General features: G+C 40.2%; 70 protein-coding genes (1 of these 70 running past the window's edge). 60 read left to right on the top strand and 10 right to left on the bottom strand.

All coding sequences use genetic code 11. From position 1 onward, the window contains the following. From AC3E7H_RS05110 to AC3E7H_RS05090, 5 genes are all read right to left on the bottom strand, one after another. On the bottom strand, positions 1 to 199 hold the 5' portion of the coding sequence (locus AC3E7H_RS05110) for a DUF1700 domain-containing protein (protein WP_000198673.1). 395 nt of this gene lie to the left of the window's left edge; only the first 199 of its 594 coding nucleotides appear in the window; it begins with the start codon at positions 197 to 199; its stop codon lies off the left edge, out of view. Continuing rightward, positions 186 to 512 carry a PadR family transcriptional regulator gene (locus tag AC3E7H_RS05105; protein WP_000273853.1) on the bottom strand — a complete coding sequence of 109 codons (327 nt, stop codon included), beginning with the start codon at positions 510 to 512 and terminating at the stop codon, positions 186 to 188. The genes AC3E7H_RS05110 and AC3E7H_RS05105 overlap by 14 nt, the downstream gene beginning before the upstream one ends. A 173-nt stretch (positions 513 to 685) precedes the next feature. Then, a complete protein-coding gene (locus AC3E7H_RS05100; protein WP_075228419.1) occupies positions 686 to 1111 on the bottom strand; it encodes a hypothetical protein in 426 nt (141 codons plus the stop codon). Positions 1112 to 1152: 41 nt separating this feature from the next. Beyond that, positions 1153 to 2649 (bottom strand): hypothetical protein, encoded by a 1497-nt coding sequence (locus AC3E7H_RS05095; protein ID WP_000879815.1) that lies wholly within the window; start codon positions 2647 to 2649, stop codon positions 1153 to 1155. Positions 2650 to 3235: 586 nt separating this feature from the next. Next, a complete protein-coding gene (locus AC3E7H_RS05090) occupies positions 3236 to 4402 on the bottom strand; it encodes a CynX/NimT family MFS transporter (protein ID WP_000747392.1) in 1167 nt (388 codons plus the stop codon). Between the two features lie 219 nt (positions 4403 to 4621). Here AC3E7H_RS05090 and AC3E7H_RS05085 point away from each other — a divergent pair, with 219 nt between their 5' ends. The 4 genes from AC3E7H_RS05085 to AC3E7H_RS05070 all read left to right on the top strand — a co-directional run bounded on the left by AC3E7H_RS05085 (position 4622) and on the right by AC3E7H_RS05070 (position 8629). Beyond that, positions 4622 to 5452, top strand: coding sequence for a glycosyltransferase (locus tag AC3E7H_RS05085; protein ID WP_001293884.1), 831 nt, complete (start codon positions 4622 to 4624; stop codon positions 5450 to 5452). Positions 5453 to 5521: 69 nt separating this feature from the next. Continuing rightward, positions 5522 to 7372, top strand: a complete 1851-nt coding sequence (locus AC3E7H_RS05080) for a polysaccharide biosynthesis protein (RefSeq protein WP_001035795.1) — start codon at positions 5522 to 5524, stop codon at positions 7370 to 7372. 262 nt (positions 7373 to 7634) lie between these two features. Continuing rightward, entirely contained in the window at positions 7635 to 8060 is a 426-nt protein-coding gene (locus AC3E7H_RS05075; protein ID WP_301559918.1) for a DUF805 domain-containing protein, read from the top strand. 152 nt (positions 8061 to 8212) lie between these two features. Next, positions 8213 to 8629 (top strand): DUF805 domain-containing protein, encoded by a 417-nt coding sequence (locus AC3E7H_RS05070; protein WP_049504842.1) that lies wholly within the window; start codon positions 8213 to 8215, stop codon positions 8627 to 8629. An 86-nt stretch (positions 8630 to 8715) separates the two neighbouring features. On the opposite strand, the gene AC3E7H_RS05065 is transcribed toward AC3E7H_RS05070, so the two are convergent. From AC3E7H_RS05065 to sdaAB, 3 genes are read right to left on the bottom strand one after another with little or no spacing between them, the layout of a single operon-like run. Beyond that, positions 8716 to 9357, bottom strand: coding sequence for an HAD hydrolase-like protein (locus AC3E7H_RS05065; RefSeq protein ID WP_301393370.1), 642 nt, complete (start codon positions 9355 to 9357; stop codon positions 8716 to 8718). Positions 9358 to 9380: 23 nt separating this feature from the next. Then, positions 9381 to 10253 carry an L-serine ammonia-lyase, iron-sulfur-dependent, subunit alpha gene (gene sdaAA / locus AC3E7H_RS05060; protein WP_301393368.1) on the bottom strand — a complete coding sequence of 291 codons (873 nt, stop codon included), beginning with the start codon at positions 10251 to 10253 and terminating at the stop codon, positions 9381 to 9383. 8 nt (positions 10254 to 10261) lie between these two features. After that, the gene (sdaAB, locus tag AC3E7H_RS05055; protein WP_001191178.1) at positions 10262 to 10933 is read right to left on the bottom strand and encodes an L-serine ammonia-lyase, iron-sulfur-dependent subunit beta; all 672 of its coding nucleotides are present in this window, start codon (positions 10931 to 10933) and stop codon (positions 10262 to 10264) included. A gap of 241 nt (positions 10934 to 11174) precedes the next feature. Between sdaAB and apf the strand changes: the two genes are divergently transcribed. Continuing rightward, on the top strand, positions 11175 to 11801 hold the full coding sequence (gene apf, locus AC3E7H_RS05050; protein WP_000843474.1) for an aggregation-promoting factor: 627 nt from the start codon (positions 11175 to 11177) through the stop codon (positions 11799 to 11801). A gap of 52 nt (positions 11802 to 11853) precedes the next feature. Here apf and AC3E7H_RS05045 read toward each other — a convergent pair whose 3' ends face one another. Then, positions 11854 to 12717 (bottom strand): helix-turn-helix domain-containing protein, encoded by an 864-nt coding sequence (locus tag AC3E7H_RS05045; protein WP_001268140.1) that lies wholly within the window; start codon positions 12715 to 12717, stop codon positions 11854 to 11856. 889 nt (positions 12718 to 13606) lie between these two features. On the opposite strand from AC3E7H_RS05045, the gene AC3E7H_RS05040 reads away from it, so the two are divergent. From AC3E7H_RS05040 to gap, 54 genes are all read left to right on the top strand, one after another. Further along, on the top strand, positions 13607 to 13813 hold the full coding sequence (locus AC3E7H_RS05040) for a hypothetical protein (protein WP_025171274.1): 207 nt from the start codon (positions 13607 to 13609) through the stop codon (positions 13811 to 13813). Positions 13814 to 13976: 163 nt separating this feature from the next. After that, positions 13977 to 15098 carry a tRNA 2-thiouridine(34) synthase MnmA gene (mnmA, locus tag AC3E7H_RS05035; RefSeq protein ID WP_001282933.1) on the top strand — a complete coding sequence of 374 codons (1122 nt, stop codon included), beginning with the start codon at positions 13977 to 13979 and terminating at the stop codon, positions 15096 to 15098. Between the two features lie 22 nt (positions 15099 to 15120). Then, on the top strand, positions 15121 to 15552 hold the full coding sequence (locus tag AC3E7H_RS05030; RefSeq protein ID WP_490676206.1) for an SseB family protein: 432 nt from the start codon (positions 15121 to 15123) through the stop codon (positions 15550 to 15552). Between the two features lie 149 nt (positions 15553 to 15701). Continuing rightward, positions 15702 to 16157, top strand: coding sequence for an NUDIX hydrolase (locus AC3E7H_RS05025; protein ID WP_000193654.1), 456 nt, complete (start codon positions 15702 to 15704; stop codon positions 16155 to 16157). 8 nt (positions 16158 to 16165) lie between these two features. Beyond that, a complete protein-coding gene (locus AC3E7H_RS05020) occupies positions 16166 to 16597 on the top strand; it encodes an NUDIX hydrolase (RefSeq protein WP_000989472.1) in 432 nt (143 codons plus the stop codon). Beyond that, the gene (gene mnmG / locus AC3E7H_RS05015; protein ID WP_000221901.1) at positions 16587 to 18503 is read left to right on the top strand and encodes a tRNA uridine-5-carboxymethylaminomethyl(34) synthesis enzyme MnmG; all 1917 of its coding nucleotides are present in this window, start codon (positions 16587 to 16589) and stop codon (positions 18501 to 18503) included. Before AC3E7H_RS05020 ends, mnmG begins: the two co-directional genes overlap by 11 nt. 184 nt (positions 18504 to 18687) lie before the next feature. Beyond that, the gene (locus tag AC3E7H_RS05010; RefSeq protein ID WP_000958549.1) at positions 18688 to 18822 is read left to right on the top strand and encodes a hypothetical protein; all 135 of its coding nucleotides are present in this window, start codon (positions 18688 to 18690) and stop codon (positions 18820 to 18822) included. A 44-nt stretch (positions 18823 to 18866) separates the two neighbouring features. Next, complete coding sequence (locus tag AC3E7H_RS05005) at positions 18867 to 20420, top strand: hypothetical protein (RefSeq protein ID WP_001103724.1); 1554 nt, start codon at positions 18867 to 18869, stop codon at positions 20418 to 20420. Positions 20421 to 20538: 118 nt separating this feature from the next. Continuing rightward, positions 20539 to 22746 (top strand): anaerobic ribonucleoside-triphosphate reductase, encoded by a 2208-nt coding sequence (nrdD, locus tag AC3E7H_RS05000; RefSeq protein ID WP_000636183.1) that lies wholly within the window; start codon positions 20539 to 20541, stop codon positions 22744 to 22746. A gap of 11 nt (positions 22747 to 22757) precedes the next feature. Further along, positions 22758 to 22898, top strand: a complete 141-nt coding sequence (locus AC3E7H_RS04995; RefSeq protein ID WP_000521611.1) for a hypothetical protein — start codon at positions 22758 to 22760, stop codon at positions 22896 to 22898. A gap of 37 nt (positions 22899 to 22935) precedes the next feature. Further along, on the top strand, positions 22936 to 23436 hold the full coding sequence (locus AC3E7H_RS04990) for a GNAT family N-acetyltransferase (protein ID WP_490676205.1): 501 nt from the start codon (positions 22936 to 22938) through the stop codon (positions 23434 to 23436). 5 nt (positions 23437 to 23441) lie between these two features. Next, the gene (gene nrdG / locus AC3E7H_RS04985; protein WP_075228416.1) at positions 23442 to 24038 is read left to right on the top strand and encodes an anaerobic ribonucleoside-triphosphate reductase activating protein; all 597 of its coding nucleotides are present in this window, start codon (positions 23442 to 23444) and stop codon (positions 24036 to 24038) included. Next, on the top strand, positions 24035 to 24658 hold the full coding sequence (locus tag AC3E7H_RS04980; RefSeq protein ID WP_075228415.1) for a uridine kinase family protein: 624 nt from the start codon (positions 24035 to 24037) through the stop codon (positions 24656 to 24658). The genes nrdG and AC3E7H_RS04980 overlap by 4 nt, the downstream gene beginning before the upstream one ends. 264 nt (positions 24659 to 24922) lie before the next feature. Continuing rightward, positions 24923 to 25231, top strand: a complete 309-nt coding sequence (gene rpsJ, locus AC3E7H_RS04975) for a 30S ribosomal protein S10 (RefSeq protein ID WP_001284513.1) — start codon at positions 24923 to 24925, stop codon at positions 25229 to 25231. A gap of 82 nt (positions 25232 to 25313) precedes the next feature. Further along, a complete protein-coding gene (gene rplC / locus AC3E7H_RS04970) occupies positions 25314 to 25940 on the top strand; it encodes a 50S ribosomal protein L3 (RefSeq protein WP_000160197.1) in 627 nt (208 codons plus the stop codon). Positions 25941 to 25964: 24 nt separating this feature from the next. Next, positions 25965 to 26588: a 50S ribosomal protein L4 gene (gene rplD / locus AC3E7H_RS04965; protein ID WP_000024549.1), complete on the top strand. Its 624-nt coding sequence runs from the start codon at positions 25965 to 25967 to the stop codon at positions 26586 to 26588. Continuing rightward, positions 26588 to 26884: a 50S ribosomal protein L23 gene (locus AC3E7H_RS04960; RefSeq protein WP_001055347.1), complete on the top strand. Its 297-nt coding sequence runs from the start codon at positions 26588 to 26590 to the stop codon at positions 26882 to 26884. The genes rplD and AC3E7H_RS04960 overlap by 1 nt, the downstream gene beginning before the upstream one ends. Before the next feature lie 17 nt (positions 26885 to 26901). Beyond that, on the top strand, positions 26902 to 27735 hold the full coding sequence (rplB, locus tag AC3E7H_RS04955) for a 50S ribosomal protein L2 (protein ID WP_000512914.1): 834 nt from the start codon (positions 26902 to 26904) through the stop codon (positions 27733 to 27735). A gap of 104 nt (positions 27736 to 27839) precedes the next feature. Next, entirely contained in the window at positions 27840 to 28121 is a 282-nt protein-coding gene (rpsS, locus tag AC3E7H_RS04950; RefSeq protein WP_000533766.1) for a 30S ribosomal protein S19, read from the top strand. 11 nt (positions 28122 to 28132) lie between these two features. Beyond that, positions 28133 to 28477, top strand: a complete 345-nt coding sequence (gene rplV / locus AC3E7H_RS04945; RefSeq protein ID WP_000818137.1) for a 50S ribosomal protein L22 — start codon at positions 28133 to 28135, stop codon at positions 28475 to 28477. 12 nt (positions 28478 to 28489) lie between these two features. Then, positions 28490 to 29143 (top strand): 30S ribosomal protein S3, encoded by a 654-nt coding sequence (gene rpsC, locus AC3E7H_RS04940; RefSeq protein WP_000529936.1) that lies wholly within the window; start codon positions 28490 to 28492, stop codon positions 29141 to 29143. A gap of 3 nt (positions 29144 to 29146) precedes the next feature. Next, on the top strand, positions 29147 to 29560 hold the full coding sequence (rplP, locus tag AC3E7H_RS04935) for a 50S ribosomal protein L16 (protein WP_000960948.1): 414 nt from the start codon (positions 29147 to 29149) through the stop codon (positions 29558 to 29560). Positions 29561 to 29569: 9 nt separating this feature from the next. Beyond that, a complete protein-coding gene (gene rpmC, locus AC3E7H_RS04930; RefSeq protein ID WP_000772918.1) occupies positions 29570 to 29776 on the top strand; it encodes a 50S ribosomal protein L29 in 207 nt (68 codons plus the stop codon). Between the two features lie 24 nt (positions 29777 to 29800). Further along, positions 29801 to 30061, top strand: a complete 261-nt coding sequence (gene rpsQ / locus AC3E7H_RS04925; RefSeq protein WP_000440801.1) for a 30S ribosomal protein S17 — start codon at positions 29801 to 29803, stop codon at positions 30059 to 30061. A 25-nt stretch (positions 30062 to 30086) separates the two neighbouring features. Then, the gene (gene rplN / locus AC3E7H_RS04920) at positions 30087 to 30455 is read left to right on the top strand and encodes a 50S ribosomal protein L14 (protein WP_000616548.1); all 369 of its coding nucleotides are present in this window, start codon (positions 30087 to 30089) and stop codon (positions 30453 to 30455) included. Between the two features lie 83 nt (positions 30456 to 30538). Then, the gene (gene rplX, locus AC3E7H_RS04915) at positions 30539 to 30844 is read left to right on the top strand and encodes a 50S ribosomal protein L24 (protein WP_000497691.1); all 306 of its coding nucleotides are present in this window, start codon (positions 30539 to 30541) and stop codon (positions 30842 to 30844) included. 23 nt (positions 30845 to 30867) lie between these two features. After that, a complete protein-coding gene (gene rplE, locus AC3E7H_RS04910) occupies positions 30868 to 31410 on the top strand; it encodes a 50S ribosomal protein L5 (protein WP_000013542.1) in 543 nt (180 codons plus the stop codon). Between the two features lie 17 nt (positions 31411 to 31427). Next, positions 31428 to 31613, top strand: coding sequence for a type Z 30S ribosomal protein S14 (locus tag AC3E7H_RS04905; protein WP_001085699.1), 186 nt, complete (start codon positions 31428 to 31430; stop codon positions 31611 to 31613). A 213-nt stretch (positions 31614 to 31826) separates the two neighbouring features. Next, positions 31827 to 32225 (top strand): 30S ribosomal protein S8, encoded by a 399-nt coding sequence (gene rpsH, locus AC3E7H_RS04900; protein ID WP_000245504.1) that lies wholly within the window; start codon positions 31827 to 31829, stop codon positions 32223 to 32225. A gap of 187 nt (positions 32226 to 32412) precedes the next feature. Further along, a complete protein-coding gene (gene rplF / locus AC3E7H_RS04895) occupies positions 32413 to 32949 on the top strand; it encodes a 50S ribosomal protein L6 (protein WP_000086625.1) in 537 nt (178 codons plus the stop codon). An 83-nt stretch (positions 32950 to 33032) separates the two neighbouring features. Continuing rightward, complete coding sequence (gene rplR / locus AC3E7H_RS04890; RefSeq protein WP_000624044.1) at positions 33033 to 33389, top strand: 50S ribosomal protein L18; 357 nt, start codon at positions 33033 to 33035, stop codon at positions 33387 to 33389. Between the two features lie 17 nt (positions 33390 to 33406). Next, a complete protein-coding gene (gene rpsE, locus AC3E7H_RS04885; RefSeq protein ID WP_000874203.1) occupies positions 33407 to 33901 on the top strand; it encodes a 30S ribosomal protein S5 in 495 nt (164 codons plus the stop codon). A gap of 13 nt (positions 33902 to 33914) precedes the next feature. Beyond that, the gene (rpmD, locus tag AC3E7H_RS04880; protein WP_000057243.1) at positions 33915 to 34097 is read left to right on the top strand and encodes a 50S ribosomal protein L30; all 183 of its coding nucleotides are present in this window, start codon (positions 33915 to 33917) and stop codon (positions 34095 to 34097) included. Between the two features lie 146 nt (positions 34098 to 34243). After that, positions 34244 to 34684 carry a 50S ribosomal protein L15 gene (gene rplO, locus AC3E7H_RS04875; RefSeq protein WP_490676204.1) on the top strand — a complete coding sequence of 147 codons (441 nt, stop codon included), beginning with the start codon at positions 34244 to 34246 and terminating at the stop codon, positions 34682 to 34684. Between the two features lie 12 nt (positions 34685 to 34696). Continuing rightward, the gene (secY, locus tag AC3E7H_RS04870) at positions 34697 to 36007 is read left to right on the top strand and encodes a preprotein translocase subunit SecY (protein WP_000465391.1); all 1311 of its coding nucleotides are present in this window, start codon (positions 34697 to 34699) and stop codon (positions 36005 to 36007) included. Between the two features lie 155 nt (positions 36008 to 36162). Continuing rightward, positions 36163 to 36801, top strand: a complete 639-nt coding sequence (locus tag AC3E7H_RS04865; RefSeq protein WP_490676203.1) for an adenylate kinase — start codon at positions 36163 to 36165, stop codon at positions 36799 to 36801. A 117-nt stretch (positions 36802 to 36918) separates the two neighbouring features. Next, positions 36919 to 37137 (top strand): translation initiation factor IF-1, encoded by a 219-nt coding sequence (infA, locus tag AC3E7H_RS04860; RefSeq protein WP_001029883.1) that lies wholly within the window; start codon positions 36919 to 36921, stop codon positions 37135 to 37137. 24 nt (positions 37138 to 37161) lie between these two features. Beyond that, positions 37162 to 37278 (top strand): 50S ribosomal protein L36, encoded by a 117-nt coding sequence (gene rpmJ, locus AC3E7H_RS04855; RefSeq protein ID WP_001808836.1) that lies wholly within the window; start codon positions 37162 to 37164, stop codon positions 37276 to 37278. Positions 37279 to 37295: 17 nt separating this feature from the next. Next, positions 37296 to 37661 (top strand): 30S ribosomal protein S13, encoded by a 366-nt coding sequence (gene rpsM, locus AC3E7H_RS04850; RefSeq protein ID WP_000090783.1) that lies wholly within the window; start codon positions 37296 to 37298, stop codon positions 37659 to 37661. A gap of 17 nt (positions 37662 to 37678) precedes the next feature. Continuing rightward, positions 37679 to 38062, top strand: coding sequence for a 30S ribosomal protein S11 (rpsK, locus tag AC3E7H_RS04845; protein ID WP_001118385.1), 384 nt, complete (start codon positions 37679 to 37681; stop codon positions 38060 to 38062). Positions 38063 to 38104: 42 nt separating this feature from the next. Then, positions 38105 to 39040 carry a DNA-directed RNA polymerase subunit alpha gene (locus AC3E7H_RS04840; RefSeq protein ID WP_000568996.1) on the top strand — a complete coding sequence of 312 codons (936 nt, stop codon included), beginning with the start codon at positions 38105 to 38107 and terminating at the stop codon, positions 39038 to 39040. 11 nt (positions 39041 to 39051) lie between these two features. Beyond that, positions 39052 to 39438: a 50S ribosomal protein L17 gene (gene rplQ / locus AC3E7H_RS04835; RefSeq protein ID WP_000331493.1), complete on the top strand. Its 387-nt coding sequence runs from the start codon at positions 39052 to 39054 to the stop codon at positions 39436 to 39438. A 464-nt stretch (positions 39439 to 39902) separates the two neighbouring features. Further along, a complete protein-coding gene (locus tag AC3E7H_RS04830; protein ID WP_000644115.1) occupies positions 39903 to 40169 on the top strand; it encodes an ACT domain-containing protein in 267 nt (88 codons plus the stop codon). 9 nt (positions 40170 to 40178) lie between these two features. Then, on the top strand, positions 40179 to 41516 hold the full coding sequence (locus tag AC3E7H_RS04825; protein ID WP_045762468.1) for a PFL family protein: 1338 nt from the start codon (positions 40179 to 40181) through the stop codon (positions 41514 to 41516). A gap of 329 nt (positions 41517 to 41845) precedes the next feature. After that, positions 41846 to 42217 carry a ribonuclease P protein component gene (gene rnpA / locus AC3E7H_RS04820; protein ID WP_045762469.1) on the top strand — a complete coding sequence of 124 codons (372 nt, stop codon included), beginning with the start codon at positions 41846 to 41848 and terminating at the stop codon, positions 42215 to 42217. Next, positions 42192 to 43019, top strand: coding sequence for a YidC/Oxa1 family membrane protein insertase (locus AC3E7H_RS04815; protein WP_248035756.1), 828 nt, complete (start codon positions 42192 to 42194; stop codon positions 43017 to 43019). The genes rnpA and AC3E7H_RS04815 overlap by 26 nt, the downstream gene beginning before the upstream one ends. A 14-nt stretch (positions 43020 to 43033) precedes the next feature. Then, positions 43034 to 43990 (top strand): RNA-binding cell elongation regulator Jag/EloR, encoded by a 957-nt coding sequence (jag, locus tag AC3E7H_RS04810; protein WP_049504883.1) that lies wholly within the window; start codon positions 43034 to 43036, stop codon positions 43988 to 43990. Positions 43991 to 44045: 55 nt separating this feature from the next. Beyond that, complete coding sequence (locus tag AC3E7H_RS04805) at positions 44046 to 44669, top strand: HI_0552 family protein (protein WP_490676202.1); 624 nt, start codon at positions 44046 to 44048, stop codon at positions 44667 to 44669. A gap of 118 nt (positions 44670 to 44787) precedes the next feature. Continuing rightward, positions 44788 to 46764, top strand: a complete 1977-nt coding sequence (gene tkt / locus AC3E7H_RS04800; protein WP_490676201.1) for a transketolase — start codon at positions 44788 to 44790, stop codon at positions 46762 to 46764. A 142-nt stretch (positions 46765 to 46906) separates the two neighbouring features. Continuing rightward, the gene (gene yajC / locus AC3E7H_RS04795; protein WP_049504890.1) at positions 46907 to 47227 is read left to right on the top strand and encodes a preprotein translocase subunit YajC; all 321 of its coding nucleotides are present in this window, start codon (positions 46907 to 46909) and stop codon (positions 47225 to 47227) included. 48 nt (positions 47228 to 47275) lie between these two features. Next, positions 47276 to 47731: a low molecular weight protein-tyrosine-phosphatase gene (locus AC3E7H_RS04790; protein ID WP_025171293.1), complete on the top strand. Its 456-nt coding sequence runs from the start codon at positions 47276 to 47278 to the stop codon at positions 47729 to 47731. Next, on the top strand, positions 47706 to 48119 hold the full coding sequence (locus tag AC3E7H_RS04785; RefSeq protein WP_000429327.1) for an MORN repeat-containing protein: 414 nt from the start codon (positions 47706 to 47708) through the stop codon (positions 48117 to 48119). The genes AC3E7H_RS04790 and AC3E7H_RS04785 overlap by 26 nt, the downstream gene beginning before the upstream one ends. A gap of 300 nt (positions 48120 to 48419) precedes the next feature. Continuing rightward, the gene (adhE, locus tag AC3E7H_RS04780; protein WP_000763948.1) at positions 48420 to 51071 is read left to right on the top strand and encodes a bifunctional acetaldehyde-CoA/alcohol dehydrogenase; all 2652 of its coding nucleotides are present in this window, start codon (positions 48420 to 48422) and stop codon (positions 51069 to 51071) included. A gap of 271 nt (positions 51072 to 51342) precedes the next feature. After that, entirely contained in the window at positions 51343 to 52353 is a 1011-nt protein-coding gene (gene gap / locus AC3E7H_RS04775) for a type I glyceraldehyde-3-phosphate dehydrogenase (RefSeq protein WP_000260668.1), read from the top strand. A gap of 73 nt (positions 52354 to 52426) precedes the next feature. Here the strand turns inward: gap and AC3E7H_RS04770 are convergent, their stop codons facing one another. Beyond that, entirely contained in the window at positions 52427 to 53302 is an 876-nt protein-coding gene (locus AC3E7H_RS04770) for an RluA family pseudouridine synthase (protein ID WP_490676200.1), read from the bottom strand. Between the two features lie 88 nt (positions 53303 to 53390). Here AC3E7H_RS04770 and pbp2a point away from each other — a divergent pair, with 88 nt between their 5' ends. Next, positions 53391 to 55616, top strand: coding sequence for a penicillin-binding protein PBP2A (pbp2a, locus tag AC3E7H_RS04765; RefSeq protein ID WP_490676199.1), 2226 nt, complete (start codon positions 53391 to 53393; stop codon positions 55614 to 55616). Positions 55617 to 55682 lie beyond the last annotated feature (66 nt).

Genomic DNA, 55682 nt, shown 5'->3' with positions numbered 1-55682 from the left:
TTTTCTTATCAAGAAGTGTAGTCAGGACATCATGGGCAGCTTCTTTTGGACTTCCCAGGCTAGCGATAAGCTCCTCCTCACCTTCTGGCCCAGCATCATCAAAGAGTTCTTTGAAGTAGTCCATGGCTTCGATACGATCAGATTGAGGCAGCTTCATCAGATAGGCTTCAAGCTGATTCAAATATTCAGTTCTTGTCATGGCGAATGCTCCCTTCTATGATGCCGTTGATAGTGTCAGTGTAGAGTGTCCATTCTTCTCGAAGGACAAAGAGTTGCTCCTCTCCGATTTCTGTCAAGGAGTAGTATTTGCGCATCCGACCTTGGTATTCGCGAGAGTATGTAGTCAGATAGCGGTTGGTATCCAGTTTTTTCAAGATGGGGTAGAGGGTAGATTCCTTGATTTTGGCAATGAGTTTAATGGTTTGGCTAATCTCATAACCATAGGAATCCCCTTGTTCTAGGATGGCCAAGATGAGAAATTCAATCAAGGCCGATGATGTTGGAAAATACATGGGGCACCTCCTTTTTTAGTATGTAAAAATTTTATATATAATTATTCTACACATACATCATACATCTAAATGTAAGCCTTGTCAAGCAATATGTGTAAAATTTTTATATATAAAAAATCTCCTAGTAAAAACTAGAAGATTAGAGGCTGTTTTGCATTACTTTGAGGCAATGCTTATCTGCAATCCTCATCATAAATGGGCGGAAGATAAAAATACTTGTCTTCAATCTTGATTTTGGCACAGAGGATGCCGTTTTGATAGACATATCCGTTAAATGGAGGATAGCTATCCAAGTTTTCTAGGATATTCTCAGGCAAAGATCTGAAATTGTAATCCCTCAGAGCCCCAGAACCAATCAATCTTTCAGTTCGATAAGCCTTGATTTCTTTTTCATATTTTTTGAGAAATGCCTCTCGTTTGCTTTCAAAGAGATCCAAATCTCCGTCATCTAACTCGTAATAGCGTTCGTAACCAGCAATCCAAGAAATATAAACACACAGTAAAGATTTTTCTATCTCAGGAGAGTAGCCAATTGTAAAGTAATTTTCTTTGTCGACCTGCCGATTTTCTACTGTGATAGTCTGTATAAAGTTAGTCATGATAATCTCCGTTTCAGGAATGAACTAGAAAGGCTTCTCATTTAAAAATCCTTTAGCTCATCAAAGATTTCTATAAATTTTTCTTTGTCCATTCCTAAATCTTTAGGTAGTAAATCTAAGATCTCGACCAGGGCATCATAGATATCCTCTCTCTCGATTGTTTCAATAAAACAGTTACGTTTGTCCATTTTATTGAAACCTTGAGTATACTCTCTTATGAGGGCTTCTATGTGTTTTATAGTGTCCTCGTTGGGGTTTTCTAGAAGCTTTCTAACACTTGCTCTAGTCTTTCTATATAGAGAGGCTGCTTTTTTTGCGTTTGCGGTTGAAATATTCTCTTGTCCATCCCATGAGCGAAATGGATTATCTAGGTTTTGGGCTAGCCATTCAGCTTTCCTCGGTTTTGTTATCCAAAGATTCAGTCCTTTGTCCTGCAGTTTTTTATAATATTTTTTGGCTACTTTAGCTGCATCTTCTGGTAAGCTACTCATCCAAAACATGCTTAATTGAGGTAAATCTGCTGGTTTTGGGATATCCTCTGCAGTAAAGCCAAACAAATCAACGGTTGAAAAATTGATTAACTCTTTTAACTCTGATAATTTATGGAAATTAAGAATATGACCAGGTTTCCCCCACAATCTCAATTCCCTAAGATTTGGATAGTTATTCAAGATTTGTGCAAAGTCTATTTCGAGGATGTTAGAACAATGGATGGCTCCCAAATCCTTTAATCCCAGCACCTTGGGTAGAGAGTTGTCAAGGTGTAATCGTAAGCTGGCTCCATGGTTTTTTACAAGTATCTGACAATTGTCGCTCATGTCTCCTAATAAGAGTAGCTCCTCCAAATCATCATTCAATCTAAGTTCCTCTACACCTGTCAAATCAATGGAAAGTCGATGTATGGATGTCTTAGAAAAATCCAGTTTTGTTTGTCCATGATTTTCAAGAACTAGTTCTGTAATAAAAGGAGTCGACTGTAAATATTCATATATATTTTTATGCCATTTAGTTAATTCTAACTTAGATAAACAAGGGAAGACCTTTAATTCTAATGCGTCTTCAAAAGGCGTCCACTCGTCATTAATATTGTGTTTAGAAATACGGTAGTCATTCCCTGCAAATGAAACCTTTTCCTTGCTTTTATCTGCTTTCTTAAATAAATCTCTTTTTTCTTTTGGGATTTCTTGCCATTTCAGTTGCCTATAAATATCGTAACCATTCCCCCAAAACATAGCATATGTGTTTGTGCTTTCGGTTGTTAATGGTGTTGTATTCCCGATAAAAATATAATTTGACGGTACATGAATATCAACATTACTCAGATGCAAGCCTCTATCCCAGTACATAAAATCTATATAGAGTGGCTTCAAAGAAGCTAGCTCTTCTTCTGTAAGAGGTTGATCTCCTGACCAGTCTAATGACAACAGGACAGCCTGAGGCTTTTTCTCTCCCTCTTCTATCTTGGTTATCTGACAAGCTATGTATTTTTTTAGATGGGTATTGTAAACACAGTAGACGTCCCCTGCTTTTGCTAGCATAAAAATTTCTCCTTAAATGTTACTACATTTTCAATAGTCTTTTTAGACTTTTAAACAAATACTTGTTTGTAATTGAGTTAAAACAAGTAAAGTTCTTTAAGATTTTATTTTAGGTAGATTTCTGGTTTCTCAATGACTGAGCCATCCTTCAATTTTGGGAGTTGAAGGATTTTATGATGCAAAAGGTTAACCTCCTTGGAAGGTTTGATTGTTAGATATTCTAGCTTTATCAGATTAATGATTGAAGTTGCGTCCTTACTTTTTAGGATACCAGTAAAAAAGTTGAAATAGCGTAACTATGGTATATCATTTAAAAAGTTAGAGGAATCTACATGGATGTTTTTAGGGGCAAAACAATCCCCTTCAATTGAAAGAGTTTCGACTTCTTTGAGAGATAAATTGTAAAGTTGTTTCCATCATGATCTTCTTTATCAAATTTAAACGATAAATCTTCCTAGGTATATTATAGCATGTTTTAGCTTAACGAAAGTCTTGTGAGGAGGCCTTTCAAACCTTTTTAAAAGAAAAAAGCCAGACAGATGTCTAGCTTGAAAAGTGAGTTTATTGTAGTAAATTCTAAAATTTTTTAAAGGATTTTATCCGCTCGATCCACCATAAAGAGGGCGATTGTCATGATGATATCAATTACTAGAAGAATCAGTACCGCTGGAACCCAAGACTGGAACATGTTAAAACTGTAACCAAAGAGAGTTGGTCCAAAGGCCGCTAGAATGTAACCACCAGTCTGGGCAAGACCAGATAATTGGGCCGTCTTTTCAGGAGAGCTGGTTTTGATGGAGAAGCAAACCATGAGGTAAGGGAAAAGAGCGCTACAGGCAGTACCAATCAAGAGATGGGCAAACAACCAATACAAGAAACTGTTGCTCGGGTATAGAAGCATGGCAATTCCTAACATACCAGCCAGAGAGATGACTGTTAACATGATTTGACGGTGACGATTTGACAAACGCGTTGTTAAACTTGGAATGGTCATGGAGAAGGGAATGCTAATTAGTGAAAAGATAGAAGCCAGAAGTCCGGCATCCGTATGAGCTAGCCCTGCACTGATGGCCATGGTTGGTAACCAGGTCATGCTGGTATAGAAGAGTAGGGACTGAAGTCCACCGAAGACAATAATAGCCCAAACTTGCTTGCTTTTTAGGATATTCTCTTTTTCTTTTTTCTCTTCATGCCCTTCTAGAAAATGATTGTGGCCATGGTTGGGGAACCAGACCAATAAGGTTAGCAGGCAGACCATGGACAGGCAGAGAATCAGCCCCTTCCAAGATGTTGCCTGAGTAATGGGTACAGAGAGGTAGGAAGCTAGTGCTGTCGCGATTCCCATAGTCGTAACATAAACCGTTGTCAGGAAGCTAATCTTTTGTGGGTAGTTTGCCTGAATCATACTAGGAAGAAGTACGTTAAAAATAGCGACACTTGCTCCGATGAGTAAGGTTCCCAGATAGAGAAGGGGAAGATTGAAGATACGAATCACTGAACCGACGGTTAAGACGAGGAGACTATAGGTGAAAAGATGCTCAAGTCCAATTTTTTGAGCCAAACGTGTCGCAAAAGAGGAGAAAAGAGCAAACATCAGGAGAGGAAGGCTGGTCAAAACCCCAAGTGAGCTGACCTCAACTCCTAAACCTTGAGCAATATCTCCCAAAACAGTTGGTAAGGCCGTAAAAGGAGCTCTTAAGACCGCTCCGATTAAGATAATTCCTAGAATAAAAAAGAGTGATCGTTTTTTCATGTGAACCTCAATAAACTGATTTTGATAACAGCTTATTTTAAGGCTTTTTCCAATAGATGTCAAGATGGTGTGAGAAAATCCGCTCCTTAGTTGAGCGAAATCATGGGGGAAAAAGAAGGATAGATTTACTAGTTTTTTTCTGGGATTCAAATAAAAATAGGAAAGTCTGGGAATTTGTGATAAAATAGTGAAAGAAAATCTATACATTGGAGAACTGCTGTGTCTGAAAATCGGAAATTTAGTGTCTTGATGTCAGTCTATATCAAAGAAAATCCTACCTTTCTAGAAGAAGCGGTAGAGAGTATCTTACATCAAACGCTTAAGCCTAGTGAAGTGGTTATCGTTGAAGACGGTCCATTGACACCTGAACTATATCAAGTTTTGGATAAATTGACAGCACAGTCAAGTATTCCAATTAAACGTTGTCCACTTGAACAAAACCGTGGCCTGGGCTTGGCACTACAGTATGGTGTTTTGCAGTGCCAGTATGACATCATTGCCCGTATGGATACTGATGATATCGCTGTTGAAGATCGTTTTGAACAGCAGTTTGACTTGATGGAAAAGGAAAACTTGGACTTGCTAGGTGGTCATATCGCAGAATTCATCGATCAACCTGATGAAATTGTTTCTTACCGTCGTGTGCCGACTAAGCACGAAGAGATTATCGCCTACCAACGTATGAGAAGTGCCTTTAATCATATGACGGTTATGTTTAAAAAAGAGATGGTTCTCAAGGCAGGTAACTATGAAGATGGGCTCTATATGGAAGACGATTTGCTCTGGCTTAATATGATTAGTGCTGGTGCTCGGACTGGGAATGTGGATCAGATTCTTTGTAAGGTACGCGTGGGAGCAGGGATGTTTGAACGCCGTGGTGGCCTTCGCTATCTTAAACTCTATCGCCAGGCACGTCAAAGAATGCACGCGCGTGGACAGATTTCTTATGGTGAATATCTGAAAAGTGTTTTAATCCAAGTTGTCGTTGCCCTATGTCCAGGCTTTGTCCGACAGTTTATCTTTTTAAAACTATTGAGAAAAAGTAAATAGCTAATTAGTTTTAAAAAATGTCTTGTAATTACTAGAAAATGTGATTTTGTGTAGGAGGATACCATTCACATGAATAAAAAAATGACAGATTATGTAATTGATCTGGTTGAAGTATTAAATAAACAACAGAAACAAGTCTTTTGGGGGATTTTTGATGCTGCCAGCATGATTTCCTCAATTATTGTTTCTTATATCTTGTTTTATGGACTGATCAATCCAGCTCCTGTGGACTATGTCATCTATACAAGCTTGACCTTCCTTTTCTATCAAATCATGATTGGATTCTGGGGGCTCAATGCTAGCATTAGTCGTTATAGCAAAATCACAGACTTTATGAAGATATTCATTGGAGTAAGTGTCAGCAGTGTCTTGTCCTATCTCCTTTGCTATGCCTTCTTGCCACTATTCTCTGTGCGTTTCATCGTTCTCTTTATCTTGCTCAGCACCTTCTTGATCTTGCTCCCACGTATTACTTGGCAGTTGATCTATTCAAGACGCAAAAAGGGTGATGGAGAAGGGGAACATCGTCGTACCTTCTTGATTGGTGCGGGAGACGGTGGAGCTCTCTTTATGAACAGCTACCAACATCCTACGAGTGATCTTGAGTTAGTGGGTATTTTGGATAATGATGAAAAGAAAAAAGGTCAAAAACTAGGTGGAATCCCAGTCTTAGGATCTTATGAACAGTTGCCAGAACTCTCTAAACGTCATCAGATTGAAAAAGTTATCGTTGCGATTCCTTCTCTCGATCCATCAGAGTATGAGCGTATCCTAAAAATGTGTAACCAACTTGGCTTGAAGTGTTATAAGATGCCCAAGATTGAGTCAGTTGTACAAGGATTGCATCCTCAGGTAGGTGGTTTCCAAAAAATCGATATTACGGACCTTTTGGGACGTAAAGAAATTCAACTAGATGAGTCACGCCTAGGCTCAGAAATTACTGGAAAAACTATCTTGGTGACAGGTGCAGGAGGTTCTATCGGGTCTGAGATTTGCCGTCAGGTTAGTCGCTTTAATCCAGAGCGCGTGGTTCTCTTGGGGCATGGGGAAAACTCTATTTATCTGATCTATCATGAATTGATTCGTAGCTTCCAAGGAATTGACTATGTTCCTGTGATTGCAGACATCCAAGACTACGATCGCTTACTTCAAGTATTTGAGCAGTACCAACCAGCCATTGTTTACCACGCTGCTGCCCATAAGCACGTGCCAATGATGGAACGTAATCCAAAAGAAGCCTTTAAAAATAATATCCTTGGAACTTACAATGTTGCCAAGGCAGTTGACGCCGCTAAGGTACCGAAGATGGTTATGATTTCGACCGATAAGGCCGTTAATCCACCAAACGTAATGGGAGCTACCAAGCGTGTGGCAGAGTTGATTGTTACAGGATTCAACCAACGTAGTCAGTCTACCTATTGTGCGGTTCGTTTTGGGAATGTTCTTGGTAGCCGTGGTAGTGTGATTCCAGTATTTGAGCGTCAGATTGCAGAGGGTGGTCCAGTGACTGTGACGGACTTCCGTATGACTCGGTACTTTATGACCATTCCAGAAGCTAGCCGTTTGGTGATCCATGCAGGAGCTTATGCTAAAGATGGAGAAGTCTTTATCCTTGATATGGGCAAACCAGTTAAGATTTATGATTTGGCCAAGAAAATGGTTCTTCTCAGCGGACGTACTGAAAATGAAATTCCGATTGTAGAAGTGGGGATTCGTCCAGGTGAGAAACTCTATGAGGAGTTGTTGGTATCTACTGAATTAGTTGATAATCAAGTCATGGATAAGATTTTTGTTGGTAAGGTTAATGTCATGCCACTTGAAGTCATCAATCAAAAGATTGAAGAATTCCGTGCCTTGCAAGGTTCAGAGTTGAAGCAAGCTATTATCGGTTTTGCAAACGAAACAACTCACATTCATTAAAAAAGAAAAAAGGTATGATTCCTAGCTTCATGTTAGAGGTGAGTGGAATTATACCTTTTCTTGATAACTGCTACTCCTTTACCAATTTTTAAACAAACTTGTCATTGTTGAACATTTATGGTAAACTAAATTTATACTATTTGAAAATCAAAGTAAATGAGGTCTGCATCGTTTGACTGTACTTAGATATGGTTTATAACGAACTTTCTAATTTGCTCTTTCATTTTCATTTCGTATGAATTAAAAAAATAGGGAGTAACTTATGATTAACGCATATAAGAATTTCTTTAAAGGTTATGTAGATTTTACAGGCCGTTCAACACGCTCAGAGTATTGGTGGATTTGGCTAGGAAATATGATTCTCCTTGTCCCTTTTTACTCAGTATATTTTAAGGCACTAGCAAATCCAAGAAATGAGGCGGCTCTTATGGCCTTGGGTGGAATTGCTATTATCTATATGATCTTCGGTATAGCACTTTTCTTACCTGGACTTGCATTGACAGTTCGTCGACTACGTGATGCTGGTTTCCACTGGGCTCTAATCTTTATCATTTTTATTCCCATGGTTGGACCTCTTGCTCTTTTAGTTTTGTTAGCTATGCCAACGAAACAAGTAGAAGTAGTGACCATCAATGAAACTGAAGAAGTTGTAGAAGTTTCACCATTCGAAGAATCAGACAAAAACTAAGAAGTTCAGGTTTTACAAGTGAAACTGTTTTAGAGTTTTCTTTATATTGTTAAGTAAATATCTAACACTCCCATATCTAAAAATAGATTTGGGAGTGTTTTAGAACAATGAGGCTACTTTATAGTATACAGTTGTTAAAAAGGAGAAATATCTTGTTTAGGGCTTATATAAATTTTTTAAAAGGTTATGTAGATTTTGTAGGACGCTCAACACGTCCAGAGTATTGGTGGGTTTGGCTGATGAATCATATCTTGTTCCTCCCCCTGTATATCCTTATCTTCAATAAAGAAATAAACCAAGGTCCTTCTCTGAACTTTACTTTAGTTATATTGGTTGTCAGTATTTATGCCATTTTGGCTCTACTCCTTTTGTTGCCTACTTTAGCGTTAAAGATTCGCCGTTTGCGTGATGGAGGTTTCCACTGGGCCTTTATCTTCCTTCACTTTGTTCCAATGGTTGGACGTTTTGCTCTATTAGTTCTGCTAGCCATGCCAAGTAAGGAAGTAGAAATAGTAACAATCAATAGACCTAAAGAAGTTGAAAGCGAAGAAGTTTCCCCTTTTGAATAATTGGACGAATACGGGGAATGTCATTCTCCTCATTATGATCAGACAAAAAGCTCCCAAACCTAACTTTTAGGCTGGGAGTCTTTTGTTTAACGTTTTAATTGTAGATGGTGTAAAATGTCTGTTGGGTGGTGAGCAATCCAGTCAGGATTATAGCCCATGAGGTCTTTCTCCTCACCGAATCCCCAAGTAACTGCTAGTTTTTTTAAGCCAGTTTCTTTGGCACCAATCATATCAAACTTGGTATCTCCAATAATAACGACTGTTTCTGGCTCCAAGTTATGAGTTGTCAAAGCTTGACGGATGACATCTGCCTTGTGTAGTGCTTGAGGGTTTGAACCATAAATGCCATCAAAGAAGTGGTCAATCCCAAAATTGCTAGTCATGTCAACTGCGGTTGGTGTATTCTTCGTAGTAGTGATATAAAGAGGATAATGCTCAGCTAGTTCTACAAGTAAATCTTTGATATGTGGAAAGAGTTGGGCTTCGTACACACCCTTTTCCTTATAATAAGAACGATAGAGCTGGATGGCTTCCTCTATCTGCTCAGCTGGCAAACAACTAGCAAAGCTGGTTTCTAGTGGGGGCCCCATAAAACCTCGAATGGTTTTGGCACCAGGACTAGAAACTCCAAGTTGGTCAAAGGTATAGGTGAAACCATTATGGATACCGATAGAACTATCAACTAGCGTTCCATCTAAGTCAAAAAAGATAGCAGATATAGATGACATTGATTCTCCTCATAATGATGAAATTATTCGCCGAAGATTTCTTTTTGAAGGCGACGACCTGTAGGTGTGGCAGCGAGCCCCCCTTCAGCAGTTTCACGAAAGGCAGTTGGTAAGCTAGATCCTACTTGATACATGACGTCAATGACCTCATCAACTGGAATTTTCGATTCGATACCAGCTAAAGCCATGTCGGCTGCGATGAAGGCAAAGCTTGCTCCCATGGCATTCCGCTTGACGCAAGGAACTTCAACCAAACCTGCAACTGGGTCGCAAATGAGACCGAGCATGTTTTTGATAACGAAGGCGATAGCCTGGCTCGCTTGATAAGGCGTTCCGCCTGCAGCTAGAGTTAGGGCAGCGGCACTCATGGCTGAAGCTGAACCGACTTCGGCCTGGCAGCCACCTTCGGCTCCCGAGATAGAAGCGTTGTTAGCAATCACGAGTCCAAAAGCACCTGCAGCGAATAAGAAGTCTAGTTGTTGTTCATGAGTTAAATCCAACTTTTGAATAGCAGCAGTGAGAACGGCTGGAAGGCAGCCTGCACTACCAGCAGTAGGTGTCGCACAGACCAGCCCCATCTTGGCATTGTGTTCATTAACGGCGATAGCATTACGAGCTGCAGACAAGACAGTGAAGTCTGATAGGGTCTTTCCTTTTTTGATGTAGTGGTCAAGCTTGGCAGCATCTCCACCTGTCAAACCGCTACGAGATTTCTTTTCACTAAGACCAAGCTCAACTGAAGCTTTCATGACTTCAAGGTTGCGCTCCATGAGAAGGAGAACTTCTTCACGTTCACGACCTGTTAGCTCAAACTCGGTCGTAATCATGAGCTCAGCAACATTGCCTTGAAAATCAAGTTCGGCTTGTTCGACTAATTCTTTGATAGAGTAAAACATATTTTCTCCTATTGAAAGAAATTGACATTATGCAAATGAGGAATTTTACGAATCTCTTCGATAGATTCATCACAGTTGCGACTATCAACTTCGATAATCATAATGGCTTTCTCACCAGCTTTTTCTCGGGTTACATTCATTTGGGCGATGTTAATGTCAAAGCGAGAGAGGGCCTCTGTTACATGAGCAATCATACCAGGAACATCCTGATGAACGATGATAATGGTAGGGGTATTCATGTTGAGAGATACGGCAAAGCCATTGAGCTCTGTTACCTGGATATTTCCACCACCGATTGAAATTCCTGTCACACTGATGGTCTTGTGCTCATTCTTAACAGTGATTTTCGTAGTATTTGGGTGAGGGGCGTTACTGTCTTTCTGGATAGTCCAGACAATTTTGATGCCACGCTTGTGGGCAATTTCTAAACTATTTGGAATTTCTGGATCATCTGTGTCCATTCCCAAGATTCCAGCGACAAGGGCTAGGTCAGTTCCGTGCCCGCGATAGGTTTTTGCAAAAGAATTAAAAAGCTGGAACTCGACCTCGGTTGGAGTATCGTCAAAGATAGAAGAGACGATTTTACCGATACGAACAGCTCCTGCCGTGTGACTACTAGATGGGCCAATCATGACTGGCCCAATGATATCAAAGACAGATTGAAAACGAAGTGATTGCATCTGTTTCCCCTTAAAAAGATTCTTAACTCTATTATATCAAAGATTAGATGCAAGCGCTCAATTCCATGATAAAATATCTAAAATCCTCATAAAGCCTATAAAATCAAGCCTTTTGTAACAAAAAGAGGCTATTTAAGTGAAATAAAACATAGTCTTGTAACATTTCTACATAAAACCGTCAAGAAACAGTAATAATAGTAGGGTATGATGGAAATATAAGAAAGAAGGAGAATCTTTTAATATGAAATCAACAACTAACAAAATTAAAACAGGACTTGTAGGAGTAGCAGCAGCGCTTGCTTTCCTTGCACCATCACTTACTTTTGCACAAGAAACAACAACTTACACAGTAAAATCAGGTGACACTCTATCAGGAATCGCTGAAAAATACAATACAACTGTTGAAAAATTGGCAGAAAAAAATAAGATTAAAGATATTCATTTGATCTATGTAGACCAAGTATTGGTGATTGATGGTGAAGCACCAGCAACTTCAACTACTTCAGCTGCGACAGCAGAAGCTCCAGTAGCAGCACCTGCAGCTACTGAAACAACAACTTATGAAGCACCAGCAGCAAGCGTAACTGTAGCAGAAGAAACTGTTGCTACAACAGAAACTTCAGCATCAACTTCAACTGTAAGCGGATCTGAAGCAGAAGCTAAAGAATGGATCGCTCAAAAAGAATCAGGCGGTAGCTACACAGCTACAAACGGACGTTACATCGGACGTTACCAATTGACAGATTCATACTTGAACGGTGACTACTCAGCAGAAAACCAAGAACGTGTAGCAGACGCTTATGTAGCAGGACGTTACGGTTCATGGACAGCTGCTAAGAACTTCTGGCTTAACAACGGTTGGTACTAAGAACTGACGAACAAAATAAGATGCAAAAGTCGAGGGATCTCCTCGACTTTTTTTATATTTCCTTTGCTTGATAACAGGTCTCTACTTCCTTTTTGAGGTGAGATAGCATTGAGGTTTCATCAGTTAACTCCAGAAGGGAGAAGCCCTTTTGAATAAGATGATCCTTACTAGTGCAAATACCTATTCGAACATAAGTGATTGCCAAAATATCGTATCTTTTCTTTTTCTTGGCATCCTCTAGTAAGGTGTAGCAGATTTGTTGACAGGTATTTTTATCTTGATTGTACAAGTAGATGGTGGACAGATTGAGTAGGATTGTCATTCGTAATTCATATAAATGTCGATAGTTTTTATATTCTTCCAAGCGCTGCAAGATCTTTTCAGTGATGAGGTGGAGGTGTTCGATGGGAAAGCTAAAAAGTATGGTGTTGAGGATTTTTAGGTCGCTTTCATACCATGTATCTTGTTTTTCAATTTTTTCCCAAAGCTTTTTGACCGTTTGTTCCACTTGGATTGAAAGTTGTCCTGTTCCATGTTGACGGATATAAATGACAACTTCCAGCATATCTTTGATTTCCTCTATAGGGAGATCGTGATGGATCTTGAGATAGTCTTGGCATGTTTCAAATAAATTGATTAGACTACTGGTACCAAAGATGGAACTCGTATTGAGATAGGTTTGCATGATTTCTGTCCGTTGACTCGGCTGATAGAGATGGCAGATGTATTCAAACTCTTCAAAACTCATATTGATTTGACGGAGAAGAAACTCCATATTTTCATATTTGGGAGTTGCCTTGCCACTTTCAAACTTGGAAAGGCTGGTTCTTGAAAGGACATTTCCACAGACCTCTTCTTGGGTCAATCCTTTTGACTCACGTATGTCTTTATATACTTTCCCGAAATCATAGCGCATGATGTTCTCCTTTTCGTGAAAAAAGTTAACAATAAATTGAATTCTATTAAACATATTGTATCATAAGAATATAGAAAGTAAATAAGAGATATCATGTAGCTAAAAAATAATAGATTGGAGGTTGTTTCAATGCGTAAAAATAAAGATCTATTTCGGGTAATCATTGTCTTTGTGGCAGGGGTTGTTTTGATTCTAGCAACCCCAGTGTTATTTAGAGTTGTTATAGAACTACTGTCAAAATAAAATCTGCATTGATTAGATTCATTAGGATTTAAAATCATTACATGAGAGCTTCTGGATAAATTTAATTTGCTGTAAGATTTGCTTATTTCATCAATTGCTTTTAGTTAGAATCCTGATTTTTCATTTACCATATTTATATTCATAGAAGTTCTAATCAAGACATTAAAGTGGATATCATGAGAAGAAAATAAGAAAGGTGATTTTATCTATAGTAGGTAGAATCTAAAAAATAAATTATGATTCATTTAAAATTTTATATCAAATCCGTTCTTTGTTCATTGGTATTTTTTATCCTTTTAATTCTTTTTATTAAAAATATATATTACCCTGCTCTAAAGATAACTATTGAAGTTATTATGACGTTTTCGATAGGTAGTCTTTGTTATGCCATTTTTTGTAAAACAAATCGAGCTGCTTTTCTGCCAATTTCGGTTGTTTTATTTTTGCTGACTCTCTATTTGCTAGGAGTATAGTGTTTTAGCAGGAATTTTGTCAGTTTGCATTTTTTCTTGGAGAAATTCTGACGATTGAAATCTTAGTGTCTTTAAGTGGAGTAAATTTGCTATCAAGATTTTTCAAAAAAAAGAGAAGTCAATAGATTTGTTAGTGGATTATAAAGATGAAAGGTAAAATTGGGATAGTTAAAATGAAACATTTTTTTGCAGGAATTGGTGAGATAAGATTTATTAGTTATCTATTGTCTCTATGTGTAGGACTAGCCCCTCTTTTTCATATATATGTTATAGGTTCTGAAATGAGTTTTGTGAAAATAGTATTATCTATTTTGGGAATTATATTTGTTTGTATTTTAACTATTGCTCGAATTTATAGGAGTTTTTTCTATAAAGAATAGTTTGGAATGAAAAAGTGTTTTATGCCAAAGGTTGGTAGATTATCAGCCTCTTTCTTGTCTTCTCCAACCAAGCATGTTATAATGAAAACTGCTCAAACGACCTTCAATCGTTAAGCACACACGACCTTCAATCGTGGATAAACGAATAGATGGGAGAACTACCATGAGTGATAACTCTAAAACACGTGTTGTCGTGGGGATGAGTGGTGGTGTTGATTCGTCGGTGACGGCTCTTTTGCTCAAGGAGCAGGGCTATGATGTGATCGGTATCTTCATGAAGAACTGGGATGACACAGATGAAAATGGCGTCTGTACGGCGACCGAAGATTACAAGGATGTGGCTGCGGTGGCAGACCAGATCGGTATTCCTTACTACTCTGTCAACTTTGAAAAAGAGTACTGGGACCGAGTTTTTGAGTATTTCCTAGCGGAATACCGTGCAGGACGCACACCAAATCCAGATGTGATGTGTAACAAGGAAATTAAGTTCAAGGCCTTTTTGGACTATGCCATGACCTTGGGTGCAGACTATGTAGCGACGGGGCATTATGCTCGAGTAGCGTGTGATGAGGATGGCATCGTTCACATGCTTCGTGGCGTGGACAATGGCAAGGACCAGACCTATTTCCTCAGCCAACTTTCACAAGAACAACTCCAAAAAACCATGTTCCCACTAGGACATTTGGAAAAACCTGAAGTACGAAAAATAGCTGAAGAAGCAGGACTTGCGACTGCTAAGAAGAAAGACTCGACAGGGATTTGCTTTATCGGAGAAAAGAATTTTAAAGAATTTCTCAGCAATTACCTACCAGCCCAACCTGGTCGTATGATGACTGTAGATGGTCGCGATATGGGTGAGCATGCAGGCCTTATGTATTATACGATTGGTCAGCGTGGAGGACTTGGTATCGGTGGTCAACACGGTGGGGATAATGCCCCTTGGTTCGTTGTCGGAAAAGATCTAAGCAAGAATATCCTCTATGTCGGCCAAGGTTTCTACCATGATTCGCTCATGTCAACCAGTCTTGAGGCTAGTCAAGTTCATTTTACTCGTGACATGCCAGAGGAATTTACGCTCGAATGCACGGCTAAATTCCGCTACCGTCAGCCTGACTCGAAGGTAACGGTTCATGTCAAAGGAGACAAGGCAGAGGTCATTTTTGCAGAACCGCAACGCGCCATTACACCAGGACAGGCAGTTGTCTTTTATGACGGTGAAGAGTGTCTCGGTGGTGGCTTGATTGACAATGCCTACCGTGATGGCAAGGTTTGTCAATACATTTAAAGATGTTCTAAGAGGAATGAGAATGTTTCAATTTTTTAAGAAGAAAACGCCTAAAAAAGATAAGATAATGACTCTTTCGGACTATAAAAAAGAGTATTTGAGGGAGAAAACGACAGAGTCGATAGAGGCCTTGTTTAAGGAATTGAAGCAGGCTAAAGTCTGGGTTCCCTTCAATCCTTCTCTGATGGATGGGAGTGACGGACAAGAAGGTGCTCGCCTAAAGCCGGATATTCTGCAAAAGGGAGATGACTACTTTTATCCTTGCTTCTCAGAAACTCAAGACATCCCCAAAGACTATTACGACCGCTTTTCTTGGTTGCAATTATCTCTTACGGACTGTTTGTTTGCAGCGGAAGGGATAGAGAGTTTTCCTGTGAGAGGGATTGTTCTGGATGCTTTCTCTGAGCCAGTTGAGATTGACCAAGGAGCTTTTGAAGCAATTCGCCAATCATAGTACATTTAGATTGACAAATGTTCTCATTTTGCTACAATAATAAAAGCAATAGAAATGATGGTCAAAGCTCATGGATGTTGCAGGCTTTTTTGTCCTGCACTTCTTTGGAGTTTTGACTGTTTTTGTGTCGTTTAAGGGAAAGGATAAAAATGACTCAACAAGACTTTCGGACAAAAGTGGGAAATACTGTTTTTGGCGTTCGGGCGACAGCCTTGATTGTCCAAAATCACAAGCTTCTAGTTACCAAAGACAAGGGCAAGTATTACACTATTGGTGGTGCGATTCAAGTCAATGAGAGAACGGAAGATGCGGTAGTCCGTGAAGTGAGGGAAGAACTGGGTGTCAAAGCTCAAGCTGGGCAACTAGCTTTTGTAGTTGAAAATCGTTTTGAACAAGACGGTGTCTATTATCACAATATCGAGTTTCATTATCTAGTGGATTTGCTTGAAGATGCCCCGTTGACCATGCAGGAAGATGAGAAAACGCAACCCTGTGAGTGGATTGACTTGGACAAGCTTGAGGATATTCAGCTGGTTCCAGCCTTTTTAAAGACAGCCCTACCAGATTGGGACGGACAATTACGACACATCCATCTTAACGAATAGGAGAGAAAATGATGGTTAAGCTTATTGCCCATGTACTTGTTCATAGTGGTGGTGATTATTTACTCATTCAGCGTTCGGAAATTAAAAGAGGACAACCCAACGTTTATCCGACTTACTGGGATATTCCTGGTGGCGGGGTTGAAAAGGGTGAACTTCCGCGAGATGGAGCTCTTAGAGAATGCATTGAAGAAGCGGGAATTAGGCTAGATAGCAGTTCGCTCAAACTTCTTCACGAAGATAGTCAACTGGATACCTCTAAGGATACTGTCTTTACTCGCTTAGTTTATAAGGCGGAGTGGGTTGGGGAGAAGCCAATTATCAGATTAGATCCTGAAGAGCATACACACTTTAAATGGGTTACTATGGATCAAGCTCTAGAGGAGGAGAAGTTAGTTCCTTATTTGCGAGAAATTTTTGAAAGGTTAAGAAATGACTTATAATTTTACGGAAGAATACGATATCATTGTAATCGGAGCGGGACATGCAGGGGTAGAAGCATCCCTGGCAGCCAGCCGTATGGGCTGCAAGGTCTTGCTTGCGACTATTAACATTGAAATGTTGGCTTTCATGCCATGTAATCCCTCTATCGGTGGTTCTGCCAAGGGGATTGTCGTGCGTGAAGTGGATGCCCTTGGTGGCGAAATGGCCAAGACCATTGACAAGACTTACATCCAGATGAAGATGCTTAACACTGGGAAAGGTCCAGCTGTTCGTGCCCTTCGTGCGCAAGCTGACAAGGAACTCTACTCTAAGGAAATGCGCAAGACCGTTGAAAATCAAGAAAATCTCACCCTTCGTCAAACCATGATTGATGAGATTTTGGTGGAAGATGGCAAGGTTGTCGGTGTGCGTACAGCGACCCATCAAGAATATGCTGCCAAGGCCGTTATCGTGACCACAGGGACTGCCCTCCGTGGGGAAATCATCATCGGAGATCTCAAGTATTCATCAGGACCTAACCACAGTCTGGCTTCTATTAACCTAGCTGACAATCTCAAGGAATTGGGCCTCGAGATCGGTCGTTTCAAGACAGGAACACCTCCACGTGTCAAGGCTTCCTCTATCAACTACGATGTGACAGAGATTCAGCCAGGAGACGAAGCGCCTAATCACTTCTCATATACTTCACGTGATGAAGATTATGTCAAAGACCAAGTGCCATGTTGGTTGACTTACACCAATGGTACCAGCCATGAGATTATCCAAAACAATCTCCACCGTGCGCCTATGTTTACAGGTGTGGTCAAGGGAGTGGGGCCTCGCTACTGTCCGTCAATTGAGGACAAGATTGTGCGTTTTGCGGACAAGGAACGCCACCAACTCTTCCTAGAGCCAGAAGGTCGCAATACAGAAGAAGTTTATGTCCAAGGTCTCTCAACCAGCCTTCCTGAGGATGTGCAACGTGACTTGGTACATTCCATCAAAGGTTTGGAAAATGCAGAGATGATGCGAACTGGTTATGCTATCGAGTACGACATGGTCTTGCCTCATCAATTGCGTGCGACTCTGGAAACCAAGAAAATCTCAGGACTTTTCACAGCTGGTCAGACAAATGGTACATCAGGATATGAGGAAGCTGCTGGTCAAGGGATTATCGCGGGTATCAATGCGGCTCTGAAAATCCAAGGCAAGCCTGAGTTGATTCTGAAACGAAGCGACGGTTATATCGGAGTGATGATTGACGACTTGGTAACAAAGGGTACCATTGAACCCTACCGTCTCTTGACCAGTCGTGCTGAATACCGTCTCATCCTCCGTCATGATAATGCCGATATGCGCTTGACTGAGATGGGACGAGAGATTGGGCTTGTTGATGATGAACGTTGGGCACGCTTTGAGATCAAGAAAAATCAATTTGACAATGAGATGAAACGCCTAGACAGCATCAAACTCAAGCCGGTCAAGGAAACTAACGCCAAGGTTGAAGCGATGGGATTCAAACCATTGACTGATGCAGTCACTGCCAAGGAATTCCTCCGTCGTCCAGAAGTCTCTTACCAAGATGTGGTTGCCTTCATCGGACCTGCTGCTGAAGAGTTAGATGACAAGATTATCGAATTGATTGAAACAGAAATCAAGTACGAAGGTTACATTTCAAAAGCCATGGATCAAGTTGCCAAGATGAAACGCATGGAAGAAAAACGGATTCCAGCCAACATCGATTGGGATGATATTGACTCGATTGCGACTGAGGCTCGCCAGAAGTTCAAACTCATCAATCCAGAAACCATCGGTCAAGCTAGCCGTATTTCTGGGGTTAACCCAGCAGATATCTCTATTTTGATGGTGTATCTGGAAGGTAAAAATCGTAGCATTTCAAAAAACTTAGAAAAAAAGGCTGACTAATACTCAATGAAAATCAAAGAGCAAACTAGGAAGCTAGCCGCAAGCTGTACTTGAGTACGGTAAGGCGACGCTGACGTGGTTTGAATTAGTATAAAGACAAAGTGCTGAATTCTCTTTTAGGGAATTCAGCTTTTTTGATAGAATCGTCCTCTATTTTCGAATAAAGAGAAAAGGAGGAATGATTATGCTGACGGTAGAAGAAAAAAATTTTTTAGACCACTATAAAAATGCTTCCTATCATCGTTTTTATGAGATTGAGCGCTTCGCTAATCTCTGTCAAAAGTTAGACAAATGGCCACCACAGGCTGACAAGCTCTAGACTTTTTGATATACTAGAACAAATTAAAACATAGGAGAGAATGAATGAACGTATATGGCAGATTAGAAGAGGAACCAACTCCATCTTGGACGGGAATTCAGGATGATTTAGTTGGAAGAGAGGAGCGCTTCGAGGATGATTCAAGTCCGTTTGCTCCCTTACCATTATTTAAGATCCTAATCTGGAGCACTCTAGTTGTACTTGTATCTGTAGTTCTTCCTTTTTTGCTAGGACTAACTAGCTCAGAGCAGGCACAAGATTTTTATATGGGATGGGCGATGCACCAGGGTGGAGATATCTACACAGACTATTTTGGAACGAGTGGTCTTCTCTATTACTTTTTACAGTATCTAAGCAAGGGTAGTATTTTGTTTGCAGCCTTTACTTGGCTTGCTCTAGTGGGTGCTGGGATTTTTCTTTTCCGTTCAACTTATACCTTGACGGAGGAGAACAAGCAGTCGCAACAAGTATTGACTATCTTTTATCTTCTTGCTGGAGGACTTAGCTTTGGCGGTGGCTATGCCACCATTTTGGCCCTTCCATTCCTATTTTACGCTCTCAGTTTAGTAACAAGGTATTTGGTAGAGTATAATCATGACAAAGGTTTTGTGCGTATTGGGATTAGCCTGGCTCTAGCATTTTTCTTTGCCCCTCTAGTCACAGCTCTATATGCTCTGGTCTTGTTCTTTGCTTTGTTAGCCTTTAATATCGGGCGTGGTCGCTTGATTCATGGACTCTATCAATTCTTTGCAGCTGGTCTTGGGTTCTCACTTTTCTTTTATCCAATTGGTTACTATACGGCTTATAATGGGAGTTTCGGGAATGCTATTAGTCAAATTCTCTATCCAGTAGATAGTTTGAAGTTTATGTCCGATCCGTTCTTGCTAGACAACCTCCTTTTTTATGGATTGTTAACAATTGGTCTTGGAGGATTAAGATTCGTATTTACAGGGCTTTTCCAGTCTAAGCCAAGCAAGCAATACGTCTTATCTATTTTTGCTTCAGTAGCAATCCTATTGTTACTAGGATTGGAAATTTTCTCTACAGAACCGATTCACGGTAGTCGTCTAGCTACTTTTCTTCCTTTCTTGTCCATTCTTCTATTGACTCACATTCGAACTGGGGAATTAGAAGGAGCCAATCGCCGTAGAAGACATCGAGAAGTACCTTCAATATGGGCAATATTTCTTCAGGGTAATGTCTATTTGCCAGTGTTAGCTTTGGCCTACCTATTTTTTGCTCCTCTGGTAGCTCGTTATGTTCTTCACTCAGAACAATATCAAGAACGAACTCGTATAGAAACTACGGTTAAAGGACAAACACAGGCAACAGATCGTATTTATATATGGGATGATCTTACTAATGGTTATAAGACTAGTGAACGTTTAGCAGCTAGTCAGTTGTTATCACCAAAATTATATACTGGCCTTGATGCAAATCGTAGCAAACTTGTCAATGATTTACGTGATAATCAGCCTAAAGTGATTGTGGTCAATACCAAAACAGCTCTCTGGACAGAAGTAGAACAGCTTCTGGCAGAAAGTTATCAACCAGTTCAAAGTGAATTCAAAGACTTTAAACTTTACAAATTAAAATAAAATAATCAATATCTAGTGTAAATTTTATGAAAATATGAATTTTGCTACTAGATATTGATTTTTATTTTTATAGTGATATAATACTTTAAGAAAGAAAATTTAAGAAAAGAGCCTGGATATGATTGTATTAGAAGAGAAAACAAACCCTGATCCAACCTTATTCGTCGAAAAGCGTGACGGTAGACGCGTCATTTTTGATGTAGATAAGATTGACAAAGCCTTGCACAAGGCTGCGGAAAAAGTCATGGATGTAACCCCCTTGGTCGAAAAGCGTCTTAATACTCTAGTTGAACGTATTGTAGAAGAGATTCATAGTCGCTTTCCTCAAGGTGTAAAAATCTATGAAATCCAAAATATCGTAGAACATGAGTTATTGGAAGCTAAAGAATATGCCTTGGCAGAGGAATATATCACTTACCGAACTCAAAGGGATTTTGAGCGCTCAAAAGCAACAGATATCAACTTCAGTATCCATAAACTTCTCAACAAAGACCAGGCAGTTGTCAATGAGAATGCTAATAAAGATAGTGATGTTTTTAATACCCAGCGTGATTTGACGGCAGGAATTGTTGGAAAATCCATCGGTCTTCAAATGCTTCCTAAGCATGTAGCTAATGCCCACCAAAAAGGGGATATCCACTATCACGATTTGGACTATAGCCCTTACACCCCGATGACCAACTGCTGTCTGATTGATTTCAAGGGCATGTTGGAAAATGGTTTTAAGATTGGGAATGCTGAGGTAGAGAGTCCGAAGTCTATCCAAACTGCGACAGCGCAGATTTCACAAATCATCGCCAACGTTGCATCAAGTCAGTATGGAGGCTGTTCAGCAGACCGTATTGATGAAGTCTTGGCTCCTTATGCAGAAAAAAATTACCAAAAACACCTCAAAGATGCTGAGGAATGGGTTCTACCTGATAAACGCGAAGAATACGCCTGGAAGAAAACTCAAAAAGACATCTATGATGCCATGCAATCTTTAGAGTACGAGATTAACACTCTCTTTACATCAAATGGGCAAACACCCTTTACTTCCCTTGGTTTCGGTCTAGGAACCAATCGTTTTGAACGCGAAATTCAAAAGGCAATCCTGAACATTCGTATCAAGGGGCTTGGTTCAGAACACCGTACAGCCATCTTCCCTAAACTCATCTTTACTCTTAAAAGAGGTCTTAACTTAGAGGAAGGCTCTCCTAACTACGACATCAAGCAGTTGGCTCTTGAGTGCGCAACTAAGCGCATGTATCCGGATGTTTTATCTTACGATAAGATTGTCGAGTTGACTGGTTCTTTCAAGGTACCGATGGGTTGTCGTTCTTTCCTTCAAGGATGGAAGGATGAAAATGGAGTAGAAGTCAATTCTGGTCGGATGAACCTAGGTGTAGTGACGGTCAATCTTCCTCGTATCGCTCTTGAATCCGAAGGAGACATGAACAAGTTCTGGGAAATCTTCAATGAGCGTATGAATATCGCAGAAGATGCCTTGGTTTATCGTGTGGAAAGAACCAAGGAAGCCACTCCAGCTAATGCACCAATTCTTTATCAATATGGAGCCTTCGGACGCCGTCTTGGAAAAGAAGAAAGTGTTGATCAACTCTTCAAGAATCGCCGTGCAACTATTTCTCTGGGCTATATCGGCTTGTATGAAGTGGCGACTGTCTTCTTTGGTAGTAATTGGGAAAACAATCCGGAAGCCAAAGAGTTCACCCTTGATATTATTCGCGATATGAAACGTCGCGTAGAAGAGTGGTCTGACCAATATGGTTATCATTTCTCTATTTATTCGACACCATCTGAAAGTTTAACAGACCGCTTCTGTCGCCTGGATACAGAGAAATTTGGCTCTATTCCAGACATTACTGATAAAGAATACTACACAAATTCCTTCCATTATGATGTACGTAAAAATCCAACTCCTTTTGAAAAATTGGAGTTCGAGAAGGTTTATCCAGAAGCGGGTGCATCAGGTGGCTTTATCCACTACTGTGAGTATCCAGTTCTTCAACAAAATCCAAAGGCCTTGGAAGCTGTTTGGGACTATGCTTATGATCGAGTAGGTTATCTAGGAACTAATACTCCGATTGATCGTTGCTACAAGTGTGATTTTGAAGGAGATTTTGATCCAACTGAGAGAGGTTTTGCATGTCCTAACTGTGGCAATAGTGATCCTAAAACAGTAGATGTTGTTAAACGGACCTGTGGCTATCTTGGAAATCCGCAAGCGCGTCCGATGGTTAATGGACGTCACAAGGAAATTGCTGCGCGTGTCAAACATATGAACGGTTCTACTATTAAAACAGCAGGGCATGAAGTAAGAAATTAGAAAGAGATAGAATGGGCAAATATCAATTAGATGATAAGGGCAAGGCCTTGGTACAACGATTCCACGAAAAACATTCAAAGGGTGGAGTCAATAAAAAAGACCGAGTGGCTAGCCTAAGAGAGCAATTTTTAAATAAGAATAAGAAAAAGTGAGAGTCCGCTCTCGCTTTTCTCTTAGTTGGAGGTAAAGATGATATTACGCAGACCAAGATTGGCAGATAAGGAAGCTGTTGTAGATATGATAGAGGAGTTTGAAGAGACCCAATCGACCCACAATGGCGGATTTTGGGATATTGAGAATTTCTCTTACGAGGACTGGCTAGAAACTGGCCGAAATAAAGAAATGGGAATAGGATTGCTGGAAAATCGCGTTCCATCAATTCAGTTCGTTTTGTTTGATGAATCAGGCCGTGCTTTAGGTTTTTTGAATCTACGGCTGAGACTAAATGAGGGCTTGCTGAATCATGCTGGCCATATTGGCTATTCTATCCGCCCTTCCGAAAGAGGCAAGGGCTACGCCAAGGAAGCTCTCCGTCAAGGTCTACAAGTGGCTAAAGAAAAGAACATCCATCGTGCTCTGGTGACTTGTAGCGCAGAAAATCCTGCCAGCCGAGCTGTTATCTTAGCTAATGGTGGAGAGTTGGAGGATGTTCGAAATGGAACGGAGCGCTATTGGATAGAGTTGGAGTAGAAAGCATGACATGGAATACACCAAAACCAGGCGAGTGGAAGAGTGAGGAGCTTAGTCAAGGGCGTATCATTGACTATAAGGCTTTTAACTTTGTGGATGGAGAAGGGGTGCGCAATTCTCTCTATGTAGCAGGCTGTATGTTTCACTGTGAAGGTTGCTACAATGTAGCTACCTGGTCTTTTAATGCAGGAATTCCTTATACGCCAGAATTGGAAGAACAAATCATGGCAGACTTAGCCCAGCCCTATGTTCAAGGATTGACTTTGCTAGGAGGAGAGCCATTCCTCAATACAGGTATTCTTTTGCCCCTTGTAAAACGCATTCGAAAGGAATTGCCAGAAAAAGACATCTGGTCTTGGACAGGATACACCTGGGAAGAAATGATGTTGGAGACGCCTGATAAACTAGAACTTTTATCCCTGATTGATATCCTAGTCGATGGCCGCTATGATAAGAGCAAACGCAACCTTATGTTGCAGTTCCGTGGCTCTTCCAACCAACGGATTATCGATGTGCAAAAGTCTCTTCAAAGTGGAAAGGTAGTCATTTGGGACAAGCTTAACGATGGAAAAGGAAGCTATGAACAGGTGAAGAGAGAATGAAGAAAAAAGACTTAATAGAACAACTGGTCTCAGAGATAGAAACTGGAAAAGTAAAAACGCTGGGTATCTACGGCCATGGAGCTTCAGGAAAATCAACTTTTGCTCAAGACTTATACCAAGTACTGGATGCTGAAAAGGTAAATTTACTAGAAACAGATCCCTATATCACATCTGAACGTCATCTGGTAGTACCAAAGCAAGCGCCAGACCAAAAGGTGACAGCCTGTTTGCCAGTAGCGCATGAACTGGCAAGTTTGCAGAGAGATATTCTCGCCCTGCAGGCGGGTATGGATGTCTTGACAATAGAAGAACCTTGGAAAGCTAGTGAGATCTTATCTGGAGAAAAAACGATTTTGATTGTCGAAGGGATGTCTGTCGGTTTTCTACCCAAGGAACTCTTTGACAAAACCATTTGTTTCTACACGGATGAGGAGACTGAATTAAAGAGACGACTAGCTCGAGATACGACTGTGAGAAATGGTGATGCATCCATTATATTGGCTAGTCAGCAGATGAGACGAGAGCAGTATCTACAATACTATAAAGAAACCGAGTCAAGAGCTGATATCTTGGTAGATCAATCAGATGATAAATTTCAAATTAAAACTAACATTGTATAGAAGAAAAGACAGATAATCTAGCACTTAAATATGAAAATTTATTAAAATGGAATAAGAAAACAGTTTCATCTAAAAAATTTAAAAAAACCTGTCAAATCCCTTGCAATCGCAGGGGCTTTGTGTTATTCTATTATGGTGCTGTAAATTACAGCTTTAGCTTTGATGCAAGAGGTTGCGACACGCTCGGTTGCATTGCCACGCAACGCGCGTCGGTTTTCTTGTGGAGCTAGCCTATTATCTTAAATAGACGAAAAGGAGAAAAAGATGGCAAACAAAAAAATCCGTATCCGTTTGAAAGCTTACGAACACCGTACGCTTGACACAGCGGCTGCAAAAATCGTAGAATCAGCTACTCGTACAGGTGCACAAGTTGCGGGTCCAATCCCACTTCCAACTGAGCGTAGCCTCTACACAATCATTCGTGCGACTCACAAATACAAAGACTCTCGCGAACAATTTGAAATGCGTACACACAAACGTTTGATCGATATCGTTAACCCAACTCAAAAAACAGTTGACGCTTTGATGAAATTGGATCTTCCAAGTGGTGTAAACGTAGAAATCAAACTTTAATTTAAAGCTTGATAACTTGAGCATAAAAAACGCTCGTTAAAAACTTTTTGAATAAAAAATATAGAAAAGGAACTATTTTCTCATGACAAAAGGAATCTTAGGGAAAAAAGTGGGAATGACTCAAATCTTCACTGAAGCTGGCGAATTGATCCCTGTAACAGTTATTGAAGCAACTCCAAACGTTGTTCTTCAAGTTAAAACTGTTGAAACAGACGGATACAACGCTATCCAAGTCGGTTTCGATGACAAACGCGAAGTATTGAGCAACAAACCTGCTAAAGGACATGTAGCAAAAGCTAACACGGCTCCTAAGCGCTTCATTCGTGAATTCAAAAACGTTGAAGGCTTGGAAGTTGGTGCTGAAATCACAGTTGAAACTTTCGCAGCTGGAGATGTTGTTGACGTAACTGGTACTTCTAAAGGTAAAGGTTTCCAAGGTGTTATCAAACGCCACGGACAATCACGTGGACCTATGGCTCACGGTTCTCGTTACCACCGTCGTCCAGGTTCTATGGGACCTGTTGCACCTAACCGCGTATTCAAAGGTAAAAACCTTGCAGGACGTATGGGTGGCGACCGTGTAACAATTCAAAACCTTGAAGTTGTACAAGTTGTTCCAGAAAAGAACGTTATCCTTATCAAAGGTAACGTACCAGGTGCTAAGAAATCTCTTATCACTATCAAATCAGCAGTTAAAGCTGGTAAATAATAAGGAAAGGGGAATACAGTCAAAATGGCAAATGTAACATTATTCGACCAAACTGGTAAACAAGCGGGCGAAGTTGTTCTTAACGATGCAATCTTTGGTATCGAACCAAACCAATCTGTTGTGTTTGATGTCATCATCAGCCAACGTGCTAGCCTTCGTCAAGGAACTCACGCTGTTAAAAACCGTTCAGCCGTTTCAGGTGGCGGACGCAAACCATGGCGTCAAAAAGGAACTGGACGTGCTCGTCAAGGTTCTATCCGCTCTCCACAATGGCGTGGTGGTGGAATTGTCTTCGGACCAACTCCACGTAGCTATGCGTACAAACTTCCTCAAAAAGTTCGTCGCCTTGCACTTAAATCTGTTTACTCAGAAAAAGTTGCTGAAAACAAATTTGTAGCCGTTGATTCTCTTGAATTTACAGCTCCAAAAACTGCTGAATTTGCAAAAGTTCTTGCAGCTTTGAGCATCGATTCTAAAGTCCTTGTTATTCTTGAAGAAGGAAACGAATTCGCAGCTCTTTCAGCTCGTAACCTTCCAAACGTGAAAGTTGCGACTGCTACAACTGCAAGTGTTCTTGACATCGCAAATAGTGACAAACTTCTTGTTACTCAAGCAGCTATCTCTAAAATCGAGGAGGTTCTTGCATAATGAATTTGTATGATGTTATCAAAAAACCTGTTATCACTGAAAGCTCAATGGCTCAACTTGAAGCAGGAAAATATGTATTTGAAGTTGACACTCGCGCTCACAAACTTTTGATCAAGCAAGCTGTTGAAGCTGCTTTCGAAGGTGTTAAAGTTGCAAATGTTAACACAATCAACGTAAAACCTAAAGCTAAACGTGTTGGACGTTACACTGGTTTTACTAACAAAACTAAAAAAGCTATCATCACTCTTACAGCTGATTCAAAAGCAATCGAGTTGTTTGCTGCTGAAGCTGAATAATCTAAGGAGGAAATATCGTGGGAATTCGTGTTTATAAACCAACAACAAACGGTCGCCGTAATATGACTTCTTTGGATTTCGCTGAAATCACAACAAGCACACCAGAAAAAACTTTGCTTGTTGCTTTGAAGAATAAGGCTGGTCGTAACAACAACGGTCGTATCACAGTTCGTCACCAAGGTGGTGGGCACAAACGTTTCTACCGTTTGGTTGACTTTAAACGTAACAAAGATAACGTTGAAGCAGTTGTTAAAACTATCGAGTACGATCCAAACCGTTCTGCAAACATCGCTCTTGTACACTACACTGACGGTGTGAAAGCATACATCATCGCTCCAAAAGGTCTTGAAGTTGGACAACGTATCGTTTCAGGTCCTGAAGCAGATATCAAAGTAGGTAACGCTCTTCCACTTGCTAACATCCCAGTTGGTACTTTGGTCCACAACATTGAGTTGAAACCAGGTCGTGGTGGTGAATTGGTTCGTGCTGCTGGAGCTTCTGCTCAAGTATTGGGACAAGAAGGTAAATACGTTCTTGTTCGTCTTCAATCAGGCGAAGTTCGTATGATTCTTGGAACTTGTCGTGCTACAGTTGGTGTTGTCGGAAACGAACAACATGGACTTGTAAACCTTGGTAAAGCAGGACGTAGCCGTTGGAAAGGTATCCGCCCAACAGTTCGTGGTTCTGTAATGAACCCTAACGACCACCCACACGGTGGTGGTGAAGGTAAAGCACCAGTTGGTCGTAAAGCACCATCTACTCCATGGGGCAAACCTGCTCTTGGTCTTAAAACTCGTAACAAGAAAGCGAAATCTGACAAACTTATCGTTCGTCGTCGCAACGAGAAATAATTTAAAACTAGTCGCTTAAGCAACTAGGAAATTCCGCCAGCTCGGTAGCGCTCCTTGTGAGCGCAAGCCGCTGTGGTACAAAATTTAAAGGAGAAAATATAAAAATGGGACGCAGTCTTAAAAAAGGACCTTTCGTCGATGAGCATTTGATGAAAAAAGTTGAAGCTCAAGCTAACGACGAAAAGAAAAAAGTTATCAAAACTTGGTCACGTCGTTCAACGATCTTCCCAAGTTTCATTGGTTACACAATCGCAGTTTATGATGGACGTAAACACGTACCTGTTTACATCCAAGAAGACATGGTAGGTCACAAACTTGGTGAATTTGCACCAACTCGTACTTACAAAGGTCACGCCGCAGACGACAAGAAGACACGTAGAAAATAAGGAGAACATAAATGGCAGAAATTACTTCAGCTAAAGCAATGGCTCGCACAGTACGTGTTTCACCTCGTAAATCACGTCTTGTTCTTGATAACATCCGTGGTAAAAGCGTAGCCGATGCAATCGCAATTTTGACATTCACTCCAAACAAAGCTGCTGAAATCATCTTGAAAGTTTTGAACTCAGCTGTAGCTAACGCTGAAAACAACTTTGGTTTGGATAAAGCTAACTTGGTAGTATCTGAAGCATTCGCAAACGAAGGACCAACTATGAAACGTTTCCGTCCACGTGCGAAAGGTTCAGCTTCACCAATCAACAAACGTACAGCTCACATCACTGTAGCTGTTGCAGAAAAATAAGGAGGTAAAATCGTGGGTCAAAAAGTACATCCAATTGGTATGCGTGTCGGCATCATCCGTGATTGGGATGCCAAATGGTATGCTGAAAAAGAATACGCGGATTACCTTCATGAAGATCTTGCAATCCGTAAATTCGTTCAAAAAGAACTTGCTGACGCAGCAGTTTCAACTATTGAAATTGAACGCGCAGTAAACAAAGTTAACGTTTCACTTCACACTGCTAAACCAGGTATGGTTATCGGTAAAGGTGGCGCTAACGTTGATGCACTCCGTGCTAAACTTAACAAATTGACTGGAAAACAAGTACACATCAACATCATCGAAATCAAACAACCTGATTTGGATGCTCACCTTGTAGGTGAAGGAATTGCTCGTCAATTGGAGCAACGTGTTGCTTTCCGTCGTGCACAAAAACAAGCAATCCAACGTGCTATGCGTGCTGGAGCTAAAGGAATCAAAACTCAAGTATCAGGTCGTTTGAACGGTGCAGATATCGCCCGTGCTGAAGGATACTCTGAAGGAACTGTTCCACTTCACACACTTCGTGCAGATATTGATTATGCTTGGGAAGAAGCAGACACTACATACGGTAAACTTGGTGTTAAAGTATGGATCTACCGTGGTGAAGTTCTTCCAGCTCGTAAAAACACTAAAGGAGGTAAATAACCAATGTTAGTACCTAAACGTGTTAAACACCGTCGTGAATTCCGTGGTAAAATGCGCGGTGAAGCTAAAGGTGGAAAAGAAGTAGCATTCGGTGAATACGGTCTTCAAGCTACAACTAGCCACTGGATCACTAACCGCCAAATCGAAGCTGCTCGTATCGCCATGACTCGTTACATGAAACGTGGTGGTAAAGTTTGGATTAAAATCTTCCCACACAAATCATACACAGCTAAAGCTATCGGGGTTCGTATGGGATCTGGTAAAGGGGCACCTGAAGGTTGGGTAGCACCAGTTAAACGTGGTAAAGTAATGTTTGAAGTTGCTGGTGTATCTGAAGAGATCGCTCGCGAAGCGCTTCGTCTTGCTAGCCACAAATTGCCAGTTAAATGTAAATTCGTAAAACGTGAAGCAGAATAAGGAGAAGGCATGAAACTTAATGAAGTAAAAGAATTTGTTAAAGAACTTCGTGGTCTTTCTCAAGAAGAACTCGCGAAGCGCGAAAACGAATTGAAAAAAGAATTGTTTGAACTTCGTTTCCAAGCTGCTACTGGTCAATTAGAACAAACAGCTCGCTTGAAAGAAGTTAAAAAACAAATCGCTCGTATCAAAACAGTTCAATCTGAAGCGAAATAATAGACTAGGGAAGGAGAAATTTCAATGGAACGCAATAATCGTAAAGTTCTTGTTGGACGTGTTGTATCTGACAAAATGGACAAGACAATCACAGTTGTAGTTGAAACAAAACGTAACCACCCAGTCTATGGTAAACGTATTAACTACTCTAAAAAATACAAAGCACATGATGAAAACAATGTTGCCAAAGAAGGCGATATCGTTCGTATCATGGAAACTCGTCCGCTTTCAGCTACAAAACGTTTCCGTCTTGTAGAAGTCGTTGAAGAAGCGGTTATCATCTAATCAAACCTGAAAGGAGAAAACTGAAATGATTCAAACAGAAACTCGTTTGAAAGTCGCAGACAACAGCGGTGCACGCGAAATCTTGACTATCAAAGTTCTTGGTGGTTCTAAACGTAAATTTGCGAACATCGGTGATGTTATTGTGGCATCTGTAAAACAAGCTACTCCTGGTGGTGCGGTTAAAAAAGGTGACGTTGTTAAAGCAGTTATCGTTCGTACTAAATCAGGTGCTCGTCGTGCTGATGGTTCATACATCAAATTTGACGAAAACGCAGCAGTTATTATCCGTGAAGATAAAACTCCTCGCGGAACACGTATCTTTGGCCCAGTTGCACGTGAATTGCGTGAAGGTGGCTTCATGAAGATCGTGTCACTTGCTCCAGAAGTACTTTAATTTTCACAGAGCAAAAACAAACAAACACAGTCCCCTGGCTTAGCCAGGGTGCCCATTGGGCGTAAGAATAAAAGGAGAAAAAAATGTTTGTAAAAAAAGGCGACAAAGTTCGCGTAATCGCTGGTAAAGATAAGGGAACAGAAGCTGTTGTCCTTACTGCCCTTCCAAAAGTAAACAAAGTTATCGTTGAAGGTGTTAACATCGTTAAGAAACACCAACGTCCAACTAACGAACTTCCTCAAGGTGGTATCATCGAGAAGGAAGCAGCTATCCACGTATCAAACGTTCAAGTTTTGGACAAAAACGGTGTAGCTGGTCGTGTTGGTTACAAATTTGTAGACGGTAAAAAAGTTCGCTACAACAAAAAATCAGGCGAAGTGCTTGATTAATCACGAAGGAAAGGAGAAGTATAATGGCAAATCGTTTAAAAGAAAAATATCTTAATGAAGTAGTTCCTGCTTTGACAGAACAATTCAACTACTCATCAGTGATGGCTGTGCCTAAAGTAGATAAGATCGTTTTGAACATGGGTGTTGGTGAAGCTGTATCAAACGCTAAAAGCCTTGAAAAAGCTGCTGAAGAATTGGCGCTTATCTCAGGTCAAAAACCACTTATCACTAAAGCTAAAAAATCAATCGCCGGCTTCCGTCTTCGTGAAGGTGTTGCGATCGGTGCAAAAGTTACCCTTCGTGGTGAACGTATGTACGAATTCTTGGATAAATTGGTTTCAGTTTCACTTCCACGTGTGCGTGACTTCCACGGTGTTCCAACAAAATCATTTGATGGACGCGGAAACTACACACTTGGTGTGAAAGAACAATTGATCTTCCCAGAAATCAACTTTGATGACGTTGACAAAACTCGTGGTCTTGACATCGTTATCGTAACTACTGCTAACACTGACGAAGAGTCACGTGCATTGCTTACAGGCCTTGGAATGCCTTTTGCAAAATAATATAGGAGGTATAACTAATGGCTAAAAAATCTATGATTGCTAAGAACAAACGCCCAGCGAAGTTCTCTACTCAAGCATACACTCGCTGTGAACGTTGTGGACGTCCACACTCAGTTTACCGCAAGTTTAAACTTTGCCGTGTTTGCTTCCGTGAATTGGCATATAAAGGTCAAATCCCTGGTGTAACAAAAGCATCTTGGTAATATCATGATACAAAGAGCGTAACAACCATAGCAAAAATAGGAGATTTGGTGCAGGAGTGATGCTCCAAGACAAATCTATCTTTTTTGCCCAGGTTGTAGCTCGTGTTCAAATGAGAGTTATCTTGTTTGAATGTGTCAATACTATCTGAGCCCAGCTCAATCATTAACTAGCAAGTGCAACTTGCAAACTACTAGTAAGAGGAGAAAAATAAAATGGTTATGACTGACCCAATCGCAGACTTCCTAACTCGTATTCGTAACGCTAACCAAGCAAAACACGAAGTACTTGAAGTACCTGCATCAAACATCAAAAAAGGGATTGCAGAAATCCTTAAACGCGAAGGTTTTGTTAAGAACGTAGAAATCATCGAAGATGACAAACAAGGCATCATCCGTGTATTCCTTAAATACGGACCAAACGGTGAAAAAGTTATCACAAACTTGAAACGTGTTTCTAAACCAGGACTTCGTGTCTACAAAAAACGTGAAGACCTTCCAAAAGTACTTAACGGTCTTGGAATTGCTATCCTTTCAACTTCTGAAGGTTTGCTTACTGATAAAGAAGCACGCCAAAAGAACGTTGGTGGAGAAGTTATCGCTTACGTTTGGTAATATTTAGCTCCCAATTTCTTTGTGACTCTTCGTTATCGTCTCTAGCCTAACCTAAAGTTATGCCTGAGAGACGATGCCTAGATTCACTTTGAAATTGAAACCTAAATGTTCCTTTAAATCGAGTAATCGATTTAACCCCGTGAAAACTGGCCGTTCTGGCCTGACAATTTAACAGGAGAATAAAAACATGTCACGTATTGGTAATAAAGTTATCGTGTTGCCTGCTGGTGTTGAAATCACTAACAATGACAACGTTGTAACTGTAAAAGGACCTAAAGGAGAACTTACTCGTGAGTTCTCAAAAGATATTGAAATTCGTGTGGAAGGTACTGAAGTAACTCTTCACCGTCCAAACGATTCAAAAGAAATGAAAACTATCCACGGAACTACTCGTGCTCTTTTGAACAACATGGTTATTGGTGTATCAGAAGGATTCAAGAAACAACTTGAAATGCGTGGGGTTGGTTACCGTGCACAACTTCAAGGATCAAAACTTGTTTTGGCTGTTGGTAAATCACATCCAGACGAAGTTGAAGCTCCAGAAGGAATTACTTTTGAACTTCCAAACCCAACAACAATCGTTGTTAGCGGAATTTCAAAAGAAGTAGTTGGTCAAACAGCTGCTTACGTACGTAGCCTTCGTTCACCAGAACCTTACAAAGGTAAAGGTATCCGTTACGTTGGCGAATATGTTCGTCTTAAAGAAGGTAAAACAGGTAAATAATATTGAGTGGTTGATTTTCAGCCACCAATATCATTTCCAACTTTGTGCATAGCACACGATTTAAAACTAAAGAGGTGAAAACTGTGATTTCTAAACCAGATAAAAACAAACTCCGCCAAAAACGCCACCGTCGCGTTCGCGGAAAACTCTCTGGAACTGCTGATCGCCCACGTTTGAACGTATTCCGTTCTAATACAGGCATCTACGCTCAAGTTATTGATGACGTAGCGGGTGTAACGCTCGCAAGTGCTTCAACTCTTGACAAAGAAGTTTCAAAAGGAACAAAAACTGAACAAGCCGTTGCTGTCGGTAAACTCGTTGCAGAACGTGCAAACGCTAAAGGTATTTCAGAAGTGGTGTTCGACCGCGGTGGATATCTATATCACGGACGTGTGAAAGCTTTGGCTGATGCAGCTCGTGAAAACGGATTGAAATTCTAATAGGAGGACACTAGAAAATGGCATTTAAAGACAATGCAGTTGAATTAGAAGAACGCGTAGTTGCTGTTAACCGTGTTACTAAAGTTGTTAAAGGTGGACGTCGTCTTCGTTTTGCAGCTCTTGTAGTCGTTGGTGACCACAACGGTCGCGTAGGATTTGGTACTGGTAAAGCTCAAGAAGTTCCAGAAGCAATCCGCAAAGCAGTAGAAGATGCTAAGAAAAACTTGATAGAAGTTCCTATGGTTGGAACAACAATCCCACACGAAGTTATTTCAGAATTCGGTGGAGCTAAAGTATTGTTGAAACCTGCTGTAGAAGGTTCTGGGGTTGCCGCTGGTGGTGCTGTTCGTGCCGTTATCGAGTTGGCAGGTGTAGCTGATGTTACATCTAAATCTCTTGGCTCAAATACTCCAATCAACATTGTTCGTGCAACTGTTGAAGGTTTGAAACAATTGAAACGCGCTGAAGAAGTTGCTGCCCTTCGTGGTATTTCAGTTTCTGATTTGGCATAAGAAAGGGGATAAAATGGCTCAAATTAAAATTACTTTGACTAAGTCTCCAATCGGACGCATTCCATCACAACGTAAAACTGTTGTAGCACTTGGACTTGGCAAATTGAACAGCTCTGTTATTAAAGAAGATAACCCAGCAGTACGTGGTATGATCACTGCAGTATCTCACTTGGTAACAGTTGAAGAAGTAAACTAATTAAATTTTAGGGGATGTGCAGTATACCATCCCCTAAAACTAGATATAGTCATCTTTGATGACAAACGTATAGGCGAGTTGATAGGAGAGACAACCTTTTCTCTCTTATCGGCGCTAGCATTTTACAAAAGAGGAGAAAATATATAATGAAACTTCATGAATTGAAACCTGCAGAAGGTTCTCGTAAAACTCGTAACCGTGTTGGTCGTGGTACTTCATCAGGTAACGGTAAAACATCTGGTCGTGGTCAAAAAGGTCAAAAAGCTCGTAGCGGTGGCGGAGTACGTCTTGGTTTTGAAGGTGGACAAACTCCATTGTTCCGTCGTCTTCCAAAACGTGGATTCACTAACATCAACGCTAAAGAATACGCAATTGTTAACCTTGACCAATTGAACGTCTTTGAAGATGGTGCAGAAGTAACTCCAGTTGTTCTTATCGAATCAGGAATTGTTAAAGCTGAAAAATCAGGTATCAAAATTCTTGGTAACGGTGAGTTGAATAAGAAATTGTCTGTAAAAGCAGCTAAATTCTCTAAATCAGCTGAAGAAGCTATCACTGCTAAAGGTGGTTCAGTAGAAGTCATCTAAGAGAGGTGACCTATGTTTTTTAAATTATTGAGAGAAGCCTTCAAAGTCAAGCAAGTTCGATCAAAAATTCTTTTTACAATTTTTATCGTCTTTGTCTTCCGTATCGGGACTAGCATTACGGTTCCATGGGTGAATGCCAATAGCTTGAATGCTTTGAGTGGTCTATCTTTTCTAAATATGTTAAGTTTGGTGTCTGGTAATGCCATGAAAAACTTTTCAGTTTTTGCACTTGGTGTTAGTCCATACATTACTGCTTCTATCGTTGTCCAACTCTTACAAATGGATTTATTACCGAAGTTTGTAGAGTGGGGCAAACAAGGGGAAGTTGGTCGTAGAAAGTTGAACCAGGCAACGCGATATATTGCCCTTGTTCTTGCATTCGTGCAATCTATCGGAATTACTGCTGGTTTTAATGCTTTATCTGGAGCCAAACTTTTGACTGTTCCTTTAACACCACAAGTTTTCCTTGTGATTGGAGCAATCCTAACAGCGGGTAGTATGATTGTAACTTGGTTGGGAGAGCAAATTACTGATAAGGGTTATGGAAATGGTGTTTCCATGATTATCTTTGCGGGGATTGTTGCTTCAATTCCTGATATGATCAAGGGAATTTATGTTGACTACTTTGTCAATGTACCAAGCAGTCGCTTGACTTCATCCCTCATTTTTGTTGCTATCTTAATTGTAGCAGTTTTATTGATTGTTTACTTTACAACTTATGTTCAACAAGCTGAATATAAGATACCAATTCAGTATACTAAGGTAGCACAAGGAGCACCGTCAAGTTCCTATCTTCCATTGAAGATTAACCCTGCAGGAGTTATTCCAGTTATCTTTGCTAGCTCGATTACTGCAGCACCAGCGGCAATTTTACAATTTGTAAGTGCATCTGGTCTTGATTGGGCCTGGGTACGTAGTGCTCAGGAGTTGCTATCTACAACAGCCCCTACAGGTATCGCTTTGTACGCTCTGTTGATTATCCTCTTCACATTCTTCTATACATTTGTACAGATTAATCCAGAGAAGGCAGCAGAAAATTTGCAAAAGAGCGGTGCTTATATCCACGGTGTCCGTCCTGGTAAAGGGACAGAAGAGTATATGTCAAAACTTCTTCGTCGTCTCGCAACAGTCGGTTCCCTCTTCCTAGGTGTTATTTCTATCTTACCTATTGTAGCTAAGGATTTATTCGGTCTTTCAGAAGTCGTTGCTTTTGGGGGAACAAGTCTTTTGATCATTATCTCAACAGGTATTGAAGGAATTAAACAATTGGAAGGTTATTTATTGAAACGTAAGTATGTTGGTTTCATGAATACAACAGAATAATTGTAATAGAAAAGAAAATTCACTATTGCTCAGAGAGTGGAGTTTAAAAATCAAAGACCTTGTCAGATTTTTATCTCCTCTCTTCTATTTTGTTTTTAAATAGGAGTTGAAATGAATTTTTGCTTCTATTTAAAAACAAAAAAGGAGTTTGAATCATGAATCTTTTGATTATGGGCTTACCTGGTGCAGGTAAGGGTACACAGGCAGCAAAAATTGTTGAACAATTTCATGTTGCTCATATCTCAACAGGTGATATGTTCCGTGCAGCAATGGCTAACCAAACTGAAATGGGTGTCTTAGCTAAGTCTTATATCGACAAAGGCGAGTTGGTTCCAGATGAAGTTACAAACGGAATCGTAAAAGAGCGTCTTTCACAAGATGACATTAAAGGAACTGGTTTCTTGTTGGACGGGTACCCACGTACAATTGAACAAGCTCATGCCTTGGATAAAACATTGGCTGAATTAGGGATTGAGCTTGAAGGTGTTATTAACATCGAAGTAAATCCAGATTGCCTTTTGGAGCGTTTGAGTGGTCGTATCATTCACCGTGAAACTGGCGAAACTTTCCACAAAGTTTTCAATCCACCAGTTGACTATAAAGAAGAAGACTATTACCAACGTGAAGATGACAAACCTGAAACAGTAAAACGTCGTTTGGATGTTAATATTGCCCAAGGTGAACCAATTATTGCCCACTATCGTGCAAAAGGTTTGGTACATGATATCGAAGGTAACCAAGATATCAATGATGTCTTTGCAGATATCGAAAAAGTATTGACAAAATTGAAATAAAAGCGTTTTTCATGCTTGCAAAATGTCTCTACAAATGTTATACTGAGTTAGTCTGACTTATAATTGTTGTCTCTGTGTCTAGAGGCATCAAATCGAAATTTATGGAGGTACTTTTGCGTGGCAAAAGACGATGTGATTGAAGTTGAAGGTAAAGTAGTTGATACTATGCCGAATGCAATGTTTACGGTTGAACTTGAAAATGGACATCAGATTTTAGCAACAGTTTCTGGTAAAATTCGTAAAAACTATATTCGTATTTTAGCGGGAGATCGTGTTACTGTCGAAATGAGTCCATATGACTTGACACGTGGACGTATCACTTACCGCTTTAAATAATCGAAAAACTTGGAGGGATAAGAAATGAAAGTAAGACCATCGGTCAAACCAATTTGCGAATACTGTAAAGTAATTCGTCGTAATGGTCGTGTTATGGTAATTTGCCCAGCAAATCCAAAACACAAACAACGTCAAGGATAAGATAGAAAGGAGAAAACATGGCTCGTATTGCTGGAGTTGACATTCCAAATGACAAACGCGTAGTAATTTCATTGACTTATGTGTACGGTATCGGACTTCCAACATCTAAGAAAATCTTGGCAGCTGCTGGAATTTCAGAAGATGTACGTGTTCGCGATCTTACACCAGATCAAGAAGATGCTATCCGTCGTGAAGTGGATGCAATTAAAGTTGAAGGTGACCTTCGTCGTGAAGTTAACTTGAACATCAAACGTTTGATGGAAATCGGTTCATACCGTGGTATCCGTCACCGTCGTGGACTTCCTGTCCGTGGACAAAACACTAAAAACAACGCTCGCACTCGTAAAGGTAAAGCTGTTGCGATTGCTGGTAAGAAAAAATAATATAGGAGGTAAAAGTCTTGGCTAAACCAACACGTAAACGTCGTGTGAAAAAGAATATCGAATCTGGTATTGCTCATATTCACGCTACATTTAATAACACTATTGTTATGATTACTGATGTGCATGGTAATGCAATTGCTTGGTCATCAGCTGGTGCTCTTGGTTTCAAAGGTTCTCGTAAATCTACACCATTTGCTGCTCAAATGGCTTCTGAAGCTGCTGCTAAATCTGCACAAGAACACGGTCTTAAGTCAGTTGAAGTTACTGTTAAAGGTCCAGGTTCTGGTCGTGAGTCAGCTATTCGTGCTCTTGCTGCCGCTGGTCTTGAAGTAACAGCAATTCGTGATGTGACTCCAGTGCCACACAATGGTGCTCGTCCTCCAAAACGTCGCCGTGTATAATCATAACCTTACACTGCTTTTCGTTTAAGAGGGAGTAACTAAATGATCGAGTTTGAAAAACCAAATATAACAAAAATTGATGAAAATAAAGATTATGGCAAGTTTGTAATCGAACCGCTTGAACGTGGTTACGGTACAACACTTGGTAACTCTCTTCGTCGTGTACTTCTAGCTTCTCTTCCAGGGGCTGCTGTAACATCTATCAATATCGAAGGTGTATTGCATGAATTTGATACAGTTCCGGGTGTTCGCGAAGACGTGATGCAAATCATTCTGAACATCAAAGGTATTGCAGTAAAATCTTACGTTAAAGACGAAAAGATCATTGAACTAGATGTGCAAGGTCCTGCTGAAATTACAGCTGGAGATATCTTGACAGATAGCGACATTGAAATTGTAAATCCAGATCATTATCTCTTTACAATCGGTGAAGGTTCTTCTCTAAAAGCGACAATGACTGTTAACAGTGGTCGTGGATATGTACCTGCTGATGAAAACAAAAAAGATAATGCACCAGTTGGAACACTTGCTGTAGATTCTATTTATACACCAGTTACAAAAGTCAACTATCAAGTTGAACCTGCTCGTGTAGGTAGCAATGATGGTTTCGACAAATTAACCCTTGAAATCTTGACTAATGGAACAATTATTCCAGAAGATGCATTAGGGCTTTCAGCACGTATCTTGACAGAGCACCTTGATTTGTTTACAAATCTTACAGAGATTGCTAAGTCAGCAGAAGTGATGAAAGAAGCTGATACTGAATCGGACGACCGTATCTTGGAACGTACGATTGAGGAACTTGACTTGTCTGTGCGTTCATACAACTGTTTGAAACGTGCCGGTATCAACACTGTGCATGATTTGACAGAAAAATCTGAAGCAGAGATGATGAAAGTAAGAAATCTTGGACGCAAGAGTTTGGAAGAAGTGAAAGTCAAACTCATTGATTTGGGTCTTGGATTAAAAGATAAATAAAGGAGGAATAAATGGCTTACCGTAAACTAGGACGCACTAGCTCACAACGTAAAGCAATGCTTCGCGATTTGACAACTGACCTTTTGATCAACGAATCAATCGTGACAACTGAAGCTCGTGCTAAAGAAATCCGTAAAACTGTTGAAAAAATGATTACTCTAGGTAAACGTGGTGATTTGCATGCACGTCGTCAAGCAGCTGCTTTCGTACGTAATGAAATCGCATCTGAAAACTATGATGAAGCAACTGATAAGTACACTTCTACTACAGCACTTCAAAAATTGTTCTCAGAAATCGCACCTCGTTATGCTGAGCGTAACGGTGGATACACTCGTATCCTTAAAACTGAACCACGTCGTGGTGATGCAGCGCCAATGGCGATCATCGAATTAGTATAAAATCATCAATTTTGTTGAGTGTTATGATGATGGGGTCTTGTGCTCTTAGTCTAGCTCTGGTCTACCGCTAGGACTTATGTCCTAGCGGGAACACTCATCATAAGATGATAAGGTAGACGCTTGTTTACGAAATTGTTTTTTACTAAAGAACAATTTCGTAAGCAGGCGTTTTTGAGTATTTTAGTAAGAAATATGCTATACTATTGAAAAAGAAAATCAACAATGTTCATTTTCTCAAAAATATTCTATAAAGAGCTTATGAGCCAATATATTATCAGTTTCAAGTTCTAAACTAGCGACTTGGTAAAAAATATTAGCCTGGTACAAGATCAACTAAAAGATTTTTTTAGGGTTTCAACTTGGATAATTATTCACTATTAAGTGATTTAGTTACTCTATCCCCCTTTTTCATTTTATTTTTGTCCAAAATGGATATCGTTCTATGTTAGAAACGGAGTTTAATCATGAAAGCTATTATTACTGTTGTTGGTAAAGATAAATCTGGAATTGTTGCAGGTGTTGCGACAAAAATTGCTGAATTAGGCTTAAATATTGATGATATCTCACAAACAGTCTTGGACGAATTCTTTACTATGATGGCTGTGGTATCTAGTGATGAAAAACAAGATTTTACTCATCTTAGAAACGAATTTGAGGTTTTTGGTCAGACTTTGAATGTCAAAATCAATATTCAAAGTGCGGCTATTTTTGATGCTATGTACAATATCTAGGAGGTATTTATGGATATTAGACAAGTTACCGAAACAATCGCAATGATTGAGGAGCAAAACTTCGACATTAGAACCATTACCATGGGGATTTCCCTTTTGGACTGTATCGATCCAGATATCAATCGTGCTGCGGACAAAATATATGAAAAGATTACTACAAAAGCAGCTAATTTAGTGGCTGTTGGAGATGAAATTGCGGCTGAGTTAGGAATTCCTATTGTGAATAAACGTGTGTCAGTAACTCCAATTTCCTTGATTGGTGCTGCTACCGATGCGACGGATTATGTAGTCTTAGCTAAAGCACTGGATAAAGCTGCGAAAAAAATTGGTGTTGACTTCATTGGTGGTTTTTCAGCCTTGGTACAAAAGGGATATCAAAAAGGTGATGAAATCCTCATCAACTCTATTCCTCGTGCCTTAGCAGAAACGGATAAGGTTTGTTCATCAGTAAATATCGGTTCGACTAAATCGGGTATCAATATGACTGCAGTAGCGGATATGGGGCGCATTATCAAGGAAACAGCTTCTTTATCTGATATGGGGGCGGCTAAATTGGTTGTATTTGCTAACGCGGTAGAGGACAATCCCTTTATGGCAGGCGCTTTTCATGGTGTTGGTGAAGCAGATGTCATCATCAATGTAGGTGTTTCTGGTCCAGGTGTCGTTAAACGTGCCTTGGAAAAGGTTCGTGGTCAGAGCTTTGATGTTGTTGCTGAAACTGTTAAAAAGACAGCCTTCAAGATTACCCGCATTGGTCAATTAGTCGGTCAAATGGCTAGTGAGCGACTTGGAGTTGATTTTGGAATTGTCGATCTGAGTTTGGCTCCAACTCCAGCAGTGGGTGATTCTGTAGCCCGTGTCCTTGAGGAAATGGGGTTAGAGACAGTTGGGACTCATGGAACGACTGCTGCCTTGGCTCTCTTGAACGACCAAGTTAAAAAAGGTGGAGTTATGGCTTGCAACCAAGTTGGTGGTTTGTCAGGTGCTTTCATCCCAGTTTCTGAGGACGAGGGGATGATTGCTGCAGTGCAAAACGGCTCCCTTAATTTGGAAAAACTAGAAGCTATGACGGCTATCTGTTCAGTTGGTTTGGATATGATTGCCATTCCTGAAGATACACCTGCAGAAACGATTGCGGCAATGATTGCGGATGAAGCTGCTATCGGAGTCATCAATATGAAAACAACTGCTGTACGTATTATTCCAAAAGGAAAAGAAGGCGATATGATTGAATTTGGTGGCCTTCTAGGAACGGCTCCAGTCATGAAAGTTAACGGTGCCTCGTCTGTCGACTTCATTGCACGTGGAGGACAAATCCCGGCTCCAATCCATAGTTTTAAAAATTAAAAAGAAGTGGAATCTGTTTAAGTTGGATTTAAGGATAGACCTGTATACTACTATCATTAAATAAAGACCTCCTAACTTTATTTAATTAAAATCCTAACTTTTTCATAATAATCTCCTACAAAAGTCACTCTTTGGAGTGACTTTTGTTTTATATCAAGAGAAAATAAAGAAAGTAGCATGTTCAAATTTGTAAATTTGTTCAAAAATAAGATGATTTAAAGGATGAAACTAGTTTTTTTATTCTGTAAAATGGGCTAAAACCTTGCTATGATTGGCTTTTTGAAAAATTATGGTATAATAGTAGTAGTTTTAATAGATGGAGTTGAATTTTGAAAAAACGCTTTCGTGTAAAAAAAGAGAAAGATTTTAGTGCAATATTTAAAAAAGGGGAGAGTTTTGCTAATCGTAAATTTGTTATTTATCGATTAGAAAATAATGAACAGCATTTTCGAGTTGGCCTATCTGTCAGTAAAAAATTAGGAAACGCTGTCACGAGGAATCAGATCAAGAGAAGAATTCGACATATTCTGATTGAACATAAAAATCAGCTGGTTGAAAATGTAGATTTTGTTGTGATTGCTCGAAAAGGTGTTGAAATCTTGGACTACGCGGAAATGGAGAAAAATCTACTTCACGTATTAAAGTTATCAAAGATTTACCAGGAAGGAAATGGGAGTGAAAAAGAAATTACAGTTGACTAGCTTAATGGTGCTTGCTTTATTTGTGATGAGCGCCTGCACGGCTAGTGGTACGACGAGTGAGATTACAGCTGAATCAACAGGTTTTTGGAGTAAATTTGTTTATTTTTTTGCTGAAATCATTCGCTTTTTATCATTTGATACAAGTATTGGTCTGGGGATTATATTATTTACCCTTCTGATTAGAACGATTCTTCTACCAGTCTTTCAGATACAAATGGTGGCATCTAGAAAGATGCAAGAAGTACAACCACTGGTTAAGGAGTTGCGAGAACGTTATCCGGGACGGGATATGGAGAGCCGTACCAAGTTGGACCAAGAAATGCGTCAGTTGTTCAAGCAACATGGTGTCAAACAGTCAGCTTCTCTTTGGCCAATCTTAATCCAAATGCCAGTCTTGTTGGCCTTGTTCCAAGCTTTGAGTAGGGTAGAATTTCTAAAAACGGGTCATTTCTTATGGATTAACCTTGGTGGTGTTGATACGACTTTCGTTTTGCCTATTTTGGCAGCTATCTTTACTTTCCTTAGCACCTGGTTATCCAATAAGGCCATGGTTGAGAAAAATGGCGCCATGACAGGAATGATGTATGCAATGCCAGTCATGATTTTCTTCTTTGCCATGTATTCACCAAGTGGGGTTGCCTTATACTGGGCGGTATCCAATGCTTATCAGGTGCTCCAAACCTATCTGCTCAACAATCCATTCAAGATTATTGCAGAGCGTGAGGCGGGAGTACAGGCTAAGAAGGATTTAGAAATCAAGAAGAGAAAAGCTCTCAAGAAAGCACAGAAAAAGAAAAAGTAAGGAGGAATCTTGTAATGGTATTATTTACAGGTTCAACTGTTGAGGAAGCAATCCAAACGGGATTGAAGGAATTGGGGATTCCTAGAATGAAGGCGCATATTAAGGTTGTCTCAAGGGAGAAAAAAGGTTTCTTTGGCCTTTTTGGGAAGAAACCAGCGCAAGTTGATATCGAAGCAATTAGTGAGACAACTGTTGTGAAGGCAAATCAGCAAGCAGTCAAGGGAGTTCCAAAGGAAGTTAATGCTAAGAACGAACCCGTTAAGACTGTTAGTGAGGCAACAGTAGACTTAGGTCATGTTGTTGAAGCAATCAAGAAAATCGAGGAAGAAGGACAAGGGATCTCTGAAGAGGTTAAGGCCGAAATTCTAAAAAATGAGAAAGAGGCTAGTACAATTTTAGAGGAGACTGGTCATATTGCCATTCTAAAAGATTTACTGCCAGAAGAATCTAAAGAGCAGGAAGAAGTCGAGCAGAATGATGATTTAGAAAATCTAGGTTTGAAGATTGAACCGACCTATGATATTGACCAGGTGGTCGAAGAAGTGACCAACTATGTTCAAGGTATTATTGATGATATGGATGTTGAGGGAGCAATCTCAAGCACTTCAAATCGTCGTTCTATCAATATGCAAATTGATACCAATGAACCGGGCCGTATTATCGGTTACCACGGGAAGGTCTTGAAATCTCTCCAACTTTTAGCACAGAATTATCTCTATAATCGCTATTCAAGAACCTTCTATATTACCATCAATGTTAATGATTATGTAGAACACCGTGCAGAAGTCTTGCAAAGTTATGCACAGAAGTTAGCTACACGTGTCCTAGAAGAGGGGCGTAGTCAGGTGACTGATCCAATGTCTAGCAGCGAACGTAAAATCATCCATCGTATTATTTCACGTATGGAGGGTGTCACTAGTTATTCAGAAGGTGATGAGCCAAATCGTTACGTTGTGGTTGATACAGAATAATCAAAGCAAAATCAGGGGCATCCTGATTTTTTGCTAGCTAAGGGAGGTTGATCCTATGTTGAATACAATGAGAGAATATCTAGCTTACTCTGGTTTACAGTATCAAAAACCCGAGAGGGCAGGTCAAGAAGCTGAAAAAATGCTTTATTTGAGGAGCAAGGGGCAGAAGGCCAGAAAGGCCTTTACACACTTAGCCAAGGCTTTTCAAGAAAGACATCCAGAATGGGATCTCCAAGGGACGAGTCAGTGGATGAATCAAGCCCAACGTTTGCGACCGCATTTCTGGGCCTATCTACAGCGTGAGGGGGAAGTGACAGAACCTATGTTAGCCCTTCGTTTGTATGGAAGCCCTTCTGATTTTGGAGTTTCACTAGAAGTGAGTTTTATTGAGCGTAAGAAGAATGAGCGAACATTAGGCAAACAAGCCAAGGTCCTAGAAGTTCCAGTGGTAGACGGAATTTACTATTTAGTCTACTCAAATGGAGAAAGTCACAAGATGGAGGCTACTGAGGAAAATCGTCAAATTTTAAGAGAAAAATTATCCCATCAGGAAGTCCGCAAAGTTTTAGTTAAATCGGATGTTCCAGTGACAGACAGACAATCTCTAGACAAGTTTTTAGATGAATTAGATAAATCTTTTGAAAAACTATTACCTTACTATCAAGCAACTAGAAATTAGTATAATCGATTGATTCATTTTATAGTAAATTGTTTTATTGCTATTCTAGATATTTTTTCATATAATAGTAAAATAAGATGCGTGATAGACCTATCACCTCAAAGAGAAAGGAAATTCTATGTCAAATCTATCTGTCAATGCGATTCGTTTTCTAGGTATTGACGCCATCAATAAAGCGAACTCAGGTCACCCAGGGGTGGTGATGGGTGCGGCTCCGATGGCTTACAGTCTTTTTACAAAAAATCTCCGTATCAATCCAGCCCAGCCAAACTGGATCAACCGCGACCGCTTTATTCTATCAGCAGGTCATGGTTCAATGCTTCTCTATGCCCTCCTTCACCTTTCTGGTTTTGAAGATGTGAGTATGGATGAGGTGAAGAACTTCCGTCAATGGGGTTCTAAAACACCAGGTCACCCAGAGTTCGGGCATACAGCAGGAGTTGATGCAACAACAGGTCCGTTAGGACAAGGGATTGCAACTGCGACTGGTTTTGCTCAAGCAGAACGCTTCCTTGCAGCTAAGTACAATCGTGAAGGCTACAATATCTTTGACCACTATACTTACGTTATCTGTGGAGACGGAGATTTGATGGAAGGTGTCTCAAGCGAGGCGGCTTCATACGCAGGCTTGCAAAAACTTGATAAGCTGGTTGTTCTTTATGATTCAAATGACATCAACTTGGATGGTGAAACAAAGGATTCCTTTACTGAAAGCGTTCGTGACCGTTACAATGCCTACGGTTGGCATACAGCCTTGGTTGAAGATGGGACAGATTTGGATGCAATCCATGCTGCTATTGAAGAAGCTAAGGCTTCAGGGAAGCCATCTTTGATTGAAGTCAAAACTATCATCGGTCATGGTTCTCCAAACAAACAAGGAACGAATGCCGTACACGGTGCTCCTCTTGGAGCTGATGAAACTGCAGCAACTCGCCAAGCACTTGGTTGGGACTACGAACCGTTTGAAATTCCAGCAGAAGTATACGCAGACTTTAAAGAGAATGTTGCAGACCGTGGTGCTTCAGCCTATGAAGCGTGGGCAAAACTAGTTGCAGATTATAAAGAAGCTCACCCAGAACTTGCTACAGAAGTGGAAGCAATCATCGAAGGACGCGATCCAGTTGAATTGACGCCAGAAGACTTCCCAGCTTTAGAAAATGGCTTCTCTCAAGCAACTCGTAACTCAAGCCAGGATGCCTTGAATGTTGTGGCTGCTAAATTGCCAACCTTCCTTGGTGGATCAGCTGACCTCGCTCATTCAAATATGACTTACATCAAAACTGATGGGCTTCAAGATGATGCAAATCGCTTGAATCGTAACATCCAGTTCGGTGTTCGTGAATTTGCAATGGGTACCGTTTTGAACGGAATGGCTCTTCACGGTGGACTTCGTGTTTACGGAGGGACTTTCTTCGTATTCTCAGATTACCTTAAAGCAGCAGTTCGATTGTCAGCTTTACAAGGTCTTCCAGTTACTTACGTCTTCACTCACGATTCAATCGCAGTTGGTGAAGATGGTCCAACTCATGAACCAATTGAGCACTTGGCAGGTCTTCGTGCGATTCCAAACCTTAATGTTTTCCGTCCAGCAGATGCACGTGAAACACAAGCAACTTGGTATCAAGCAGTTAAGAGCGAGAAAACACCGACTGTTCTTGTCTTGACTCGTCAAAACTTGACTGTTGAGGAAGGAACAGACTTTGATAAGGTTGCGAAAGGTGCTTATGTCGTTTATGAAAATGCAGCAGACTTTGACACGATTTTGATTGCAACAGGTTCAGAGGTAAACCTAGCTGTTGCAGCTGCTAAAGAATTGGCAAGTCAAGGTGGTAAGGTGCGCGTGGTTAGCATGCCATCTACAGACGTCTTTGATGCGCAAGATGCAGCTTACAAAGAAGAAATCCTACCAAATGCAGTTCGTCGTCGTGTAGCAGTTGAAATGGGAGCAACTCAAAACTGGTATAAATACGTTGGTCTTGATGGAGCGGTTCTTGGTATTGATACCTTTGGAGCCTCTGCCCCAGCACCAAAAGTTTTAGCAGAGTTTGGCTTTACAGTTGAAAACCTTGTAGAACTTGTAAAGAACTTGAAATAATCTAGAGGCATATTGCTAAAAAAGTCGAGGTTGGGAATTTTTGTCCCAGCCTCTTTCTTGATATAAAAGCATGGCCTAATCTTGTAAAAACACGTAAAATTTGTTATAGTAGTTTTATCTGAATTACAAAGGAGTAAAAATAATGGGTGGGAATTTAACATTTTTAATTATGCTTGTCTTGATGTTGGGCTTGATGTTCTTCATGCAACGTTCTCAAAAGAAACAAGCGGAAAAGCGTATGGAGAGCCTCAATAAGCTTCAAAAAGGCTACGAAGTAATCACTATCGGTGGTCTCTACGGTACAGTCGACGAAGTTGATACTGAAAACAAAACGATTGTACTTGATGTAGACGGAGTATACTTGACTTTCGAATTAGGTGCAATTAGAACAGTTTTGCCAGTCAAAGAAGCTGTCACACCTGAAGGTGCAGTTATCGAAGAAGGCAGTGCTATTGAAGAATAAAACGGGGTGGAATGCATTCCCGTTTTTCTATAAATGAGAGGAACAATGATGAAAAAAGTTGTCTTTGTCTGTCTTGGCAATATTTGTCGTAGTCCTATGGCGGAATTTGTAATGAAATCCCTGACCGATAAATATGAGATTCAAAGTCGAGCGACTTCTTCCTGGGAACACGGTAATCCAATCCACAAAGGGACGCAAGGCATCTTTCGAAGTCATGGCGTTCCTTATGATACTTCAAAAACTTCCCAACAAATTTCTAAAAAAGATTTTGAGTATTTTGACTATATCATTGGGATGGATGAGTCTAATCTCGCTGATTTGCGTCAGATGTGTCCACAAGAACAACAATACAAGATACAGCCTTTTGCATCTGAAAGCGTTCCAGATCCCTGGTATACAGGTGATTTTGAAGAAACTTATGACCGAGTTTTAACTGGTTGCCAGGCTTGGTTAAGTCGCTTAGAAAATGAGAGTGAACATGGAAAATTTAAAACAACTCTATGAAAAATATAGTGTCTATTTAACACGTCCCCGTTTAGAAATTGCGACAGTGATTGTCATTATTGTCTGTGCAGGTCTCGTATTTCTGACCAATCTTCCAAAACAGGGCGTTCTTAAGCTGGATAACGATGCTATTATTTATGACGGGAGCCTAGTTCGTGGTAAGATGAATGGTCAGGGCACTGTTACCTTCTCAAACGGTGATACCTATACTGGAGAATTTAGCAATGGTGCCTTCAATGGTAAAGGTACCTACCAAGCTAAAGCAGGTTGGTTATATGAGGGAGACTTTGTAAATGGCCAAGCTGAAGGAAAAGGAAAACTGACTACCGAACAAGAAGTAGTCTATGAAGGGGACTTCAAACAAGGTTTATTTCAACAAGCACAATAACCTCCTCCTAGAAGGAGGTATTCTTTCAGAACAACAGAAAGCGCTTACATGGAAATAAAAACGGCTTACAAGACTCTTTTACAACTAAGTTTGTGAAAAATAAAACTTTTATGGAATAATTCACAAACTTTAAGTGAAAAAGTGCATGTGTGGGTATATTTGAAATTGTTTTCACAAGCAAATAAAAAAAGTTTGTGAAATGTCTATGAAACTGTTTACAAACGTTTAAAAAAGAGTTATAATAAACTTGTGAAAAAATTAACAAAGGACTTACAATCCTTGAAAGCTATGGAGGAAAATATGGCTGATAAAAAAACTGTAACACCAGAAGAAAAGAAACTCGCTGCTGAAAAGCATGTCGATGGTTTGGTGCAAAAAGCTTTAGTTGCCCTTGAAGAAATGCGTAAACTTGACCAAGATCAAGTCGATTATATCGTAGCAAAAGCTTCAGTTGCAGCACTTGATGCTCACGGAGAATTGGCTTTACATGCGTTTGAAGAAACAGGACGTGGAGTATTTGAAGATAAAGCAACTAAAAACCTATTTGCTTGTGAGCACGTAGTAAACAACATGCGCCACACTAAAACAGTTGGTGTTATCGAAGAAGATGATGTAACAGGATTGACTCTTATCGCTGAACCAGTTGGTGTTGTTTGTGGGATCACTCCAACAACAAACCCTACTTCAACAGCAATCTTTAAAGCGTTGATTTCATTGAAGACTCGTAATCCTATTGTCTTTGCATTCCACCCATCAGCTCAAGAATCATCAGCTCACGCAGCTCAAATCGTGCGTGATGCAGCTATTAAAGCAGGTGCTCCTGAAAACTGTGTACAGTGGATTACTGAACCATCTATGGAAGCAACTAGTGCATTGATGAACCACGAAGGTATTGCAACTATCCTTGCAACAGGTGGTAATGCCATGGTTAAAGCGGCATACTCATGTGGTAAACCAGCTCTTGGGGTAGGTGCCGGAAATGTTCCAGCTTATGTTGAAAAATCAGCTAACATCCGCCAAGCTGCTCACGATATCGTAATGTCTAAATCATTTGACAACGGTATGGTCTGTGCATCTGAACAAGCGGTTATCATTGATAAAGAAATTTACGATGAATTTGTAGCAGAGTTCAAATCTTACCACACTTACTTTGTAAACAAAAAAGAAAAAGCTCTTCTTGAAGAGTTCTGCTTCGGAGTGAAAGCAAACAGCAAAAACTGTGCTGGTGCAAAATTGAACGCTGACATCGTTGGTAAACCAGCAACTTGGATTGCAGAACAAGCAGGATTTACTGTTCCAGAAGGAACAAACATTCTTGCTGCAGAATGTAAAGAAGTTGGTGAAAACGAGCCATTGACTCGTGAAAAATTGTCACCAGTTATCGCAGTTTTGAAATCTGAAAGTCGTGAAGATGGTATTGCCAAAGCTCGTCAAATGGTTGAATTTAACGGTCTTGGGCACTCAGCTGCCATCCATACTGCTGATGAAGAATTGACTAAAGAATTTGGTAAAGCTGTTAAAGCTATTCGTGTTATCTGTAACTCACCTTCTACTTTCGGTGGTATCGGGGACGTTTACAATGCCTTCTTGCCATCATTGACACTCGGATGTGGTTCTTACGGACGTAACTCAGTTGGGGATAACGTTAGCGCCATTAACCTCTTGAACATCAAAAAAGTCGGAAGACGGAGAAATAACATGCAATGGATGAAACTTCCTTCAAAAACATACTTTGAACGTGATTCAATTCAATACCTTCAAAAATGTCGTGACGTTGAGCGTGTCATGATCGTTACTGACCATGCTATGGTAGAGCTTGGTTTCCTTGATCGTATCATCGAACAACTTGACCTTCGTCGCAATAAGGTTGTTTACCAAATCTTTGCAGATGTAGAACCAGATCCAGATATCACTACAGTTGAACGTGGTACTGAGATTATGCGCTCTTTCAAACCAGATACAATCATCGCTCTTGGTGGTGGATCACCAATGGATGCTGCTAAAGTTATGTGGCTCTTCTACGAGCAACCAGAAGTGGACTTCCGTGACCTTGTACAAAAATTCATGGATATCCGTAAACGTGCCTTCAAATTCCCATTGCTTGGTAAGAAGACTAAATTCATCGCGATCCCAACTACATCTGGTACAGGATCTGAAGTAACTCCATTTGCCGTTATCTCTGATAAAGCAAACAACCGTAAATACCCAATCGCTGACTACTCATTGACACCAACTGTGGCAATCGTAGACCCTGCCTTGGTATTGACAGTGCCTGGATTTGTTGCTGCTGATACTGGTATGGACGTATTGACTCACGCAACTGAAGCATACGTATCGCAAATGGCTAGCGACTATACTGACGGACTTGCTCTTCAAGCCATCAAACTTGTATTCGAAAACCTTGAAAGCTCAGTTAAGAATGCAGACTTCCACTCACGTGAGAAAATGCATAACGCTTCAACAATCGCTGGTATGGCCTTTGCCAATGCCTTCCTAGGTATTTCTCACTCAATGGCCCATAAGATTGGTGCGCAATTCCACACAATCCATGGTCGTACAAATGCAATCTTGCTTCCATACGTTATCCGTTACAACGGTACTCGCCCAGCTAAGACAGCTACATGGCCTAAGTACAACTACTACCGTGCAGACGAGAAATATCAAGATATCGCTCGTATGCTTGGACTTCCAGCTTCTACACCAGAAGAAGGGGTTGAATCTTTTGCAAAAGCTGTTTACGAACTCGGTGAGCGCGTAGGTATCGAAATGAACTTCAAAGCACAAGGTGTTGACGAAAAAGAATGGAAAGAACATTCACGTGAGTTGGCCTTCCTTGCTTATGAAGACCAATGTTCACCTGCAAACCCACGTCTTCCAATGGTTGACCATATGCAAGAAATCATCGAAGATGCTTACTATGGTTACAAAGAAAGACCAGGACGCCGTAAATAATTAATTAATTATCAGCCAAAACCGAGGGTAAACCTCGGTTTTTTATGCTTAGAGAATATGTTTTTATTAAGAAATGCATAGAATTGGAGTAGGCTGCAAGGCTAAGTAAAGAAATGAAAATATTGCCAAAGCTTATCAGAAAAACAAGGCCAGCGCTTGCAATTAAACTCAAATAGTTATATAATAGGTATGTTGAAAGGTGATTTGTAGTGATTCAAGTTACTCTTTTCACAATAAAATTTTCATGATTTTCATAAGGAGGAAATCACTAATGGTAGTTAAAGTTGGTATTAACGGTTTCGGACGTATCGGTCGTCTTGCTTTCCGCCGTATCCAAAACGTAGAAGGTGTTGAAGTTACTCGCATCAACGACCTTACAGATCCAGTTATGCTTGCACACTTGTTGAAATATGACACAACTCAAGGTCGTTTCGACGGAACTGTGGAAGTTAAAGAAGGTGGATTTGAAGTTAACGGTAAATTCATCCGTGTTTCTGCTGAACGTGATCCAGAACAAATCGACTGGGCTAACGACGGTGTAGAAATCGTTCTTGAAGCTACTGGTTTCTTTGCTAAGAAAGCAGCTGCTGAAAAACACTTGCACCCAGGTGGAGCTAAGAAAGTTGTTATCACTGCTCCTGGTGGAAACGACGTTAAAACAGTTGTATTCAACACTAACCACGATGTTCTTGATGGTACTGAAACAGTTATCTCAGGTGCTTCATGTACTACAAACTGCTTGGCTCCAATGGCTAAAGCTCTTCAAGACAACTTTGGTGTTGTAGAAGGATTGATGACTACTATCCACGCTTACACTGGTGACCAAATGATCCTTGACGGACCACACCGTGGTGGTGACCTTCGTCGTGCTCGCGCTGGTGCAGCAAACATCGTTCCTAACTCAACTGGTGCTGCTAAAGCTATCGGTCTTGTAATCCCAGAATTGAACGGTAAACTTGACGGATCTGCACAACGTGTTCCAACTCCAACTGGATCAGTTACTGAATTGGTAGCTGTTCTTGAAAAGAACGTTACTGTTGATGAAGTGAACGCAGCTATGAAAGCAGCTTCAAACGAATCATACGGTTACACAGAAGATCCAATCGTATCTTCAGATATCGTAGGTATGTCTTACGGATCATTGTTTGACGCAACTCAAACTAAAGTTCTTGACGTTGACGGTAAACAATTGGTTAAAGTTGTTTCATGGTACGACAACGAAATGTCATACACTGCACAACTTGTACGTACTCTTGAATACTTCGCTAAAATTGCTAAATAATTCTTGAGTTGATAAAAGCAAGGCTAACTGGTCTTGCTTTTTTTGTATCTATAAGAAAAAATGGATGATAGTGTCATCCATTTTGGTTTAATTCTCTTTCAAATGTGTCTGATAGCGCAGTAAAGCTTAATTTGTTTAAGGTCAGAGGATGGACAAAGGAAAGTTTAAATGCATGAAGCATTAGTCTCTTAGTTTTTGAGTGTGGATTGTAGAGCGGGTCTCCTAGGATTGGATGTCCGTGGTGAGATAGATGAACCCGAATCTGATGAGTTCGCCCTGTTTTTAATCGACAACGAACGAGACTAGTTTTGTTTTGAAATTGTTTCAATCGAGTTACATGAGTTTCGGCATATTGACCATTTTTTTGATCCACAACTCGTTTTCTACGATCGTGACGATCGCGACCGATTTTGTCTCGAAAGACAAGCTCTTTAGTTCCTATTTTTCCCTCAACCAGAGCCCAGTATTCGCGGGAGATTTCTTTTTTCTCCAATAATCGATTGAGGATGGGCAGTATAAATGGATTTTTAGCAAATAGTACGAGTCCACTTGTTTCTTTGTCTAGTCTATGAACGACATAGCAAGTTTGACCTACATAGGCGCTGACATGGTTGAGAAGAGCAATCTCATCTGGTTGATTCCCGTGAGTCTTCATACCTTCAGGTTTGTTAACGATAATCAAATGTTGGTCTTGGTAGACTTCTTGGACAAGATTAGGATTCCCCCAAACAATTTCTTTTGTAGGATAATCTTCCTCATCGAAAATCAGTTGACATTCATCTCCGGCTTTGACAGTTTGATGCCAGTGGACTTCTTCTTGATTGATGAGAATGTGCTTTTTAATTCTCAAGAAATGCCGTATTTTTCTCGGAATGAGTAGTTGCTCCTCCAAGAAGATTTTGACAGTCATTTCAGGAAGAGAATCAGGGATAACAAAGGTAAATTTCATACAGATATTGTAACAAAAAATAGATTATTTGGATAGGGAAACTAGCTAAATTCTTGTCTTCCTAAGGGGAAGATGATAAAATAAACGCATGAAATTAGATACATTATTTGAAAAGTTTCTTTCTTTATTTAAAAAAGAAGAATCTGAAATGGCAGAAATAGAAATCGATGAAGTTAATAATGAAGAAAATACCTCGACTAATTTAAGAAGGTCAAGAGGTGGGCGAAAGAAAACTGGGCAAGTTGGACCTATTCGAAAATTTTGGCGTCGCTATCATTTGACCAAAATCTTTCTAATTCTTGGACTAAGTGTAAGCTTGTTTGTTGGGGTTTATCTATTTGCCTTGGCTAAATCGACAAATGTTACAGACTTGCAGAATGCTTTGAAAACACGAACGGTGATTTTTGATAGAGAAGAGAATGAGGCTGGTGCCTTGTCAGGCCAAAAAGGAACCTACGTTGAGCTCTCGGAAATTAGTGAAGATTTGCAGAATGCTGTTATTGCGACAGAAGATAGAAGCTTCTATAAAAATAGTGGAATTAACTATGGTCGTTTTTTCCTAGCTATCCTAACAGCTGGTCGCTCGGGTGGTGGATCTACAATTACTCAACAGTTGGCGAAAAATGCTTATCTTTCACAAGATCAAACTGTGCAGAGAAAGGCCAAAGAATTCTTTCTTGCTTTAGAATTAACCAAAAAATACAGTAAAAAAGAAATTCTAACCATGTATTTGAACAATGCCTACTTTGGTAATGGAGTTTGGGGTGTTGAGGATGCTAGTAAAAAGTACTTTGGAGTTTCGGCATCGGAATTAACTCTTGATGAAGCCGCCACTTTAGCAGGTATGCTTAAAGGCCCAGAATTGTACAATCCTCTGAATTCCATTGAGCATTCAACTAATCGAAGAGATACTGTCTTGCAAAATATGGTGGCTTCAGGCTACCTTGATAAAAATAAGGAAGCAGAAGCAGCAAGTGTTGATATGGCTTCTCAATTGAAAGATAGTTATGAAGGGAAAATATCAGACTACCGTTATCCTTCTTATTTTGATGCAGTTGTTAATGAAGCTATTGAAAAGTATAATCTAACAGAGGAAGAAATCGTTAATAACGGTTATCGAATTTATACGGAGCTAGATCAAAATTACCAAGCAAATATGCAGGTTATCTACCAAAATACTTCTCTCTTCCCGACAGCTGAAGATGGAACACATGCAGAGTCTGGTAGTGTCGCATTAGAACCAAAAACAGGTGGAGTTCGAGGAGTTGTTGGTCGAGTGGCCGGGGATGATAAAACAGGTTTCAGAAATTTTAACTATGCAACCCAATCCAAAAGAAGCCCAGGGTCGACTATTAAACCCTTGATAGTGTACACACCAGCGGTTGAAGCGGGTTGGTCTCTTAATAAGGAGTTGGATAATCATACCATGCAATATGGTGATTATAAAGTAGACAACTACGCAGGAATCAAGACATCACGAGAAGTACCCATGTATCAAGCTTTGGCTAAATCTCTAAATTTACCTGCAGTAGCTACTGTTAAAGAACTTGGAATTGATAAAGCCTTTGAAGCGGGTGAAAAGTTTGGTCTCAACATGAGCGATGTAGATCGTGTGCTTGGAGTAGCTTTAGGTGGTGGCGTAGAAACGAACCCTCTTCAGATGGCCCAAGCCTACGCAGTGTTTGCAAATGAAGGACTCATGCCGGATGCTCACTTTATCACCCGTATTGAAAATGCTAGTGGTCAAGTGATTGCTACTCATAAAAATACTCAAAAACGAGTGGTTGACAAATCGGTAGCTGATAAAATGACCAGTATGATGTTAGGTACTTTTACAAATGGTACAGGAGTCAGTTCGTCTCCAGATGATTATGTCATGGCTGGAAAAACAGGAACAACAGAGGCAGCCTTTAACCCAGAATATACCAGTGATCAATGGGTGATTGGCTATACCCCTGATTTAGTGATTAGTCACTGGCTTGGTTTCCCTACTACTGATGAAAATCACTATTTAGCAGGTTCAACTTCGAATGGTGCTGCTCACATTTTTAGAAGTATGGCGGAAACAATCCTACCATATACGCCAGGTAGCACCTTTACAGTTGAAAATGCTTATAAAATGAATGGTATTGCACCAGAAAATACACCTAAACAAACTACAAGTGATACTAGTACGCAGTCGGATGATATATTAGCAGATATTCGTGGACGAGCACAAAATCTGGTCGATGAAGCAGGAAAAGCTATTTCAGATGCTAAAATTAAAGAAAAGGCTCAGACTGTATGGGATACCATTGTAGATCTCTTTCGCTAATACGTTTATAAGCTAAAAGACAAGGATTCAAATCTTTGTCTTTTTTACCCTCACTTGTCAGTATTC

The sequence above is a fragment of the Streptococcus sp. SCPM-O-B-15304 (M98) genome (assembly GCF_058200215.1).
The sequence above is the reverse complement of the archived record's forward strand: the minus strand, read 5'-3'. Positions and strand labels throughout refer to the sequence as shown.

Excerpts from the sequence above, each read along its gene's own strand:
- rpmD (WP_000057243.1), top strand. The coding sequence starts at position 33,915 with ATGGCTCAAATTAAAATTACTTTGACTAAGTCTCCAATCGGACGCATT.
- AC3E7H_RS04960 (WP_001055347.1), top strand. The coding sequence starts at position 26,588 with ATGAATTTGTATGATGTTATCAAAAAACCTGTTATCACTGAAAGCTCA.
- rplX (WP_000497691.1), top strand. The coding sequence starts at position 30,539 with ATGTTTGTAAAAAAAGGCGACAAAGTTCGCGTAATCGCTGGTAAAGAT.
- AC3E7H_RS05020 (WP_000989472.1), top strand. The coding sequence starts at position 16,166 with ATGATGGTTAAGCTTATTGCCCATGTACTTGTTCATAGTGGTGGTGAT.
- mnmA (WP_001282933.1), top strand. The coding sequence starts at position 13,977 with ATGAGTGATAACTCTAAAACACGTGTTGTCGTGGGGATGAGTGGTGGT.
- AC3E7H_RS04905 (WP_001085699.1), top strand. The coding sequence starts at position 31,428 with ATGGCTAAAAAATCTATGATTGCTAAGAACAAACGCCCAGCGAAGTTC.
- nrdD (WP_000636183.1), top strand. The coding sequence starts at position 20,539 with ATGATTGTATTAGAAGAGAAAACAAACCCTGATCCAACCTTATTCGTC.
- rpsS (WP_000533766.1), top strand. The coding sequence starts at position 27,840 with ATGGGACGCAGTCTTAAAAAAGGACCTTTCGTCGATGAGCATTTGATG.
- AC3E7H_RS04995 (WP_000521611.1), top strand. The coding sequence starts at position 22,758 with ATGGGCAAATATCAATTAGATGATAAGGGCAAGGCCTTGGTACAACGA.
- yajC (WP_049504890.1), top strand. The coding sequence starts at position 46,907 with ATGGGTGGGAATTTAACATTTTTAATTATGCTTGTCTTGATGTTGGGC.
- rplO (WP_490676204.1), top strand. The coding sequence starts at position 34,244 with ATGAAACTTCATGAATTGAAACCTGCAGAAGGTTCTCGTAAAACTCGT.
- rpmJ (WP_001808836.1), top strand. The coding sequence starts at position 37,162 with ATGAAAGTAAGACCATCGGTCAAACCAATTTGCGAATACTGTAAAGTA.
- AC3E7H_RS04830 (WP_000644115.1), top strand. The coding sequence starts at position 39,903 with ATGAAAGCTATTATTACTGTTGTTGGTAAAGATAAATCTGGAATTGTT.
- rpsH (WP_000245504.1), top strand. The coding sequence starts at position 31,827 with ATGGTTATGACTGACCCAATCGCAGACTTCCTAACTCGTATTCGTAAC.
- pbp2a (WP_490676199.1), top strand. The coding sequence starts at position 53,391 with ATGAAATTAGATACATTATTTGAAAAGTTTCTTTCTTTATTTAAAAAA.
- AC3E7H_RS05040 (WP_025171274.1), top strand. The coding sequence starts at position 13,607 with ATGAAACATTTTTTTGCAGGAATTGGTGAGATAAGATTTATTAGTTAT.
- AC3E7H_RS04990 (WP_490676205.1), top strand. The coding sequence starts at position 22,936 with ATGATATTACGCAGACCAAGATTGGCAGATAAGGAAGCTGTTGTAGAT.
- jag (WP_049504883.1), top strand. The coding sequence starts at position 43,034 with ATGGTATTATTTACAGGTTCAACTGTTGAGGAAGCAATCCAAACGGGA.
- tkt (WP_490676201.1), top strand. The coding sequence starts at position 44,788 with ATGTCAAATCTATCTGTCAATGCGATTCGTTTTCTAGGTATTGACGCC.
- AC3E7H_RS05095 (WP_000879815.1), bottom strand. The coding sequence starts at position 2,649 with ATGCTAGCAAAAGCAGGGGACGTCTACTGTGTTTACAATACCCATCTA.
- AC3E7H_RS04980 (WP_075228415.1), top strand. The coding sequence starts at position 24,035 with ATGAAGAAAAAAGACTTAATAGAACAACTGGTCTCAGAGATAGAAACT.
- AC3E7H_RS04825 (WP_045762468.1), top strand. The coding sequence starts at position 40,179 with ATGGATATTAGACAAGTTACCGAAACAATCGCAATGATTGAGGAGCAA.
- AC3E7H_RS04790 (WP_025171293.1), top strand. The coding sequence starts at position 47,276 with ATGAAAAAAGTTGTCTTTGTCTGTCTTGGCAATATTTGTCGTAGTCCT.
- AC3E7H_RS05100 (WP_075228419.1), bottom strand. The coding sequence starts at position 1,111 with ATGACTAACTTTATACAGACTATCACAGTAGAAAATCGGCAGGTCGAC.
- adhE (WP_000763948.1), top strand. The coding sequence starts at position 48,420 with ATGGCTGATAAAAAAACTGTAACACCAGAAGAAAAGAAACTCGCTGCT.
- rplE (WP_000013542.1), top strand. The coding sequence starts at position 30,868 with ATGGCAAATCGTTTAAAAGAAAAATATCTTAATGAAGTAGTTCCTGCT.
- AC3E7H_RS05090 (WP_000747392.1), bottom strand. The coding sequence starts at position 4,402 with ATGAAAAAACGATCACTCTTTTTTATTCTAGGAATTATCTTAATCGGA.
- secY (WP_000465391.1), top strand. The coding sequence starts at position 34,697 with ATGTTTTTTAAATTATTGAGAGAAGCCTTCAAAGTCAAGCAAGTTCGA.
- AC3E7H_RS05010 (WP_000958549.1), top strand. The coding sequence starts at position 18,688 with ATGCTGACGGTAGAAGAAAAAAATTTTTTAGACCACTATAAAAATGCT.
- AC3E7H_RS04865 (WP_490676203.1), top strand. The coding sequence starts at position 36,163 with ATGAATCTTTTGATTATGGGCTTACCTGGTGCAGGTAAGGGTACACAG.
- rpmC (WP_000772918.1), top strand. The coding sequence starts at position 29,570 with ATGAAACTTAATGAAGTAAAAGAATTTGTTAAAGAACTTCGTGGTCTT.
- mnmG (WP_000221901.1), top strand. The coding sequence starts at position 16,587 with ATGACTTATAATTTTACGGAAGAATACGATATCATTGTAATCGGAGCG.
- AC3E7H_RS04770 (WP_490676200.1), bottom strand. The coding sequence starts at position 53,302 with ATGAAATTTACCTTTGTTATCCCTGATTCTCTTCCTGAAATGACTGTC.
- rplQ (WP_000331493.1), top strand. The coding sequence starts at position 39,052 with ATGGCTTACCGTAAACTAGGACGCACTAGCTCACAACGTAAAGCAATG.
- sdaAB (WP_001191178.1), bottom strand. The coding sequence starts at position 10,933 with ATGCAATCACTTCGTTTTCAATCTGTCTTTGATATCATTGGGCCAGTC.
- AC3E7H_RS05030 (WP_490676206.1), top strand. The coding sequence starts at position 15,121 with ATGTTTCAATTTTTTAAGAAGAAAACGCCTAAAAAAGATAAGATAATG.
- AC3E7H_RS05005 (WP_001103724.1), top strand. The coding sequence starts at position 18,867 with ATGAACGTATATGGCAGATTAGAAGAGGAACCAACTCCATCTTGGACG.
- gap (WP_000260668.1), top strand. The coding sequence starts at position 51,343 with ATGGTAGTTAAAGTTGGTATTAACGGTTTCGGACGTATCGGTCGTCTT.
- AC3E7H_RS04805 (WP_490676202.1), top strand. The coding sequence starts at position 44,046 with ATGTTGAATACAATGAGAGAATATCTAGCTTACTCTGGTTTACAGTAT.
- AC3E7H_RS05065 (WP_301393370.1), bottom strand. The coding sequence starts at position 9,357 with ATGTCATCTATATCTGCTATCTTTTTTGACTTAGATGGAACGCTAGTT.
- sdaAA (WP_301393368.1), bottom strand. The coding sequence starts at position 10,253 with ATGTTTTACTCTATCAAAGAATTAGTCGAACAAGCCGAACTTGATTTT.
- rplD (WP_000024549.1), top strand. The coding sequence starts at position 25,965 with ATGGCAAATGTAACATTATTCGACCAAACTGGTAAACAAGCGGGCGAA.
- AC3E7H_RS04840 (WP_000568996.1), top strand. The coding sequence starts at position 38,105 with ATGATCGAGTTTGAAAAACCAAATATAACAAAAATTGATGAAAATAAA.
- rpsJ (WP_001284513.1), top strand. The coding sequence starts at position 24,923 with ATGGCAAACAAAAAAATCCGTATCCGTTTGAAAGCTTACGAACACCGT.
- rplF (WP_000086625.1), top strand. The coding sequence starts at position 32,413 with ATGTCACGTATTGGTAATAAAGTTATCGTGTTGCCTGCTGGTGTTGAA.
- rpsE (WP_000874203.1), top strand. The coding sequence starts at position 33,407 with ATGGCATTTAAAGACAATGCAGTTGAATTAGAAGAACGCGTAGTTGCT.
- rplV (WP_000818137.1), top strand. The coding sequence starts at position 28,133 with ATGGCAGAAATTACTTCAGCTAAAGCAATGGCTCGCACAGTACGTGTT.
- AC3E7H_RS04785 (WP_000429327.1), top strand. The coding sequence starts at position 47,706 with ATGGAAAATTTAAAACAACTCTATGAAAAATATAGTGTCTATTTAACA.
- AC3E7H_RS05075 (WP_301559918.1), top strand. The coding sequence starts at position 7,635 with ATGATTAACGCATATAAGAATTTCTTTAAAGGTTATGTAGATTTTACA.
- apf (WP_000843474.1), top strand. The coding sequence starts at position 11,175 with ATGAAATCAACAACTAACAAAATTAAAACAGGACTTGTAGGAGTAGCA.
- rpsQ (WP_000440801.1), top strand. The coding sequence starts at position 29,801 with ATGGAACGCAATAATCGTAAAGTTCTTGTTGGACGTGTTGTATCTGAC.
- rpsM (WP_000090783.1), top strand. The coding sequence starts at position 37,296 with ATGGCTCGTATTGCTGGAGTTGACATTCCAAATGACAAACGCGTAGTA.
- rplC (WP_000160197.1), top strand. The coding sequence starts at position 25,314 with ATGACAAAAGGAATCTTAGGGAAAAAAGTGGGAATGACTCAAATCTTC.
- AC3E7H_RS05025 (WP_000193654.1), top strand. The coding sequence starts at position 15,702 with ATGACTCAACAAGACTTTCGGACAAAAGTGGGAAATACTGTTTTTGGC.
- rplP (WP_000960948.1), top strand. The coding sequence starts at position 29,147 with ATGTTAGTACCTAAACGTGTTAAACACCGTCGTGAATTCCGTGGTAAA.
- AC3E7H_RS05080 (WP_001035795.1), top strand. The coding sequence starts at position 5,522 with ATGAATAAAAAAATGACAGATTATGTAATTGATCTGGTTGAAGTATTA.
- nrdG (WP_075228416.1), top strand. The coding sequence starts at position 23,442 with ATGACATGGAATACACCAAAACCAGGCGAGTGGAAGAGTGAGGAGCTT.
- AC3E7H_RS05045 (WP_001268140.1), bottom strand. The coding sequence starts at position 12,717 with ATGCGCTATGATTTCGGGAAAGTATATAAAGACATACGTGAGTCAAAA.
- AC3E7H_RS05105 (WP_000273853.1), bottom strand. The coding sequence starts at position 512 with ATGTATTTTCCAACATCATCGGCCTTGATTGAATTTCTCATCTTGGCC.
- rplN (WP_000616548.1), top strand. The coding sequence starts at position 30,087 with ATGATTCAAACAGAAACTCGTTTGAAAGTCGCAGACAACAGCGGTGCA.